This is a genomic window from Metapseudomonas resinovorans, from assembly GCF_002003485.1.
Lineage (GTDB): Bacteria > Pseudomonadota > Gammaproteobacteria > Pseudomonadales > Pseudomonadaceae > Metapseudomonas > Metapseudomonas resinovorans_D.
The window spans coordinates 57,672-114,350 of sequence record NZ_BDMA01000027.1 but is presented as its reverse complement, the minus strand read 5'-3'; the positions used below and the strand labels follow the sequence as shown (position 1 = coordinate 114,350).

52 protein-coding genes and 1 pseudogene (2 of these 53 running past the window's edge) are annotated in these 56,679 nt (G+C 64.4%); 31 read left to right on the top strand and 22 right to left on the bottom strand.

Going from position 1 to position 56,679, the window contains the following annotated elements; all coding sequences use genetic code 11:
• Positions 1-522 carry the 5' portion of a helix-turn-helix transcriptional regulator gene (locus MnOB_RS09070; RefSeq protein ID WP_077523894.1) on the bottom strand. Its footprint begins 576 nt before the window's first position, so only the first 522 of its 1,098 coding nucleotides appear in the window; it begins with the start codon at positions 520-522; its stop codon lies off the left edge, out of view.
• 296 nt (positions 523-818) lie between these two features.
• Between MnOB_RS09070 and maiA the strand changes: the two genes are divergently transcribed.
• Positions 819-1,484 carry a maleylacetoacetate isomerase gene (gene maiA, locus MnOB_RS09065; protein ID WP_077523893.1) on the top strand — a complete coding sequence of 222 codons (666 nt, stop codon included), beginning with the start codon at positions 819-821 and terminating at the stop codon, positions 1,482-1,484.
• Between the two features lie 87 nt (positions 1,485-1,571).
• Positions 1,572-2,957, top strand: a pseudogene (locus tag MnOB_RS09060) (amino acid permease); the annotation flags it as partial.
• 199 nt (positions 2,958-3,156) lie between these two features.
• On the opposite strand, the gene MnOB_RS29805 reads toward MnOB_RS09060, so the two are convergent.
• The 3 genes from MnOB_RS29805 to MnOB_RS09045 form a co-directional block, all read right to left on the bottom strand.
• Positions 3,157-4,764, bottom strand: coding sequence for a methyl-accepting chemotaxis protein (locus MnOB_RS29805; RefSeq protein WP_077523892.1), 1,608 nt, complete (start codon positions 4,762-4,764; stop codon positions 3,157-3,159).
• Between the two features lie 118 nt (positions 4,765-4,882).
• Positions 4,883-5,920, bottom strand: coding sequence for a metal-dependent hydrolase (locus MnOB_RS09050; protein ID WP_077523891.1), 1,038 nt, complete (start codon positions 5,918-5,920; stop codon positions 4,883-4,885).
• Between the two features lie 188 nt (positions 5,921-6,108).
• Positions 6,109-6,396 (bottom strand): hypothetical protein, encoded by a 288-nt coding sequence (locus tag MnOB_RS09045; protein WP_077523890.1) that lies wholly within the window; start codon positions 6,394-6,396, stop codon positions 6,109-6,111.
• A gap of 511 nt (positions 6,397-6,907) precedes the next feature.
• Here MnOB_RS09045 and MnOB_RS09040 point away from each other — a divergent pair.
• From MnOB_RS09040 to MnOB_RS08990, 11 genes are all read left to right on the top strand, one after another.
• The gene (locus MnOB_RS09040) at positions 6,908-7,801 is read left to right on the top strand and encodes a VOC family protein (protein WP_077523889.1); all 894 of its coding nucleotides are present in this window, start codon (positions 6,908-6,910) and stop codon (positions 7,799-7,801) included.
• An 11-nt stretch (positions 7,802-7,812) separates the two neighbouring features.
• Complete coding sequence (locus tag MnOB_RS09035) at positions 7,813-8,694, top strand: CoA transferase subunit A (RefSeq protein ID WP_077523888.1); 882 nt, start codon at positions 7,813-7,815, stop codon at positions 8,692-8,694.
• A 10-nt stretch (positions 8,695-8,704) separates the two neighbouring features.
• Positions 8,705-9,517: a CoA-transferase subunit beta gene (locus MnOB_RS09030; protein WP_077523887.1), complete on the top strand. Its 813-nt coding sequence runs from the start codon at positions 8,705-8,707 to the stop codon at positions 9,515-9,517.
• 15 nt (positions 9,518-9,532) lie between these two features.
• Positions 9,533-10,402: an enoyl-CoA hydratase gene (locus tag MnOB_RS09025; RefSeq protein WP_077523886.1), complete on the top strand. Its 870-nt coding sequence runs from the start codon at positions 9,533-9,535 to the stop codon at positions 10,400-10,402.
• On the top strand, positions 10,402-11,469 hold the full coding sequence (locus MnOB_RS09020; protein ID WP_077523885.1) for an NAD(P)H-dependent flavin oxidoreductase: 1,068 nt from the start codon (positions 10,402-10,404) through the stop codon (positions 11,467-11,469). Before MnOB_RS09025 ends, MnOB_RS09020 begins: the two co-directional genes overlap by 1 nt.
• 14 nt (positions 11,470-11,483) lie before the next feature.
• Entirely contained in the window at positions 11,484-12,242 is a 759-nt protein-coding gene (locus MnOB_RS09015) for an enoyl-CoA hydratase family protein (RefSeq protein WP_077523884.1), read from the top strand.
• Between the two features lie 4 nt (positions 12,243-12,246).
• Complete coding sequence (locus MnOB_RS09010) at positions 12,247-13,413, top strand: acyl-CoA dehydrogenase family protein (protein WP_077523883.1); 1,167 nt, start codon at positions 12,247-12,249, stop codon at positions 13,411-13,413.
• A 10-nt stretch (positions 13,414-13,423) separates the two neighbouring features.
• The gene (locus MnOB_RS09005) at positions 13,424-14,476 is read left to right on the top strand and encodes an acyl-CoA dehydrogenase family protein (RefSeq protein WP_077523882.1); all 1,053 of its coding nucleotides are present in this window, start codon (positions 13,424-13,426) and stop codon (positions 14,474-14,476) included.
• Between the two features lie 147 nt (positions 14,477-14,623).
• Positions 14,624-15,772 (top strand): acetyl-CoA C-acetyltransferase, encoded by a 1,149-nt coding sequence (locus MnOB_RS09000; protein WP_077523881.1) that lies wholly within the window; start codon positions 14,624-14,626, stop codon positions 15,770-15,772.
• A 90-nt stretch (positions 15,773-15,862) separates the two neighbouring features.
• Complete coding sequence (locus MnOB_RS08995; RefSeq protein ID WP_077523880.1) at positions 15,863-16,738, top strand: SDR family oxidoreductase; 876 nt, start codon at positions 15,863-15,865, stop codon at positions 16,736-16,738.
• Positions 16,739-16,796: 58 nt separating this feature from the next.
• Positions 16,797-17,930, top strand: coding sequence for a helix-turn-helix transcriptional regulator (locus MnOB_RS08990; RefSeq protein WP_158713784.1), 1,134 nt, complete (start codon positions 16,797-16,799; stop codon positions 17,928-17,930).
• Positions 17,931-17,939: 9 nt separating this feature from the next.
• Here the strand turns inward: MnOB_RS08990 and MnOB_RS08985 are convergent, their stop codons facing one another.
• Entirely contained in the window at positions 17,940-19,232 is a 1,293-nt protein-coding gene (locus MnOB_RS08985; protein ID WP_077523878.1) for an MFS transporter, read from the bottom strand.
• Between the two features lie 198 nt (positions 19,233-19,430).
• Here MnOB_RS08985 and MnOB_RS08980 point away from each other — a divergent pair, with 198 nt between their 5' ends.
• The 7 genes from MnOB_RS08980 (at position 19,431) to MnOB_RS08950 (ending at position 30,623) form a co-directional block, all read left to right on the top strand.
• The gene (locus MnOB_RS08980) at positions 19,431-20,798 is read left to right on the top strand and encodes an NAD(P)/FAD-dependent oxidoreductase (protein WP_199824507.1); all 1,368 of its coding nucleotides are present in this window, start codon (positions 19,431-19,433) and stop codon (positions 20,796-20,798) included.
• A gap of 128 nt (positions 20,799-20,926) precedes the next feature.
• Complete coding sequence (locus tag MnOB_RS08975) at positions 20,927-22,117, top strand: saccharopine dehydrogenase family protein (RefSeq protein ID WP_158713783.1); 1,191 nt, start codon at positions 20,927-20,929, stop codon at positions 22,115-22,117.
• A gap of 104 nt (positions 22,118-22,221) precedes the next feature.
• Positions 22,222-23,592: a DUF1329 domain-containing protein gene (locus tag MnOB_RS08970; RefSeq protein ID WP_234358223.1), complete on the top strand. Its 1,371-nt coding sequence runs from the start codon at positions 22,222-22,224 to the stop codon at positions 23,590-23,592.
• Between the two features lie 154 nt (positions 23,593-23,746).
• Positions 23,747-25,369 carry a DUF1302 domain-containing protein gene (locus tag MnOB_RS08965; RefSeq protein WP_077523874.1) on the top strand — a complete coding sequence of 541 codons (1,623 nt, stop codon included), beginning with the start codon at positions 23,747-23,749 and terminating at the stop codon, positions 25,367-25,369.
• A 58-nt stretch (positions 25,370-25,427) separates the two neighbouring features.
• Positions 25,428-26,444 (top strand): WD40/YVTN/BNR-like repeat-containing protein, encoded by a 1,017-nt coding sequence (locus tag MnOB_RS08960; RefSeq protein WP_077523873.1) that lies wholly within the window; start codon positions 25,428-25,430, stop codon positions 26,442-26,444.
• On the top strand, positions 26,444-28,813 hold the full coding sequence (locus MnOB_RS08955; RefSeq protein WP_077523872.1) for an efflux RND transporter permease subunit: 2,370 nt from the start codon (positions 26,444-26,446) through the stop codon (positions 28,811-28,813). Before MnOB_RS08960 ends, MnOB_RS08955 begins: the two co-directional genes overlap by 1 nt.
• 337 nt (positions 28,814-29,150) lie before the next feature.
• Complete coding sequence (locus MnOB_RS08950; RefSeq protein ID WP_077523871.1) at positions 29,151-30,623, top strand: FAD-dependent oxidoreductase; 1,473 nt, start codon at positions 29,151-29,153, stop codon at positions 30,621-30,623.
• A gap of 354 nt (positions 30,624-30,977) precedes the next feature.
• Here MnOB_RS08950 and MnOB_RS08945 read toward each other — a convergent pair whose 3' ends face one another.
• The 5 genes from MnOB_RS08945 to MnOB_RS28785 all read right to left on the bottom strand — a co-directional run bounded on the left by MnOB_RS08945 (position 30,978) and on the right by MnOB_RS28785 (position 35,109).
• Positions 30,978-31,364 (bottom strand): hypothetical protein, encoded by a 387-nt coding sequence (locus MnOB_RS08945; RefSeq protein WP_077523870.1) that lies wholly within the window; start codon positions 31,362-31,364, stop codon positions 30,978-30,980.
• 736 nt (positions 31,365-32,100) lie between these two features.
• Positions 32,101-32,352, bottom strand: a complete 252-nt coding sequence (locus MnOB_RS08940; protein ID WP_077523869.1) for a hypothetical protein — start codon at positions 32,350-32,352, stop codon at positions 32,101-32,103.
• On the bottom strand, positions 32,349-32,816 hold the full coding sequence (locus MnOB_RS08935) for a BRO-N domain-containing protein (protein WP_077523868.1): 468 nt from the start codon (positions 32,814-32,816) through the stop codon (positions 32,349-32,351). The genes MnOB_RS08940 and MnOB_RS08935 overlap by 4 nt, the downstream gene beginning before the upstream one ends.
• Positions 32,817-33,407: 591 nt before the next feature.
• Positions 33,408-34,199, bottom strand: coding sequence for a hypothetical protein (locus tag MnOB_RS28790; RefSeq protein ID WP_158713782.1), 792 nt, complete (start codon positions 34,197-34,199; stop codon positions 33,408-33,410).
• Positions 34,200-34,287: 88 nt separating this feature from the next.
• Positions 34,288-35,109 carry a hypothetical protein gene (locus MnOB_RS28785; RefSeq protein ID WP_158713781.1) on the bottom strand — a complete coding sequence of 274 codons (822 nt, stop codon included), beginning with the start codon at positions 35,107-35,109 and terminating at the stop codon, positions 34,288-34,290.
• A gap of 666 nt (positions 35,110-35,775) precedes the next feature.
• Here MnOB_RS28785 and MnOB_RS08930 point away from each other — a divergent pair.
• The 7 genes from MnOB_RS08930 (at position 35,776) to MnOB_RS08900 (ending at position 41,556) form a co-directional block, all read left to right on the top strand.
• Complete coding sequence (locus MnOB_RS08930; RefSeq protein ID WP_077523867.1) at positions 35,776-36,933, top strand: acyl-CoA dehydrogenase family protein; 1,158 nt, start codon at positions 35,776-35,778, stop codon at positions 36,931-36,933.
• Positions 36,930-38,117 carry an acyl-CoA dehydrogenase family protein gene (locus MnOB_RS08925; RefSeq protein ID WP_077523866.1) on the top strand — a complete coding sequence of 396 codons (1,188 nt, stop codon included), beginning with the start codon at positions 36,930-36,932 and terminating at the stop codon, positions 38,115-38,117. Before MnOB_RS08930 ends, MnOB_RS08925 begins: the two co-directional genes overlap by 4 nt.
• Positions 38,118-38,131: 14 nt before the next feature.
• A complete protein-coding gene (locus MnOB_RS08920) occupies positions 38,132-38,914 on the top strand; it encodes an SDR family oxidoreductase (RefSeq protein WP_077523865.1) in 783 nt (260 codons plus the stop codon).
• A 2-nt stretch (positions 38,915-38,916) separates the two neighbouring features.
• Positions 38,917-39,375 carry a MaoC family dehydratase gene (locus MnOB_RS08915; protein ID WP_077523864.1) on the top strand — a complete coding sequence of 153 codons (459 nt, stop codon included), beginning with the start codon at positions 38,917-38,919 and terminating at the stop codon, positions 39,373-39,375.
• A 138-nt stretch (positions 39,376-39,513) separates the two neighbouring features.
• On the top strand, positions 39,514-40,716 hold the full coding sequence (locus MnOB_RS08910; RefSeq protein WP_077523863.1) for an acetyl-CoA C-acyltransferase: 1,203 nt from the start codon (positions 39,514-39,516) through the stop codon (positions 40,714-40,716).
• A gap of 10 nt (positions 40,717-40,726) precedes the next feature.
• The gene (locus tag MnOB_RS08905; RefSeq protein ID WP_077523862.1) at positions 40,727-41,116 is read left to right on the top strand and encodes a nuclear transport factor 2 family protein; all 390 of its coding nucleotides are present in this window, start codon (positions 40,727-40,729) and stop codon (positions 41,114-41,116) included.
• Positions 41,113-41,556: a nuclear transport factor 2 family protein gene (locus tag MnOB_RS08900; RefSeq protein WP_077523861.1), complete on the top strand. Its 444-nt coding sequence runs from the start codon at positions 41,113-41,115 to the stop codon at positions 41,554-41,556. Before MnOB_RS08905 ends, MnOB_RS08900 begins: the two co-directional genes overlap by 4 nt.
• Positions 41,557-41,654: 98 nt before the next feature.
• On the opposite strand, the gene MnOB_RS08895 is transcribed toward MnOB_RS08900, so the two are convergent.
• Positions 41,655-42,428, bottom strand: a complete 774-nt coding sequence (locus MnOB_RS08895; protein ID WP_077523860.1) for an SDR family oxidoreductase — start codon at positions 42,426-42,428, stop codon at positions 41,655-41,657.
• 305 nt (positions 42,429-42,733) lie between these two features.
• Between MnOB_RS08895 and MnOB_RS08890 the strand changes: the two genes are divergently transcribed.
• Genes MnOB_RS08890 through dmpG form a run of 4 tightly spaced genes read left to right on the top strand, consistent with a single transcriptional unit; the run spans position 42,734 to position 46,322 of the window.
• Complete coding sequence (locus tag MnOB_RS08890; RefSeq protein WP_077523859.1) at positions 42,734-43,561, top strand: alpha/beta fold hydrolase; 828 nt, start codon at positions 42,734-42,736, stop codon at positions 43,559-43,561.
• Positions 43,558-44,349: a fumarylacetoacetate hydrolase family protein gene (locus MnOB_RS08885; RefSeq protein ID WP_077523858.1), complete on the top strand. Its 792-nt coding sequence runs from the start codon at positions 43,558-43,560 to the stop codon at positions 44,347-44,349. The genes MnOB_RS08890 and MnOB_RS08885 overlap by 4 nt, the downstream gene beginning before the upstream one ends.
• 15 nt (positions 44,350-44,364) lie before the next feature.
• Entirely contained in the window at positions 44,365-45,273 is a 909-nt protein-coding gene (locus tag MnOB_RS08880; protein ID WP_077523857.1) for an acetaldehyde dehydrogenase (acetylating), read from the top strand.
• A gap of 14 nt (positions 45,274-45,287) precedes the next feature.
• Positions 45,288-46,322, top strand: coding sequence for a 4-hydroxy-2-oxovalerate aldolase (gene dmpG, locus MnOB_RS08875; protein ID WP_077523856.1), 1,035 nt, complete (start codon positions 45,288-45,290; stop codon positions 46,320-46,322).
• Positions 46,323-46,326: 4 nt separating this feature from the next.
• On the opposite strand, the gene MnOB_RS29365 is transcribed toward dmpG, so the two are convergent.
• The 11 genes from MnOB_RS29365 to glpD form a co-directional block, all read right to left on the bottom strand.
• On the bottom strand, positions 46,327-46,458 hold the full coding sequence (locus tag MnOB_RS29365) for a hypothetical protein (RefSeq protein ID WP_256873490.1): 132 nt from the start codon (positions 46,456-46,458) through the stop codon (positions 46,327-46,329).
• A gap of 245 nt (positions 46,459-46,703) precedes the next feature.
• On the bottom strand, positions 46,704-47,750 hold the full coding sequence (locus tag MnOB_RS08870) for a protein-glutamate methylesterase/protein-glutamine glutaminase (protein WP_077523855.1): 1,047 nt from the start codon (positions 47,748-47,750) through the stop codon (positions 46,704-46,706).
• A 4-nt stretch (positions 47,751-47,754) separates the two neighbouring features.
• Positions 47,755-48,366 carry a chemotaxis protein CheD gene (locus tag MnOB_RS08865; RefSeq protein ID WP_077523854.1) on the bottom strand — a complete coding sequence of 204 codons (612 nt, stop codon included), beginning with the start codon at positions 48,364-48,366 and terminating at the stop codon, positions 47,755-47,757.
• The gene (locus MnOB_RS08860; protein WP_077523853.1) at positions 48,363-49,208 is read right to left on the bottom strand and encodes a CheR family methyltransferase; all 846 of its coding nucleotides are present in this window, start codon (positions 49,206-49,208) and stop codon (positions 48,363-48,365) included. The genes MnOB_RS08865 and MnOB_RS08860 overlap by 4 nt, the downstream gene beginning before the upstream one ends.
• A gap of 48 nt (positions 49,209-49,256) precedes the next feature.
• The gene (locus tag MnOB_RS08855) at positions 49,257-51,260 is read right to left on the bottom strand and encodes a methyl-accepting chemotaxis protein (protein WP_077523852.1); all 2,004 of its coding nucleotides are present in this window, start codon (positions 51,258-51,260) and stop codon (positions 49,257-49,259) included.
• Between the two features lie 18 nt (positions 51,261-51,278).
• Positions 51,279-51,770 (bottom strand): chemotaxis protein CheW, encoded by a 492-nt coding sequence (locus MnOB_RS08850; protein WP_077523851.1) that lies wholly within the window; start codon positions 51,768-51,770, stop codon positions 51,279-51,281.
• Positions 51,757-53,583 (bottom strand): chemotaxis protein CheA, encoded by a 1,827-nt coding sequence (locus tag MnOB_RS08845; protein WP_077523850.1) that lies wholly within the window; start codon positions 53,581-53,583, stop codon positions 51,757-51,759. The genes MnOB_RS08850 and MnOB_RS08845 overlap by 14 nt, the downstream gene beginning before the upstream one ends.
• Before the next feature lie 21 nt (positions 53,584-53,604).
• A complete protein-coding gene (locus tag MnOB_RS08840) occupies positions 53,605-53,970 on the bottom strand; it encodes a response regulator (protein WP_077523849.1) in 366 nt (121 codons plus the stop codon).
• A 226-nt stretch (positions 53,971-54,196) separates the two neighbouring features.
• Positions 54,197-55,345, bottom strand: coding sequence for a methyl-accepting chemotaxis protein (locus MnOB_RS29800; protein WP_077523848.1), 1,149 nt, complete (start codon positions 55,343-55,345; stop codon positions 54,197-54,199).
• Positions 55,346-55,510: 165 nt separating this feature from the next.
• A complete protein-coding gene (locus MnOB_RS29010; protein ID WP_178123565.1) occupies positions 55,511-55,663 on the bottom strand; it encodes a PSPA7_2676 family Cys-rich small protein in 153 nt (50 codons plus the stop codon).
• Positions 55,664-55,837: 174 nt separating this feature from the next.
• A protein-coding gene (gene glpD / locus MnOB_RS08830) for a glycerol-3-phosphate dehydrogenase (RefSeq protein ID WP_107504049.1) crosses the window boundary here: on the bottom strand, positions 55,838-56,679 show its 3' portion. Its footprint extends 688 nt past the window's final position; only the last 842 of its 1,530 coding nucleotides appear in the window; its start codon lies beyond the right edge, outside the window; the stop codon is at positions 55,838-55,840.

Here is a 56,679-nt window from a genome sequence, read left to right as displayed (position 1 = left end):
TTCCTGCAGTCGATTGCTCATCCGTGCCGCGCGCAGCAGATGAGGGCTCAGGCGTTGCAGCAGGTCGCGCTGCTGCATCTCCGGCAACGCCGCACCCACCGCAGTCAGGAGCGACAGATAGATGCCAGAGCCCGCCTCCTCGTGCAGCTTGATGCAGGAGATGTTGTTCATGCCAAAGGGGATGTGGAACTCCTGGTAATACGGATCGCGGCGAATGCGCTGCGGGCCGAGGTCTTCCAGGTCGTGGTACCAGCTGCCTACCGGGCGCGGTACCAGCACATCCTTGGCCGGGTCGTACTGGTGGTAATAGGCGTTGTAGGCCTCGACGCTGGCCGGGTCGCACAGGTTGATGGCGGTGACCTGCGGGCGCTGGTCCCGCTGGTCGAGGAACAGGAGGGCGCCCATCTGATGGCCGGTGGCGCTCGCCAGCGCCTCCAGCATCGAACGCCACGCGCCTTCATCGAGGACGCATTCGTAGCAAAGGTTGACCAGGTTGTCGTACAGGTCGTTCAGGTGCGGCATCAGACAGCTTCCCTGCGAGGATGGGTGGCACATCGCTTTCATATGGCACAGGCCAGAGCTCCTTGCCTAATGCCGCTGGTCGGCTTGATGGCTTCCCTCCTGGAAGCCTGGATGAACGCCCTGTCAAGAAATCCTTACGCGAATGGCGCGCCTGCCAGGCGGTATCGGCAATCCCGGGGTGGCGTAAGGAAAACTTTCCGGATCGACCGTTCGGCGCCGCGCCAACCGCAATCCCACGCCTTGTTCGCCAGGCGCTGCCAGAGTGAGATGGCGCAAACAAAAAACGGCCCGACGCCATGAATACCGAACTCACCCTCTACGGGTACTGGCGCTCCAGCGCTGCGTACCGCGTGCGTATCGCCCTCAACCTCAAGGGCCTGGCCTATCGCCAGGAAGCCGTCCACCTGGTCAAGGATGGCGGCCAGCAGCACCAATCGGCCTATCGCGAGCTCAACCCCCAGGGCCTCCTGCCCCTGTTGGTGGATGCGGGCAACGCGGGCGGCGAAATCCGCATCGCGCAATCCCTGGCCATCCTCGAATACCTCGATGAAGTCTTCCCCGTCCCCGCGCTGCTGCCGGCTGATCCGGCCCAACGCGCGCTGGTGCGCTCCCTCGCCATGCACATCGCCTGCGACGTGCATCCGCTGAACAACCTGCGCGTGCTGCAGTACCTCAAGGCTGAACTGGGCGTGGCTGATGAGGCCAAGGACGCCTGGTACCACCACTGGATCGCCCTCGGCCTCGCGGCTGTGGAAAAGGGGCTGGAAGCCTTCGGCGGCAAGCTCTCCCTGGGCAGCCGGCCGGGTTACCTGGAAGCCTGCCTGGTGCCCCAGGTCTACAACGCCCGACGCTTCGACTGTGACCTGTCGGCCTATCCGCGCATCCTCGATATCGCCGCTCGCTGCGACGCCCTCGAAGCATTCAGAAATGCTGCTCCGGAGGTACAGCCAGACGCGCAGTAAAGGTTTACCAACCTGCCTTGCAAACCTCCGCCGGACCACAAGCCCGGCGGGTGAAATCCCGTCACGACAACAACAAAAGGTGACGCAATGAGTGATATGCAACACTCAGGCGAGCTGAAACGCGGCCTGAAGAATCGCCACATCCAGTTGATCGCCCTCGGCGGCGCCATCGGCACCGGTCTTTTCCTCGGTTCCGCCGGCGTGCTCAAGTCCGCCGGTCCTTCGATGATCCTTGGCTACGCCATCTGCGGATTCATCGCTTTCCTGATCATGCGCCAACTCGGCGAGATGATCGTCGAAGAGCCGGTCGCCGGCTCTTTCAGCCACTTCGCGCACAAGTACTGGGGCGGTTTCGCCGGTTTCCTTTCCGGCTGGAACTGCTGGGTGCTCTACATCCTGGTCGGCATGAGCGAGCTCACCGCTGTCGGCAAGTACATCCACTACTGGTGGCCGGACGTGCCCACCTGGGCCACCGCCGCGGTGTTCTTCCTGGTGGTCAACGCCATCAACCTCGCCAACGTGAAGCTGTTCGGCGAAGCCGAATTCTGGTTCGCCATGATCAAGGTGGTCGCCATCGTCGGCATGATCGTCCTGGGTTGCTGGATGCTGTTCAGCGGTAGCGGCGGCGAGCAGGCGGCTGTGAGCAACCTCTGGGCCCATGGCGGCTTCTTCCCCAATGGCGTGAGCGGCCTGGTGATGGCGATGGCCTTCATCATGTTCTCCTTCGGCGGCCTGGAAATGCTCGGCTTCACCGCAGCCGAGGCGGACAAGCCCAAGCAGGTGATCCCGAAGGCAATCAACCAGGTCATCTATCGCATCCTGATCTTCTATGTCGGCGCCCTGGTGGTGCTGCTCTCGCTGAGCCCCTGGGATGCACTGCTGGCGTCTATCAACAGCGCTGGTGATGCCTACAGCGGCAGCCCCTTCGTGAAGATATTCGCCCTCATCGGCAGCGACACCGCCGCTCACCTGCTGAACTTCGTGGTGCTCACCGCTGCGCTGTCGGTCTACAACAGCGGCACCTACTGCAACGGTCGCATGCTGCTGGGCCTGGCCGAGCAGGGCGATGCCCGCGCTCCCTGGCCAAGGTGGACAAGCGCGGTGTCCCGGTGCGCGCGTTGGTCGTGTCGGCCGCGGTGACCTTCCTCGCCGTGGTGGTCAACTACGTCGTCCCGCACAACGCCCTGGAGCTGCTGATGTCCCTGGTGGTGGCGGCCCTGGTGATCAACTGGGCGATGATCAGCTACTCGCACCTGAAGTTCCGCCAGCGCATGGACAAGGACGGTGTCCGCACCGGCTTCCGTTCCCTGTGGTTCCCCATGAGCAACTACCTGTGCCTGGCCTTCGTGCTGTTCATCCTCGTCATCATGCTGATGATTCCGGGTATCCAGGTGTCGGTGTACGCCATCCCGGTGTGGCTGCTGGTGATGTGGGGCTGCTACCGCCTGAAGCGGAGCGGCAAGGCCGAGACCAGCAAGGTCGCAGGCTACGAAGCGGGTTGATAATCCGCTGCTGCAAAGAAAAACCCCGGCCAGGTGCCGGGGTTTTTCTTTTGTAGGTTGGGTAGAGGAACGAACCCAACAGGCCGAGTTTCAGGCCCTCGCTTAGCCTGTCGTACCTCCAATCGTTGGGCTTCGCTTCGCTCAGCCGCAACCTACGAGTCTTGCGTCGATCAGATCTGGAACCGCGCCACCGACGATTGCATCGCGCTGGCCACCGCATCCAGGCGTTCGGCGGCGTGGGCGAGGTCCTGCATGGCGCGGCTGTTGCTCCGCGACATCTGGGCGATCAGCTCGACGCGCTGGGCCACTTCGCTGCTGGCCTTGGACTGCTCGCCGATGGTGTAGGAAATCTCCTCCACCACTTCCGCCGCACGGTGGGCGCCGCTGCGAATCTCGCTGATCGACTCGCCTGCTTGCCGCGCCAGGCCGACGCCGTCCTGTACCCGTTCCACGCCCGTCTGCATGCTGTCCACCGCATGCTGGGTAGATTCACGGATACGCTGGATCATCCCGGTGATTTCCTGGGTCGACTGCGCGGTCCGTGCCGCCAGGTTGCGCACCTCGTCAGCCACCACGGCGAAGCCCCGACCGGCTTCCCCGGCCCGGGCAGCCTCGATGGCGGCGTTCAGTGCCAGCAGATTGGTCTGTTCGGCGATGCCTTTGATCACCTGGATGATGGAGTGGATCTCTTCCGAAGACTCACCCAGGGCGGTGATGGTGCTGGACGACTGGTTCACCGCGTCGGCGATGCGATTCATGCCTTCCACCACACCAAGGATCACCTTGCCGCCGTTGCCGGCGAGGTCCTCCGACTGGGCGGAAATGCTCTGCGCATTGCGCGCGTGGTCGGCGATCTGGCCGATGTTGGTGATCATCTGTTCCATGGCCGCGGCCATGCTGGTGGCGCTGTCGGATTGCTCGCTGGCGCCGTCGACGATGCTCTGCGAGGTCTCGCTGAGACGGTGGGCGGTACCGCGCAGCTCCTCGCTCTCGCTGCGGATGGTGGCGATCATCTGCCGCAGGTTGCCCTGCATGTCGGCCAGCGCCCGTTGCAACTGGCCGGCTTCGTCGTCGCTGTCGATGCTGACCTGGGTGGCCAGGTTGCCCTGGGCGATGGCGCGCGCCACGCCGACGGTTTTCTCCAGCGGACGTAGCACGGCGCGCATCAACTGGCCGGTGACCAGGCAGAGCAGGCCGATCACCAGCAGGATGCCGCCGGCCAGCCATTTGGCGGCGTTGCTGACGGCTGCTTCGCCGTCGGTGCGGGTCTTGGCCGCATGGGCTTCGATCTTGCCGCTGAGGGCTTCGTTCTTTGCTTCCAGCTCGCCGAAGCTGCGCTCGAAGGAAGGCAGTTCGGCACGGGCCGCTTGCGGGTCGCGCAGGGCTAGGTTGACGATTCGCTCGGCGTCGCCGATGTAGCTTTCCAGGGCCGGCTGGGACTCGGCGATGGCGCTGCGGATGTCTGCGGTGAGCGGCAGCTTGGCGTTCTCGCCGAGCGTGCGGCGGAACCATTCGCTGTGCTCGCGCAGGTCATTGCGCACCTGGTCGGCGCCGGCCTGGTCGCCCGGCTGCACCACCATGGCGGCCAGTACGTCCGCGCGCAGGGCGTCGTGCATCATGTCGCCCTCCAGGTGGTTGCGCAGTGCGCTGACGCTGAGCTGGTTCTCGGCCAGCGCGTCGGCGAGGTCGGTCTGTCCCCAGTAACCGATGCCACCCAGGAGGGTGGCGGCGAGGACGCTGATTGCCCCGGAGGCGACCATCTTCTGTCTTATTTTCATGTCCCTGTACTCGCTGGATTGGCCGGATGCTGGCAAGGGTAGTCCAGCGATAAGTGGCGCTGGAGTGTTTATCGGCCGCCAGGCGAGTGTCATGAGGGCGGGGCGAGTCAGTGACTCCCTAGCGCTGCAGCAATCCCGCCCAGCTGGATAGGGGAATCACCTGATCCTCGTGCCAGATCCGCTGCCAGAGTAATTTCAGACGCTCCAGGTCGCCCCGGCTGGTCGGCCAGCGGCGTGCCTCCGCCACCGGCTGCCAGCGACCGTTGCGCTGCTCCGCGAGGATGAAGCGGAACGGATGGAAGCCGGTCATGCCCAGGCGCAGGTCGGTGACCACCAGCATCTGGTCGATCTGGTCGTAGCGCAGGATGCCGTGGGTGAACCAGGCCAGGCGCACGTGCTGGGGGGAATCCCGCAGGCGCCGGGCCAGATCGGTACCGCGCGGTATCCGCTCGAGCCTGGGCGGCTCATCGTCGAACCAGCTGACCAGCGCTTCGTGGTAGTCCTCGCCGTCCAGCACGGTCACGCGCCAGAGCAGGGTGTTGAAGGGCGTAGGCGCGCTGAAGATGGATTGCGGACGGATGCCGTCCCGCTCCAGCACTTCGTACACCCGCTGTTCGGCCATGAACTTGCCGCCAAGGCTCGAGAGCAGGTAGAGGCTCGACAGGGCCAGCGCCGCCACCGGCAGGCGCGGCGTACGGCCACGCAATCCGAACAGCAGCCCACCGATCACCGCTGCGATCAGCGGCAGGGTGTAGAGCGGGTCGATGATGAAGATACTCGACCAGGCGATTGGCGGTGTCTGCATCGGCCAGAACAGCTGGGTGCCGTAGCTGGTGAACGCATCCAGCAGCGGGTGGGTGGCCAGCACCAGCCATAGGGCGAGGAACAGGCGCTGGGTGGTATACGCCGGATTGGGGCGCCATCGTCGTACCAGCAAGGTCAGCAGGGCCGCCAGTGCCGAGAGCACGAAGATCGAATGGCTGAATCCCCGGTGGTAGGTCATCGCCGCCACCGCATCGGTGTAGCGGATCACCACGTCGAGATCGGGCAAGGTGCCGAGCGCGGCGCCATAGAGCAACGCCTTGCGTCCTTGCCAGCGCCCGAGCAGCGTCCCCTGGATAGTGGCGCCGAGCACCGCCTGGGTGAGTGAGTCCATTGCCATCTCTCGAGAATGATCCGCCGGCTAAGTTACTGCGCCAACAGTCTTTCCGGCAGCGGGAAATTCCCACCAGATTTTTCCGACAATGGAGACGGCGAAGGACCGTATGGATGCGAATCGAATCCTGCTTATTCCCCTCCTGGTGCGGGGCGGGCGGACCAGGAGGGGAAGCTGTTGCCGACCGATTACTCGTACACCACTGGCCGATGATGGATGCGTGATTGATAGCGGGATTTCTGTGCGGGTTCAGCCGCTTTCGTGGTTGTCGCTGATCCGGCTGCTGTGGGTTTTTCCTCGACCAACTGGGCGAAACGCTCGCTTTCGTCTTCGGTCGTCTGCCCGCGTTGTGCTTGCAATTCCTGGTACTGGATGAGGCGGTCACTGCCTCCTTCAGCTGTGGCCTGGAAAGAAGTCAGCGCAACAAGAGAGAACAACAGGCTGGAGAAGGCAGTGGTGCTAATTGCGGATTTCATGTTTCTTCCTCGTTTAAACACTTGAACAACCCCCGAGGACGGATATTAAGGACGAACTAAAGCACCGCCATAACTATTTTGTAGTGCCTGACAGGTGGTTGATTTAAAGATGATCGGTAGTTTTATAAGACTCTGATTGGCATGAACTATTCCGCTGATCATGCTGTTTTTAAGGGCGTGTAACGTACTGTTGGAAAGTATGTAATTGGCTGTAATTGATTTGTTTCTGTCGCGTTTCATGGAAACACTTCAGAAACAAAATAAGTGTCGTAAAAGAGCGCGCTGGTCCGACTTTTGAATTGCAATGCCAGTAGCGATTTCAATGCCGCCGCGAGACGCCCGCTCGCGTTCCCCTCGATACCCCGTGCTACAAGCGCCAGAGCCCCCGTCCCACGTGCCTTTCGCGCTAGTCCCATTGGACGATGCCCACCACCGGACCTGCGGATTTAATCCCTCCCCATAGTGCCCCGTGCCCTGAGTGCGCGGCGATAACGACAATGAGGAGAACCGCATGGATATCCGTGGCCTGGGTTACGTCACCGTAGCCTCGACAGACCTGAAGCGCTGGGGCGATTACGCCACCGGGGTGCTCGGCATGATGGTGGATACCGTTGCGGACGAGCGGCTCTACCTGAAGATGGACGAACGCCCCTACCGCATCCTGGTGGAACGCGCCGACCACGACGGCTATGGCGCCTGCGGCTGGGAAGTCGCCGGCAAGGCCGCCTTCGAACAGGCCATCGTCGAACTGCAGCAGGCCGATGTGCAGGTCCAGCGCGCCAGCGCTGTCGACGCCGCCGGCCGCAAGGTGCAAGAGCTGGCGCGCTTCGCCGACCCGGATGGCAACCGCCATGAACTGTTCTGGGGCCCGCAGCAGAATTTCGCGCCCTTCGTCTCCCCGGCCGGTGTCAGCGGTTTCATTACCAGTGATCTCGGCATGGGTCATGCCGTATTGCCGGCACCGTCCTTTGACCGCTGCCTGGACTTCTACGAGCGGGTCATGGGCTTTGGCCTGTCCGACCTCATGAAGGTGCGCTTCACTCCCGATCCGGCCGAACCTGAAAAACGCATCCATTTCCTCCATTGCAATAACGGCCGCCATCACTCCCTGGCGCTGTTCGAGTGCCCGATCCCTTCGGGTTGCGTGCACCTGATGGTGGAAGTGGGCGAGCTGGACGACGTGGGCCGCGCCCTGGATCGCATGCACGCCAGCGGCGTGAAGCTCTCGGCCACCCTCGGCCGCCATACCAACGACGACATGACCAGCTTCTACATGCAGACGCCGGGCGGCTTCGACCTGGAGTACGGCTGCGGCGGCAAGGTCATGGACTGGGAGCGCCACACACCCTTCGAGAGCACCGTGGTCAGCCACTGGGGCCATGACTTCAGCGTCGGTCGTCAATAAGGAGCCGCCCCATGGACAAACGCATGACTGCTGCCGACGTTGTCGGTCAGCTAAGCGACGGCATGACTATCGGCATCGGCGGCTGGGGCCCCAGGCGCAAGCCCATGGCCCTGGTGCGCGAGATTCTGCGCTCCGACCTCAAGGACCTCACGGTGGTCGCCTATGGCGGCGCCGACGTCGGCATGCTCTGTGCGGCCGGCAAGGTGAAGAAGCTGGTCTACGCCTTCGTGTCGCTGGACTTCATCCCGCTCGAACCCTACTTCCGCAAGGCCCGCCAGGACGGCGCGGTGCAGGTCATGGAGATCGACGAAGGCATGCTGCTGCTCGGCCTCAAGGCCGCCGCCATGGGCGTGCCGTTCATTCCCACCGCCGTGGGCCTGGGCACCGACGTATTGAGCATCAACCCGGAGCTGAAGCTGGTCAGTTCCCCCTACGACGACAGCCGCGACTGGGTCGCCATGCCGGCGCTGAAGCTCGATGCGGCACTCGTCCATGTCGACCGCGCCGACGCCCGTGGCGTCTGCCAGATCGCCGGTCCCGACCACTACATGGACGATCTTTTCGTGCGCGCCGCCCAGAAGGCCTTCGTGAGTTGCGACGAACTGGTCGACAGCGCCTGGTTCCATGAGGACCCGGCCCGTGCCCGCCAGGTGTTCTGGGAACGCAACCGCACCAGTGCCGTGGTGCATCTGCCGGGCGGCGCCCATCCGTCGTCCTGTGCGCCGCTCTACGGCTTCGATACCGCTCACTTCAAGGCCTACAACGCCTCGGCCGCCGAGCCGGATGGCTGGCAGGCCTACATGGAGCGCTACGTGAACTGCGGGGAAGCGGAGTACCTCGCGCGTGTAGGTGGCCTGGATGCCATCCGCCAACTGCCGCTCCCGGTTTTCTGAGGACGCTGAGATGACTGCCACCAAACAACCCTACAGCCTCGCTGAACTGATGATCTGCGCCGCCTCCGAAGCGTTCGCCGGTGACGGTGAGGTGCTCGCCACCGGTATCGGCGTGCTCCAGCGCCTGGCCGCGTCGCTGGCGATGCTCAATTCCAATGCCGAACTGATGATGACCGACTCCGAAGCCTTCATGGTCGCCGAGCCGGTGCCGATCGGCCCGCGTGGCGGCTACCAGCCGAAGTTCGACAGCTGGATGGGCTTCTCGCGGATTTTCGATAACGTCTGGAGCGGCAAGCGCCATGCCCTGGTAGGGCCGGTGCAGATCGACCGCTTCGGCCAGGCCAACATCTCCTGCATCGGCGAACACGCCAAGCCCAAGTCGCAGATGCTCGGCGTACGTGGCTTCCCCGGCAACTCCATCAGCCACGCCAACTCGTTCATGGTGTCCAGCCACAACAAGCGCGTGTTCGTCGATGGCGAAGTGGATGTGGTGGCGTCGGTCGGCTACAACCCTGAGCGCCTCGCCCGTGGCTGGTCGCTGGACGAGATCGACATCCGCATGATCGTCACCGACCTCTGCGTACTCGACTTCCAGGGGCCGGGCCGGCAGATGCGCATCCGTTCCCTGCACCCCGGTGTCAGCGTGGAAGACGTGCAGGCCGCTACCAGCTTCCCGCTGCACGTGCCGGACTCCATCCCGACCACCGCCGCACCGACCCTTGAGCAACTGATCCTCATCCAGCAGCTGGACCCGCACAACCTGCGTGCCAGCCAGCTCAAGGACAATCCGCCGGGCGTGCGCGCCCAGGCCATGACCCACTGAGGCGGAGCCGCACACATGAGCCACGAACAGGCCGAAGAAGCAGACGTGGTGCAGTACGAGGTGCAGGGGCCGCTGGCCCTGGTCACCATGCACCGCCCCGAGTACCACAACGCGCAGAACTCGCGCATGACTTACGCCCTGGACGCTGCCTTCCGCCGCGCCTGCGATGACGACGCGGTCAAGGTCATCATCCTGCGCGGTGCCGGCAAGCACTTTTCCGCCGGGCACGACATCGGCACGCCCGGCCGCGACGTCAACCAGAGCTTCGAACGCACCAGCCTCTGGTACGACCACGTGAACAAACCGGGTGGAGAATTCCTCTACGCCCGCGAGCAGGAGGTCTACCTCGGCATGTGCCGTCGCTGGCGCGACATGCCCAAGCCGACCATCGCCATGGTGCAGGGCGCCTGCATCGCCGGCGGCCTGATGCTCGCCTGGGTCTGCGACCTGATCATCGCCTCGGAGGATGCCTACTTCGCCGATCCGGTGGTGCGCATGGGCATTCCGGGTGTCGAGTACTTTGCCCACGTGCATGAGCTGAATCCGCGCATCGCCAAGGAATTCCTCTTCCTCGGTGAACGCATGGGCGCCGAGCGTGCGTACCAGATGGGCATGGTCAACAAGGTAGTGCCGCGCGACGTGCTGGAAGACGTGACCCTGGACGTGGCCCGGCGCATTGCGCAGATGCCGCGCCTGGGCCTGCAACTGACCAAGCAGGCGGTGAACAACGCCGAGGACCTGATGGGCAAGCGCGCCACCATGGACATGGTGTTCGGCCTGCATCACTTCGCCCATGTGCACAACGAGCTGGTCAGCGGCGACAAGCTCGGCGGCTACGACGCCCGTGGCATGGCGCAGTCCCAGCGCAACCCGTCGGAGGCGTGATGGCGAATTCACTCGATACCCGCCTGACCCAACTGCTGGGTTGTCGCTATCCGATCATCCAGACCGCCATGGGCTGGGTGGCCGATCCGCGACTCGTGGCGGCCACCGGCAACGCGGGCGGCTTCGGTTTCCTGGCCGGCGCCACCATCGAGCCGCAGCGCATGGAAGCGGCCATCCTCGAAACCAAGGCGCTCACCGACCAGCCCTTCGGCGTCAACTTTCACATGTACCAGGCCAACGCCGGCGAGATCGTCGAGCTGGTGCTAAAGCATGGCGTGCGCGCGGTGAGCTACAGCCGCTCGCCGGGCAAGGCGATGATTGCGCGCCTGAAGGATGCGGGCGTGGTCTGCATACCCACGGTTGGCGCGTTGAAACACGCGGTGAAGGCCGTGGAGATGGGCGCCGACGCCGTGACCGTGCAGGGCGGGGAGGGCGGTGGTCACACCGGCTCGGTACCCACGTCGATCCTGCTCGGCCAGGTGGTGGATGCCGTCGATGTCCCGGTGGTCGCCGCTGGCGGCTTCAAGGACGGGCGCGGCCTGGTGTCGGCCCTGGCCCTCGGCGCCGAGGGCATTGCCATGGGCACGCGCTTTCTGATGAGCGCCGAAAGCCCGGTGCCACGGGCCACCTTGGACCGCTACCTGAAGGTCCGCGATCCGGCCGCGATCATCATCAGCCGCGCCATCGACGGCATGCCGCAGCGGATGATCCGCAACGAACTGCTCGACAGCCTGGAACGCTCCGGCGGCTTGAAGCGGTTGCTGCTGGCCCTGCGCAGTGCCCTGGCCTACCGCCGCCACAGCGGCGCCAGTATCGGCCAATTGCTCGGCAGCGCCCTGAAGCTCGGCGGCACTGATGGCCTGACCGCTGCCCAGACACTGATGGCCGCCAACGCGCCCATGGTGATCCAGAAAGCCATGGTCGACGGACTTCCAGCAGAGGGCGTGCTGCCCGCCGGACAGATCGCCGCCAGCATCGACAGCCTGCCGGGCTGTGCCGAACTCATCGAATCCATCGTGCAGCAGGCCGAGCAGCGACTCGCCGAGCTGTGCCGCCGTGCATCCTGAGGGGGGAGAAGGCCATGGCAACACCATTCAACGTCAGTCTCGACAACGGCATCGCCGAGATGGTCTTCGACCATCCGCCGGTGAACGCCTTCGACAGCAAGGGCTGGGCCGCGATCGCCGCCGAGTTGGAGCGCCTGGGTGAGTCGCCCGAGGTGCGCGTCATCGTCATCCGAGCCGAGGGGCGCGGATTCTGCGCTGGCGTCGACATCAAGGAACTGGCCGCTGACGGCAACCTGATCGTCGCCGTCAACAAGGGCAACTACGACAGCTTCAAGGCCGTCCACCGTAATCCCAAACCGGTGATCATCGCCGTGCACGGCTTCGTGCTCGGTGGTGGCATAGGTCTGTGTGGCGCGGCGGACATACTGGTCGCCTCCGACTGCGCGCGTTTCGGCGTGCCCGAAGTGGACCGAGGCGCCATGGGCGGCGGTGCCCACCTGCAGCGCCTGTTCCCGGTGCAGAAGGTGCGCCACATGTACTTCACCGGCGAGATGATCGACGCCGCCGAGGCCTACCGACTGGGCGCCGTGGAGCGCGTGGTACCCCGCGCCGAATTGCGCGAGGCGGCCCTGGATATCGCCCGCAAGATCGCCGCCAAGAGCCCGGCCATGATCACCCTGGCCAAGGAGGCGCTGACCGGCATCGAGGACGGCAACCTCGAAGACAAATACCGCTGGGAGCAGGGCTTCACCCTGCAGGCCTATCGCTCGCTGGATTCCCAGGAAGCCCGCGATGCCTTCGTCGACAAGCGCACTGCCACCTTCAAGGGCTGAAGCCATGGAACTGACCTACACATCCGAACAGCGGGCCTTCCGTGAGGAGGTCCGCGCCTGGCTGGCGGCCAACGTGCCGGCCCAGCCGCTGCAATCCTTCGACTGCGAAGAAGGTTTCCGCCAGCACCGCGCCTGGGAAGCGAAGCTCAACGAAGGGCGCTGGGGCATGGTGACCTGGCCCAAGGAACTCGGCGGTCGCGGCTGCGACCTGATCGAGTGGCTGATCTTCGAAGAGGAGTACTACCGCGCCGGCGCCCCGGCACGGGTCAACCAGAATGGCATCTTCCTGCTCGGCCCGACCCTGATGGAGTTCGGCACTGCCGCGCAGCAGGAGCGCTTCCTGCCGAAGATGGCCACCGGTGAGGAAATCTGGGCCCAGGGCTGGTCCGAGCCGAACGCCGGTTCCGACATGGCCGCCATCCGCTGCCGTGCCGAGCGCAAAGGCGACGTCTATGTGCTCAACGGCCAGAAGACCTGGTCCACCCGCGCGGTCTGGGCCGACTGGCTGTTCGGCCTGTTCCGCAGCGACCCGCAGTCCAGCCGCCACCACGGCCTGACCTTCATCCTCCTGCCGCTGAACAGTCCCGGCATCACTGTGCGTCCGATCCCGCAGCTCAACGGCCTGCCGGGCTTCGCCGAAATCTTCTTCGACGATGTGGAAGTGCCGGTGGAAAACGTACTGGGCGGGGAGGGCATGGGCTGGCACGTGGCGATGTCCACCGCTGGCTTCGAGCGCGGCCTGATGCTGCGCTCCCCGGCGCGCTTCCAGGAAACCGCGCGGCGTCTGGTGCAGCTCTACCTGGCCAACCGCGAGCAGGCCGACCTCGACCCGGCCATCGGCGAAGCGGTGATGCGCGCCTGGATGGACGCCGAGGCGTACACCCTGAACACCTACATGACCGCGTCAAGGCTGGTGAAGGGCGGCAAGATCGGCCCGGAATCCTCCACCAACAAGATCTTCTGGTCCGAGCTGGACCAGCGCATGCACGAGACGGCGCTGTCGATCCTCGGCCTGCGCGGCGAACTGCTGCCCCACGCGCCGGATGCCGGCGAGGTCGGTCACTGGCTGGACGGCTTCCTGTTCGCCCAGGCCGGCCCGATCTACGCCGGCACCAACGAGATCCAACGCAACATCATCGCCGAGCGCATGCTCGGCATGCCGCGAGCCTGAGGAGCGCGCCATGGACTTCACTTTCAGCGACGACCAACTGCTGTTCCAGGACAATGTGCGCGCCTTCCTCACCAACGAAGTGATCCCGGAACGCATCCGCGAGCTCTGGCGGACCGACAGCGGCCGCAGCGACGAGCTCTGGGCCCAGCTCACTGAACTGGGCCTCACCGCCATGACCGTGCCAGACGGTTTCGGTGGGCTGGACATGAACGAACTGGACTTCATCCTGCTGGCCCAGGAGTGCGGCTACGCCGGCCTGCCCGAGCCCCTGGTGGACACCATGCTCATCGGCGTGCCCCTGCTCGCCGCCCTCCCGAACCAGCTTGACCTGCAAGGCGAATGGCTAACCCACATCGCCGAGGGCAAGGCTCGCATTGCTGTGGGCGAGCCGGGCAACCCGTTGGTGGCCGACGCCCATGTGGCGAATCTGTTGCTGCTGCCCCATGGCGATGAAGTACACGCCGTGCTGCCTGAGCAGGTGCAGCTCACCCGCAACGAATCGGTGGACCCGAGCCGCCAGCTGTTCCGTGTCGACTGGACGCCGAGCGCGCAAACCTGCGTGGCTGAAGGCGAGCAGGGCAGGGCGCTGTGGGCTGCCGCGAAAAACCGAGGCGCGCTGGGCACCGCTGCCCAGCTGCTGGGTCTTGCCAAACGCATGGTGGACCTGGCGGTGGATTACAGCTTCGAGCGCAAGCAGTTCGGCAAGCCGGTGGGTTCCTTCCAGGCCGTGAAGCACCTGATGGCCAACGTCGCCGTGCAGATCGAGTTCGCCAAGGGCCCGCTCTATCGCGCCGCCCATGCCGTCGCCAACGGCCTGCCGGAGCAGGACGTGCAAGTGTCCCACGCACGTATCGCCTGCACCGAAGCGGCATTGCTGGCAGCCAAGAACGCCATCCAGACCCACGGCGCCATGGGATACACCTGGGAGGTGGACCTGCAGCTCTTCATGAAGCGCGCCTGGGCCCTCGACAAGGTCTGGGGCGACCGCGGCTGGCACAAGGCGCGGGTACGCCAGGCGCTGTTTTCCGGCGCCGTCGAGCCGGGGGCGGGGAATACGTTCTAGTCCGATATCCCTCACCCCAACCCTCTCCCAGGGGGAGAGGGGGCTGTCCGTGCAGCGGGCCGCTTGTCTCCCCTCTCCCTCCGGGAGAGGGGCCGGGGGTGAGGGAAGTTTTCCTTTACTCCAATCCTGACCATCCGAGACCACCTCATGCCCCAAGCCTACATAGTCGACGCCCTGCGCACGCCCACCGGCCGGCGCAAGGGTGGCCTGAGCCAGATCCACGCCGCCGACCTGGGCGCCCACGTATTGCGTGAACTGGTCACCCGCAACTCCATTCCCGATGCCGACTACGACGATGTGATCTTCGGCTGCGTCGACACCATCGGCCCGCTGGCCGGTGACATCGCCCGCACCTGCTGGCTGGCCGCCGGCCTCGACCAGGCCGTGCCCGGCACCACCATTGACCGCCAGTGCGGCTCGTCCCAGCAGGCGGTTCACTTCGCCGCCCAGGCCGTGATGAGCGGCACCCAGGACGTGGTGATCGCCGGTGGCGTGCAGACCATGACGCAGATTCCGATTTCCTCGGCCATGACCGCCGCCGAACCGCTGGGCTTCACCGACCCCTTCACCGGCTCCGAAGGCTGGGTGAAGCGCTACGGCAAGGTGCCGCCGACCCAGTTCCGCTCGGCGCAGATGATCGCCGAGCGCTGGGGCCTGTCGCGCGAGGCGTTGGAGGCCTACTCCCTGGAATCCCATCGCCGTGCCCTGCACGCCATTGCCGAAGGCCGCTTCGCCCGCGAGATCGTCCCGCTGGCCGGTGTCGAGCATGACGAGACCCCGCGCCAGACCAGCCTGGACAAGATGGCTGAACTGGAGACCCTGTTCGGTTGCGACCGCGTCACCGCCGGCGTATCCAGCCAGACCTGCGACGGCGCCAGCGCACTGCTGGTGGTCTCCGAGGCCGCGCTCAAGCGCTATAACCTGACGCCCCGCGCGCGTATCCACCACATCAGCGTGCGCGCCGACGATCCGGTGTGGATGCTCACCGCGCCTATTCCTGCAACCGAGTACGCGCTGAAGCGCGCCGGCATGAAGCTGGACGACATCGACCGGGTGGAGATCAACGAAGCCTTTGCCTCGGTCGCCCTGGCCTGGTTGAAGGAAACCGGCTACCCCCATGAGCGCACCAACGTCAACGGCGGCGCCATCGCCCTCGGTCACCCCCTGGGCGCCACCGGCACCCGCCTGATGTGCACCCTGTTGCACGAGCTGGAACGCAGCGGCGGCCGCTATGGCCTGCAGACCATGTGCGAAGGCGGCGGCCAGGCGAACGTGACCATCATCGAACGACTTTAACCCCCCGCACGGACAAAGCCCCCTCTCCCCCTGGGAGAGGGCTGGGGTGAGGGCAACCAACCCCCACACGAAGCAACCGGAGAACCCCACATGCCAATCTGCCAAAACCGCTCCGTCATCATCACCGGCGCCGGCGGCGGGCTGGGTCGGGCCTATGCCCTGGCCTTCGCCGCCGAAGGCGCCAAGGTACTGGTCAACGACATCAACCTGCCGGCCGCCGAAGCCGTGGTCGCGCAGATTCGCGCCGCCGGTGGCCAGGCCATCGCCAACAATGGCGACATCACCAATTACGCCGCCGCTGGTGAAATCGTGCGTCAGGCCATCGAGGCTTTCGGCGACTTGCACGTGCTGGTGAACAACGCCGGCATCTGCCGCGACCGCATGTTCGCCAGCCTCACCGAGGCTGACTGGGACGCCGTGATGGCGGTGCACCTCAAGGGCCACTTCTGCCTCGCCAGCCACGCCGTGAAGCACTGGCGCGAGCAGTCCAAGGGCGGCGCGCAGGTCAAGGCGCGGATCATCAACACCAGCTCCGGCGCTGGCCTGCAGGGCTCCATCGGCCAGTCCAACTACGCCGCTGCCAAAGGCGGCATTGCTTCCCTGACCCTGGTACAGGCCGCTGAACTGGCGCGCTACGGCATCACCGCCAACGCCCTGGCCCCCGCCGCGCGTACCGGCATGACCGAAGACGTGTTCGCTGACGTGATGAAGAAGCCCGAAGACGGCTTCGACTACTTCGCCCCGGAGAACGTCGCGCCGCTAGTGGTCTGGTTGGGCTCCGAAGCCTCCCAGGCGGTCAACGGCCGGATGTTCGAGGTGGAAGGCGGCAAGCTCTCCATCGCCGACGGCTGGCGCCGTGGTCCCGCGTTCGACAAGGGTGCACGCTTTGCGCCGGCGGAGTTGGGCGGGGTAGTGCAGCAGCTGCTGGCCGAGGCCGTGCCGGCGCAGAAGGTCTATGGCAGCTGAGCCTGTCGTTTTACTGAGGCGCCCGGTAACCCAGGTTCCGGGCGCCAGCGTCGCCCTATTGCCTGAACTGATCGGGCTGGTCTACGAAGGCCTGAACGAAACCACCCCCTGGTTCGGCCTGGCTGAGCGCCTGCGCCATGTGCTGGCGGCGCGCAATGTCACGGTCACCCTGCATCATTCCGATGACCGCCCCTCCGATCTCCAGGTGATGTCCGTCGAGCCCCATGACGAAACGGACTGGCTGCTGGCCGAACAGGTCCACCGCGAGCGCTTCACCCATATCGAGCTGTTGGACCCCGAGTCGGTGCTGCCGGGCGATATCCTCGTTTTCGGTCCGCGCGATGTGGAACTCGATTGCGCTGAGTTCATGCGTTCCCTTGATGTTTCCAGCTGCCTTCGAACCTGCTTCTCCGAGCCCGGCGGCATGCGCTGTTGGGTCGACGTGGTGCGTGGGCACAAAGCGCCGGAACAGGGCTTCTCGTCCAGCGACGTGGAGCTGATCAGGAACCTGCTGCCGCACCTTTTCCGCGCCCTCGGGCTCTACGCACGGCTGCAGCGTCAGGAGGCGGAACGCTCGATCTACGAGGGCTGCCTGGATCACCTGGTGCTGGGCTGCCTGCTGCTGGATGGCGAAGGGCGACTGCTGTGCGTGAACCGGGCAGCCAGGGCCATCATCGGCAAGCACCCGGGCATCGAACTCAGCCATGGGCGCTTGCAGCTTCAGGACCGCGCGACCCAGCGCGCCCTGGATGCGGCGATCGCCAGCGCCATCGCCGCCAGGGCCTGGGAAGGCGCTCCCTACCGTGGCGAACTGGTGCGCCTGCAGGCCCAGGATGGCGTGTTGCTGGGCATGCTGGCCGCGCCGGCGCCCTTGCTCGATTACTACCAGGGCCGCCATGTGCCGAGCGTGATCCTCTACCTCTCGGAACTGACCGAGAACCAGGCCATGCAGCCGGTGCCGCGCGGATTCCCAGCGGAGCTGATCGCCCAGCTGCTGGACCTGACCCGCCAGGAAGCCAGGCTGGCCGCGTTGCTGGCCTGCGGCCAGACCATCAGCGAAGCCGCCGGCGAGATGGGCATCGCGGTGACCGCCGCGCGCAATTACTCGAAGAACATCTACGCGAAGCTCGGCATCAAGGGGCAGACCGACCTGGTGCGGATCCTCTGCAAGAGCTTCGCCCTCCTGCGCTGACCCTCCCTCCTAGCCCACGTGCCGGCGCCCTTGCAAGGCGATCGGCAGCGAGGCCGAAGCCGCCAGCGCCGCGCACAGCAGCAGGGCGGGCGTGTAGCTGTGGGTGGCGTCGACCAGGTGGCCGACGAGTTGCGGGCCGAACGCCGAGCCGAGTCCGGCGACCAGGTTGCCAATGCCCAGCAGGCTGCCGAAGTTGCGTTGTCCCATGGCTTGCACCAGGAGCAGCGGCGAGAGTTGGTTGACCAGGTTGAAGGTGGTGCCCCAGCTCAGGGAAAACGCCACGACCGCCAGTAGGCCCAGCGCCGGGTGGGGCGCCACCAGCAGACAGAGGATGCCGGCGGTGCCAGCGGCATTTCCGAGCAGGAGGATGTTCCTGGCTTCCCAGCGATGACTCACGGCCCCGAAGAGGAAGTTGCCCGCCAGCGCCGCGGCGCCGATTCCGGCATAGAAAACCGCGGCGGTCTGCGCTGAATAGCCGGCCGATACCAGGTAGGGCACGAGGGCGATGTAGATGCCCAGGCTGCTCAGGGTCAGGAGCAATTGCATGGCGATCCACAGCCAGTAGCGGGGCATGCGCAGGACCTGGCCGATATCGTGGCCAGGGACCGCCTCTGTCGCGCTCCGGCTCGCCGTCATGCTGGCGTCGGGCAAGCGCGCCAGCCACAGCAGCAAGGGCACGCAGACGAGCAGGATCAGAGCGGCGCTGGCTTGCATGGCATCGCGCCAGCCGAGCGTGCTGATGAGGTGGGTCAACCCGATGGGAAAGACGACGGCCCCCATGGCGGCGCCGCCAAGCAGGACGCCGAAGGCCAGGCCCTGCCGTTCGGGGGCGATCCAGCGCGTGGCTAGGGTAATGGCCGGGACATAGGTGGAGGCGCCAACGCCCAGGCCGCCCAGCGCCAGGGCAAGGGTCAGCCGGTCGATGTCGGGGCTGCGGGCGGCGAGCAGGTAGCCCAGCGCCGCCAGGGTGGCGCCGGCGGTCATCACCAGGCGCGGCGCGGTGCGGTCGAGCAGCCAGCCGGCCAGAGGCATGGCCAGGGTCATGCTGACCATGAAAGCGGTGGCGATGCGCGCGGTCTGCTCGCTGCTGCTGTGCAGGGCCGCGCTGATCGGCAGGGTGAACAGGCCGAGGGCGTTGAGGGTCGTGCCGAAGATCACGCACAACACCAGCGCCAGGCCGAGGACCAGGAGCCATCCCTGGCGCTGGTCGGGCAGCGTCGGAAGCCTTGCCGGAGGAATGATGAAGTCCTGCGCCGCCGCCGCATTGTCCAGTGCTGCTGCCGTCTGTTGCCAACGCGCCATGCCGATGCTCTCTGAAGGTGAAGGGCCGTCGGAGTCTAACCAGCGGCCTATCTCGCTCAGCAGTACCAGTTGGTACTGGAGCGTCGATTGGCCTCCTCAATAGGATCGAAACCGCTGTGGCAGGCAGTGGCGGTCAGATCCCGTTCAGCCTCGATCAGTCCCAGGCAGGGGTTCTGAATTGCATTCGAGGAGACGGCAGTGAGCTGGAGTGAATATCGGCGAGCGGTGGAAGGACAGGTTCCGGTCTTTCCGGTCGCGGACGCGTATGAGTCGGGTGTGGTGCCCATTCGCTTCAGTGGCTGGCCGCTGCCACGGCAAACCCCGGCCTACCCGGCGCTGGACCACGACATAGAGGTAGATATCGTTGTGGTCGGCGCCGGGTTGGTCGGGTCTTCCCTGGCCCTGCGCCTGGCCGAGAACGGCGTGCGCGTGGTGGTGCTGGAAGCCGACCAGCCGGGCAGTGGCGCTTCCGGCCGCAACGCCGGGCATGTGCAGCCCTATCTCGCGTCGTTCGCCCCCCTGCAGGCCCATGCTGACCAGGGGCGGCGCTTCACCGAATACTTCATCGAGCACCGTGACGTGGTCTTCGACCTGTGCCGCCAGCATGGCCTGGAGGCCGACGCGGTGAAGTCCGGCATGGTCGATGCGGCCTGCCGCCGGCACGGCGCGCTTGAGAATAAGGTGAAGCAGTGGAAGGCCTTCGGTTACGACGTCGACCTGGTCGGCGCGGAACGCCTGAAGGAACTACTGGGCACCAGTGCCTACAGCCATGGCATCCACTGGCGCGAAGGCGGCCGGGTCAACCCCTATCTCTTCACCAACGGCATGATTGCTGCCGCCGTCCGCCTGGGCGCCAGGGTGTACGGCAATTCCGCCGTGCTGTCCTGCGAGCGGCGCGCGGCGTACTGGCGCGTGCGCACCGCCACCGGCAGCGTGCACGCCCAGCAGGTGGTGCTCTGCACCAACGGTCATGCCGGCAACCTGTTCTTCCCGGAGCTGACCCGCACCCAGTTCCCGCTGGTGGCCTGCGGCATGGCGACGCGACCCTTGCCGCGGGAAGTGCTGGAGATCGTCAATCCGGCCCGGGTCACCCTCATGCAGTACCCGACGGGCCTGTATCCGCTGATCATCGACGGTCGCAACCGGCTCATCACCGCGACCATTCCGGGCGCTGGCCGCGCGCAGCGGGCGGCGGATCATTTCGCCTACTTCCTGCGCTACCTGCGGCGCACCTACCCGCAGCTCCGCGATACCCCCATCGAGATGGAGTCGTACTGGACCGGCATGACCGCCAATTCGTCCTCGGTCTACGACGCGTCCTACCCGAAGTTGTACCGGGCCGCCGATGGCGTGTTGGCCCTGATGAACTTTGGCTCCTGGGGCAACGTCATGGGGCCGATGCTGGGCGTCAACCTGGCTGACGCGCTGGCCAGCGACCGCCTGCAGGACTGCCTGCTCCCACTTGAAACCCCCAAGGCCGTGCAGTGCCCCGGCCTGTTCGAAACCAAGATCCGACGCGTACTGATTCCCGCGGCCCGCTGGGCCGACAGGTTCAACCTCGTCTGAGGAACGCGTTGGCTGGTAACGCCAGAAAAACCGGCGAGGACTATCGGGCATGGATGTCCCGCCCGGGAAGGCGTGATCCGGCGGTCATGAATCGCCATAAGACAAAAACAAAAGGTGGAGATTTAAGAATGAGAGTCTTGCTGTTGGGCTGCGGAAACGTCGGCGCGAACGTCGCGCGCCAGCTGCTGCCCCGTAACCCCGAAGTCGAATGCATCATCGGTGACCTCAACCTCGAAGCCGCTGAGAAACTGGCCGCCTCGCTCGGCCCGAGGGCCAGTGCCGTCAAAGCCGACATTCGTGATCCGGCCAGGCTGGACGCGTTGCTCGACGGTGTGGACCTGGTCTTCAACGCCGTGGGGCCGTTCTATCGCAGCGCCGTTCCGGTCATCGAGGCGGCGTTGCGGGCACGGGTCGACTACATCGACATCAACGACGACCACGATGTCGCCGAGACCCTGTTCCTCGATCCGTCCTGGAACCAGCGCGCGCTGGAGGCGGGGGTCAAGCTGGTCATCGGTTGCGGCTCGACGCCGGGCCTGACCAATGTGATGGCCAAGATGCTCGCCGACCGCCTCGACAAGGTGCGCGAAATTCACCTGGCCACCGCGGTGCCCTTCGTGCCGGACCTGCTGTCGCCTTCTGTGATCGACCACATGATGCACATCACCGCCGACGATGTGGTGCAGTTCGTCGACGGCGAGTATCGCAAGATGCCGGGCTGGGGCGGCCGGCTGGAGGTGCCCTATGCGGCGCCGTTCAAGGCCTACCCGTCGTTCTTCATCGGCCATGGCGAAACCGTCACCCTGCCGCACTTCATCAAGGGGCTGGACCAGGTGACCAACCGCATCGCCTTCTTCCCCGAGGCCGGCGCCGAAGTCTGGCGTTCGCTGATCGACCTGGGGCTTGGCAGTTCCGAGGTGATCGAAGGCCTGGGCATTTCGCCGCTCAAGTTCCTCACCCACCACCTGGCCAGCGAGGTCGGCCGCGCGAGCGTCACCGTCGACCTCTCGGACGAGCCCTGGGCCGTCGCTTCCCGCGTGGAAGTGGTGGGCGAGCGCAACGGCAACGAAGTGCGCTGCGTGCTGGAGCACCACCTGGACCTGCCCACCGAGCAGGTCGAGGACAGCACCCCCGACCCCACCCCGACCTGCGCCCGTCTGGTCATCGAGGCCTGGCTGGCTGGTTGCGTCACCGGCGAGGGCCTGCTGGCGCCTGAGGTCTGCCTTGACGCAGAGGCTTACGTTCGTGCCTTCGCGAAGGAGACCGGCGGCCGCCTGATCGAAACCGAAACGGTGCTCAAGCGCGATTGCTATGCCTGAAGATCGTCGGCGCCGCCGGGCAACGATGGCGCCGCAACGACCTGTCGACCAATCCGGGGTCGCCCTCCGCTGGAGGGCTGGCCCCCAACAGGACAACAAGAAGCATGATGAACATGTGTATTCGCAGGACCTGGCCGCTGCTGGCGGCCGTGCTGTTCACCCAGGGGGCCTGGGCCGTGGTCAGCGAGAGCGAGGCCGCGAAGCTGGGTGGAGACCTCACCTGTATCGGCGCGGAAAAGGCGGGTAATGCCGACGGCTCCATTCCCGCGTTCAGCGGGCAGTGGCTCGGCGCCCCGCCGGGCGTCGCGTTCGGCGGCCTGGGCAAGCGCCACCCTGATCCCTATGCCTCGGAAAAGCCGCTGTTCGTCGTCACCGCGCAGAATATGGCGCAGTACGCGGACAAGCTTTCCGATGGGCAGAAGGCGCTGCTCAAGAAGTACCCCGATAGCGTTTCCATCCCGGTCTATCCGAGCCATCGCGATTTCCGCTACGAGGACATCCGTTGCGACCTGACCCGCAAGAATGCAGTCAGCGCGGAGCTGGAAGACGGCAACATGGGGGTGCGTGCACTGAAAGGCGGGACGCCGTTCCCCATCCCGAAGAGCGGTGACCAGTTGCTGCGCAACATCCTGCTACCGGCCTATGCCAACCAGGAAGATGCGGTGTACGACCAGGCCGTGGTCTACCCGGACGGCAATGTGGCCTGGGGGCGCATGCGTTACGAAATCCTCGACCAGACCAGCGACGCGGAAAATGTCGGCAAGCCGACCGAGGGCATCTTCGCCTACTCCCGGGTGACCATCCTCAAGCCCGAACGGCAGAAGGGCGAGGTGATGCTGACCTACACCTACTTCAACGAGGCGAAGAATCCGCAGACCAGCTGGACCTACAACCCGGGCACGCGAAGGGTCCGCCAGTCTCCCGGATTCGGCTTCGACATGCCGTTGGGGGTGGGCGGCTTCCGTACCATCGACGACGACCGTCTCTTCAACGGCTCGCCGGAACGCTACGACTGGAAGCTCGTGGGCAAGCGCGAGATGTTCATCCCGTACAACGGTTATCGCCTGGAGGCTGCAGGGATCAAGTACGACGCCCTCCTCAAGACCGGCAGCATCGATTCGCAGTTCATGCGCTACGAACTGCACCGAGTCTGGGTGCTGGAGGCGACCCTGAAGGAAGGCTACCGCCATCAGTACGCCAAGCGCGTCCTGTATGTGGACGAAGACACCTGGAATGCCGTGATGGCCGACAACTACGACGCCCATGGCGAGTTGTGGCGCACCAACTTCATGAACACCTATTACGCCTATGGCGCGAAGCTGTTCCACGCGGGCGTCACCGTCTATCACGACCTGGTGTCCGGGGCCTACCTGGCCGACCGCCTGACCAGTGAACTCCTTGCACCGAGGGTCAATGGTGACCGGCTGAAGCCGTTCATGTTCACCACCGACCTGTTGCGCCAGTCGGGTAAGTAAGCGTGCCGGGCGCGGCGCCCGGACACGGAATTTATTCACCAAACCTTTCATATGACGACAGCCCTGGCGACGGCACGACCGCCGCCAGGGCGTGCGGCTGCGCGCCCGTGCCCGCTGACTTGGCGAGGCCGGCACGCAGAACAGGAGACTGTAGATGAAGCATTTCGCAGGCAATCTGGTACGGGAAAGCAGGGCGGTTCGGGGCGGGCGCTTGCGCCAGTTGATGCTCGGGTTGTCGATGGTGCCATTCGGCGCGCCCGTGTCCGCCGGCCAGTTCAGCGTCGGCGAAGAGATCGGCGTCGATTACCTGGTCAACATGACTTATGGCGCCGCGTACCGGCTGAACGATCCCTCGCGGGCCCTGGTGGACGGGCCGGTCGATCCGGCCACGGGGCTGCCCACCACGGTCAACGCCGATGATGGTGACCGAAACTTCAAGCAGGGCGCCCTGATCAACAATCGTGTGTCCCTGCTAGGCGAGATGGACATCAAGTACCGGAACTATGGCGCCTTCGTGCGGGCCAGCAGTTTCTACGACGATGTCTACCAGCACGAAAACGACAACGACTCGCCGGACACGGTGAACAAGGCCGGCGCCCACGACCATTTCACCAGCCATGCGCAGAACCTGGCGGGCAGCCGCAGCCGCTTCCTGGATGCCTACGTCTACGGCAGTTTCCAGACGGCCGAGCAGTCCATGCTCAACGTGCGTCTCGGACGCCAGGTGGTGCAGTGGGGGGAAAGCCTGTTCTTCCCCAACATCGCCGGTGCCCAGTCGCCTGCCGATGCCACCAAGGCCAACGTGCCGGGCACCGAGGTGAAGGACATCCTGCTGCCGGTCGGCCAGTTCTCGGGCCAGTGGCAGCTGACTCCGGATTTCGGCGTGGCCGCGTACTACCAGTACGAGTACAAGCGCACCGAACTGGACCCGGTGGGCACCTACTTCTCCTACACGGACGTGGTCGGGCCGGGTGCGGAGTTCATCCGTGCAGCTCCCGGTTTCAACATTCCCCGGTCCCCGGACGACCAGCCCAGCGACAGCGGCCAGTGGGGGGTGAGCACCCGTTTCTCGCTGGGTAGCGAGAGTGAGTTGAGCCTCTTCTACCTGCGCTACCACGACAAGAACCCCAACGTGGTGACGAACTTCGATGGCGCATTCCCGACCGACTACAACGTGGTGTATTTCGACGATATCGCGTTGACCGGGGCGAGCTTCTCGACGCGCCTGGGCGATTTCAACGTGGCCGGCGAGGTCAGCTACAAGGATGGCGTGCCGGTCCTGGTCGATTCGCTGATCGGCCCCTCGGCAACGCGTGCCGATGCCACTCAGGCGAACCTGTCCGCCATCTACCTCCTCGGGCCGATGGTGCTCTCGGACCAGACCACCTTCATTGCCGAAGCCAGCTACCTGCACGTGAACGATGTTGATCCGTTCGAGTTCGCCGGCGAGCAATCCGACCAGCTCACCCTGGACCGCAACTCCTGGGCATACCAGCTGCTGATGACGCCCTCCTGGAACAACGTGGTCGATGGCTGGGATCTGACGATGCCGGTTTCCTTCGCCCATCAGGTCCGCGGGGCGCCGGCTGTGGCCGGTGCCTTCGGCAGCCTGGTCGGCGAAGGGGACAAACGGGCGAGCGTCGGGGTCAACGCCAAGTACCTCAACAACCTGGAGCTGGGCATGGCCTACAACGCCTTCCTCGGCGAGGCGGACCTGGAAAAACGACCCCTGGCCGACCGCGATTACCTGGCGATCAGCGCCAAGTACAGCTTCTGACCGCTTCGGCGATGGGCATCCGGGTACCGGATGCCCATCGCCCATGAAGGAGTGCACCATGAAAGTGTTTGTAGGGCTCGCGATTTCGGCCCTGGTGGGGCTGGCCGGTGTGCTGGCCTTCGCCCCGAGATCGATGCCGGCGCTGCAGCCGACGCAGATTCCCGCCGAGCGCATGCAGATCAACGGGATAGAGGTAACCCGCATGGGCTGGGTCATGGCAGGGGAACTGGGCCATATCCTGATCTCCCGCGACCAGGGGCGGTCCTGGACCGCCGCGGCCGTGCCGTCGTCGCGCCAGGCGCTGATCAATCGCCTGGTGTTCGCCGACGACACCAATGGCCTCGCCCTGGGCCACGAGGGCTGGATCCTGCGTACCGCCGATGGCGGGCGCAGCTGGACGGAGTCGGCTTTCCGGGCCGAAGGCGGCGAACCGCTGCTGGATGCGGCGCGCCTGCCGTCGGGCGACTGGCTGGCCGTGGGCGCCTTCGGCCGCGTGCTGCGCTCGCGCGATGGCGGCCGGAGCTGGCAGAACGAGGCGATTCCGGGACTGGCGGACTGGCACCTGAACGGCATCGCCGCATCGAAGGATCGCCAGCGCTGGCTGATCCTGGGCGAGGCGGGGACGCTGCTGCGCTCTCAGGATGGCGGGCAGAGCTGGCAGCCGGTGGAGCCGTTCTACAGTGGCTCGCTGTATGGCGCCGTCAGCCTCGGCGGAGCCACCTGGATCGCCTACGGCATGCGCGGGCACCTGTTCCGCAGCGGCGACGACGGGCGCAGCTGGTCCGCCGTCGCCCTGCCCAGCACGGCATCTCTCTATGCCGGCACCCTGTTGCCGGACGGCAGGCTGCTGCTCGCGGGGCAGGGCGGTGTGGTCCTGGCCAGCGATGACCGGGGCCTGTCCTTCCAGGTCCTGCGGGAAACCGGGCAGGAGAACCTGACGGACATCCTGGTTCCGTCTTCGGGCCCCTGGCTGCTGGTCAGCGACGCCGGCCTACGCAGGCTCGAACGGCCCGGCGCAGAGCCCCATGCCCCTACCACCATGCCGATCACCTCATCGCATCAGGGAACCCCGTGATGACCCACTCGCCACCTTCGACTCGCACCGAACGCCTGGTCGCCGTCCTCGCCCGCGGCCTGATCGCGCGGCGCCTGCCCCTGGGCATCCTGTTCCTGCTGTTGACCGCAGGTCTCGGTTTTTCCGCCCTGGATACCCGGCTCGACCCCGGTTTCAACAAGCTGATCCCACTTTCACACCCCTACATGGCGGCCTTCAAGGACTACGGCACCACCTTCTCCGGCGCCAACCGCGTCATGGTCAGCGTGCACTGGAAGGGGCCGGGCGATCTCTACAACGCCCACTTCCTCGATGTGCTGCGCAAGGTCACGGACGAGGTGTTCTTCACCCCCGGAGTGAACCGCAGTCGCGTGCGCTCCCTGTTCACCCCCAATGTGCGCTACATCGAGGTGACCGAGTCCGGCTTCACTGGCGACGTGGTCGTGCCGTCGCGCTTCGAGGCCAATGGCGCCGGGCTGGCGCAGATCCGCTCCAATGTGGCCAAGTCCGGGGAGATCGGCCAGTTGGTGGCCAACGACCTGCGCTCGGCCATGGTCCAGGCGGACCTGCTGGAGACTGATCCGCAGACCGGCAGGAAGCTCGACTATGCGGCAGTGGCGAAGCGCCTGGAGTCGATTCGCGCCACCTACGGTAGCGACGAGATCGATATCCAGATCGTCGGCTTCGCCAAGGTCATGGGCGAGGTGATGGACGGCCTGCTGGGGGTGGTGCTGTTCTTCGCCATCGCCCTCGCGATCACCACGGCCATGCTGTGGCTGTATTGCCGCTCACTGAAACTCACGCTGCTGGCGGTCGGCGTCGCCCTGCTGCCAGTGGTCTGGCTGCTCGGGCTTTTGCCGCTGCTGGGTTACGGCATCGACCCGATGTCCGTGCTGGTGCCCTTCCTGATTTTCTCCATCGGCGTATCCCACGCGGTGCAGATGACCAACGCCTGGAAGCAGGACGTGCTGGCCGGCGCCGGCGCGCGGGAAGCCGCCGAGGCTGCCTTCCGCAAGCTCGCCGTGCCGGGCACCGTTGCCTTGCTGGCCAACGCCCTGGGCTTCATGGTCATTATGGTGATCGACATTCCCATCGTCCGTGAGCTGGGCCTGACCGCTTGTCTGGGCGTGGCCCTGATGATCGTCACCAACAAGATGTTCCTGCCGATCATCCTCTCCCGCCTGCAACTCGAACCGGGCAGTCGCGACGCAGCTGTCGGGGCGGGTGCCCGTCATCGGCTCTGGTGGCAGCTGTCGCGCCTCGCCGAGCCCGGCCCGGCGCTGGCCTGTCTGGCCGTCATGTGCCTGCTGCTGGCGGCCGGCACCTACCAGGCGCGGTTCCTCCTGACTGGCGACGTGGGGGCCGGCGCGCCGGAGCTGCACGGCGATTCGCGCTACAACCGGGACAATGCGGCGATCATCGGCAGCTATGCCATCAGCATGGATGTGCTCTCGGTGTTCGTGGAAACCACCGGACTGGAAGAGGCCTGCCTCGACTGGCCGGTGATGAACGCCATCGAGCGCTTCGACCTGCACATGCGCGGGGTTGCCGGCGTGCAGTCGGTGAGCACGGTGGCCGGCGGCGTGAAGCTGTACATCGCGGCCAACAACGAGGCCAATCCGCGCTGGGCGGCCCTGCAGCGCGACGCTGCGGCTCTGCGCACGGGCGGCGGCGCCTCGAACCCGGAGCTGGGCCTGAACACCGAGGGCTGTCGGGTGCTCAACCTGCTGGTCTACCTCGATGACCACCAGGGCTCGACCCTGAAGCACGTGACGGCAGAGGTCGAGAAATTCATCGCCAGTGAGCACATGCCGAATGTGCATTTCCGCCTGGGTGGCGGCAACGCCGGCGTGGCGGCCGCCACCAATGAGGCGGTCGAGCAGGCCGAGGTGCAGATGCTCGCCTCGATCTTCGCGGCGATATCCCTGCTGTGCTGGCTGACCTTCCGGGCCTGGCGCGGGGTGCTCTGTGTGATCGTGCCGCTGATGCTGGTGACCATCCTCTGCAACGCCCTCATGGCCCTGCTCGGCATCGGCCTGAAAGTGGCGACCCTGCCGGTGATCGCACTCGGCGTGGGGGTGGGCGTGGACTACGGCGTCTACCTCTACGAGCGCATGCAACACGAAATGGCGAACGGACTGGACCTGCGCGAAGCCTTCTACCAGGCCATGTGCCAGCGCGGCACGGCGGCCGTGTTCACCGCGCTGACCATGTCCATCGGTGTGGGTACCTGGGCCTTCTCGGCGCTCAAGTTCCAGGCCGACATGGGCGTGCTGCTGGCGTTCATGTTCCTGGTCAATGTGCTGGGCGCGATCTTCCTGCTACCCGCCCTGGCGGTATGGCTCGGGGTAGGACAGCGCCGCCGCGTCACGGCGCTGGCCTCGGCGTGAGCGCCATCGGCTTCCGTAGGTTGGGTAGAGCGAAGCGAAACCCAACGATCCCGGGTTACGCCCCAACCCTGTGGGGGGGCGGATTCCTTTGCCAAGGGCAACCCCGTTGCCCCACACGGCCCCTCCCCGAGTCCGGAAGAGGGGTCACTCACTCAATTCACCCACTCCTGGCGTTGGAAGTGGCCTGGTAGTTCAGTTGGACGAGGGCCGTCATGCCCTTCGCGGTTAAGGTGGGCACTCACCTGCCTGCCCGAGCGGCGCCAACTTCGCGACCGATCGCCAGCGTTCCCCGGACCCCACAGGTCTACTCGCCAGAACAACAATAAGGATCGCCTGCATGTCAGTACCTTTCTCCGTAAACCGGCCTTGCCGTCTGAATAACGTCTCCGCCTGGGACCAGGAAGCCGATGTGATTGTCGTCGGCTTTGGGGCCGCGGGCGCCTCGGCCGCCATCGAGGCCGCCAGCGCGGGAGCCCAGGTCGTGCTGCTGGAGGCCACCTCCGGCAACGGCGGTACCAGCGCGCTTTCGGGAGGCGAGATCTACCTGGGCGGCAGTGGTGGCACCCCGGCCCAGCGGCAGGCTGGTTTCGACGACGACACCGAAGACCTGTATCGATACCTGATGATGGCCGGCGGCCCGGATGCCGATGAGGCCAAGGTGCGCCTCTACGCGGAGAGCAGCCTGGACCATTACCACTGGCTGGTGGCCCAGGGCGTCCCCTACAAGAACACGTTCCTGCCGGAGAAGATGCTTGAACCCGTGACCGACGATTGCCTGATCTGGTCCGGCAGCGAGGAGGCCTGGCCGTTCGCCGACGAGGCCACGCCGTGCCCGCGCGGCCACACGCCGCAGTACCAGGGCTGGGGCGGTGGCCGCCTGCTGATGGACGTCCTTGCGGCCCGCGTCAGCGAACTTGGCGTCGAAGTGCACTATGACAGCCGCGTGATGGCACTGGTGGCCGATGACGATGGCAAGGTCCACGGCGTGGTGGTGCGAAACGACGGCTGCCTGCGTTTCGTCCGTGCGCGCAAGGGCGTGATCCTGTGCGCTGGCGGCTTCGTCATGAATCGCGAGATGGTACGCAGCCATGCCCCGCAGTTGATGCATAACGAAAATCCGATCGGTACACCGGGGGACGACGGCAGCGGCATTCAGTTGGGCATTAGCGTCGGCGGCGCGGCCATCCACATGGACGAGGCCTTCGTCAGCTTGCCGTTCTATGCGCCGGAATCCTTGGTCAAGGGCATCTTCGTCAATGAGCGCGGACAACGCTTCATCAACGAGGACAGCTACCACGGCCGCATCGGCTACCACATCCTCCGCCAAGGCGGGAACCGGGTGTTCCTACTGGCGGACAACGCCACATTCGAGCGTCCCGCCGAGATCACCCGTATCGATATCGCTGCCGTCGGCGAGACCTGGGATGAGGTGGAGCAGGAGTTGCGGCTGCCGGCGGGGACCCTGGCAGCGAGCGTGGCCTTCTTCAACCGTCATGCCGCCGAGGGCCGTGACCCGCTCTTCCATAAGGCGGCAAAGTGGCTCAAACCGCTGAACGAGCCGCCCTTCGTCGCCCTGGACTGCCGCTTCGATTACGCCTTCTTCCCGCACTTCACCTTCGGTGGCCTCGACACGCTGCCTACCGGCCAGGTGCTGACCGCGCAGCGTGAGCTTGTCGCCGGTCTCTATGCAGCAGGGCGCACCAGTTGCGGCCTGCCACGCTGGGGCGGTGGCTACAGCTCGGGCATGTCGCTGGCGGACGCTACGTTCTTCGGCCGTCAGGCCGGTCGCCACGCGGCGACGCAGGGCTGATCCAACGCAAGACGCCCCGGAGATTGTTTCCGGGGCGTCCTCTGATGATGGGAAGCACTACACGGCAGTTATGGCCCTCGTCTGGGCCCGGAAGGTCTACGGCACCTGATCCCCGCTACTCTCCTGCTCTTTCTTCTGTGGGGGCGAATTCATTCGCTAAGGGCAGCGCAGCTGCCCCAATGGCCGGCACGCAGTACCACCGTAGGAGCGAGCTCTGCTCGCGAACAACCTCACCCCAAATCCGCTCCCATGGATTTCGCATTCCCCAAAAAGAAAGAAGGCGCCACAGGTGGCGCCTTCTGCCTTTCGAGGTGCATACATCATGAATTGCCTGCCTCTGAACTGCTCCGGGACTTAGCTGATGCGGTTGGCGCCAGTGCGGTCAGCACCACCTTCAGCGACACGCAGGGCCTGAGAACGCTCGGAACCGTTCTCGGCTACATCGAAAGCCTTGGTACGGTCGGAACCACCTTCAGCGACACGCAGGGCCTGAGAACGCTCGGAACCGTTCTCGGCAACATCGAAGGCCTTGGTACGGTCCGAACCACCTTCAGCCACACGCAGAGCCTGGGAACGCTCGGAGCCGTTCTCTGCAATGCGGTGGATGCTGGTGCGGTCAGCGCCACCTTCAGCGACACGGTGGATGGAAGTGCGGTCGGAACCACCCTCGGCAACCGACAGTGCAAAAGCGGAAGCGGACAGGCTGGCGATGAACAGGCTGGCGAAGATTTGCTTTTTCATTTTGGTCACCTTGGTTGGAAGGGGTTGGAATTCGTCTACGGAGCTCATGTTACTGATGTGATTTCGATGAAGAAGTGATGCTGCATAATGGTTGCTATCGATGCTATTGATGGTTGATTTATTTCAATTAAAAACAATGAGTTAACCATGTTTTAAGTGCGTGGTTGCGTTAAGCGGAAAAGCTTTTCCGCTGGCTTGAATAATCAATTTTCTAGATTCATTCAGGATGAAATTGCTCATTTTCTGAGCATTTGGTGAATCGAGCCCTCGCTGCTACTAGGCGCGCCGGTGGCAGCGAGCCTGCCCTGTCTGCACTTCAGAGGTTGTCGGCGTCGATGATGGCCTTGGTGAAGTCATGGCGATGTCTCCGTTGCAAGCCAGTGGTCAAGGGGGGCGGTCCCCTGCGTTTCTGGCTTGCAGTTAAACAGTGCGACTTATCTGGCCTGTGTCGATTACCGGGCCATATCGATGCCCATGTATCTCGATGCATTTCAGACACACTGTGATGCACGGCGATCCTCCCCAGATCCGCCCACTTGTAGGGATCGCCAAGGGCAGCGCAGCTGCCCTCAAGACCGGCACGCGATAACCACCGTAGGAGCGAGCTCTGCTCGCGAACAACCCCACCCAAATCCGCCGACCTGTAGGGGCTATTTCAATCGCCAAGGGCAACGCAGTTGCCCCAACAAACAAAGGCCCCTCTCCACATAGGAGAGGGGCCCCACGACACTTCAAATCACCTCACGCCCAACGGCAACTCCTCCATCTTCACCAACAGCCAGAAGTCCTCCAGGTTGCTGCGAGACAAATGAATCAGCGCATCCATCAGCGCGCTTTCCTTGATGTTGTCCAGATAGGGTCCGGGAATCCCCTCCCGTAGCGCCGCATTGTCCAGAACGATCTCCGCAATCATCTGCACCGTGTGCAGCCGGGAATCCAAGCGGTCCAGCAGCTCCCGCAGCCGACGTTCCTCAAGGTCGATGCTCATGCCGACACCTCTTTGCCCGAGGCCATGAACGCTGGCAAATCCCGCCAGGCCACCCACACCTCGCCCTGCCACCTCACCATACCTATCCGCCGCCCCTCATAGCTCAGAACGTCACGGCACGGCGCCGCATCCGGCTCCCGGTGATAGTCATGCAGCGTCGGCACCAGCACTTCACTCAGCCAACGGCCGACCTCGCCATGCACAGGCCCGCCAAACTGGAACAGCACCTTGTAGGCACCGATGTCGCTGATGGCGGTGACCTCTTCATGGAAGTCGTGGGTGTAGCCGAGGCGGAGGGTTTGTTGCTCGTGAGGCTCCAGGGCCTGGAGCAAGGGGAGGGCGTCGGAGTGGCCAATCAGCCGGGCGAAGTCATGGGCAACGAACCAGGGCTGGTTGTCGACCATCAGGGTGCGCAGGCGGAGGGAATGGCGGTAGAAAACGAGAGGGGTGTATGCGTCGTGCATGGTGGTTCTCCTGTAAGTGAACTCAGGACCGCCACCGTCGCTGTCAATCGAAGGGTGGCAGACCGCGAGGGGTTGACAGACCGGTTACAGGATCCGGCAGACCCGAGGGTCTCCCCACGCGATCTGCCATAGAGCAGTGCAGTTAGAAACTGCATGCGAGCAAGAGTCTGCAAGGAACGCCCGCCGTTCTTCGCATGCACCTTGCGGCGCAATCGCACCTGTAAGTCGAGCTGTCAAACCCGGCCACGGGATTGACCGTGACGGGGAGGGAAACTAGCCAGGGCGCGCGTAGGGCCTCAAGGCTAACGGGCTGTAGGAAAGTTCTCTGTAAGGAGGGGGAAAGAGAGTCGGAAGTATTTGTAGGAAGTGGCCGTGCGAGGGCATATAAGGGGGAACTATGGAGGTAGTAAATAGCTGCCTCTGGTAGATAGCAGTCGTTTGCAGACGACCGCAATCGGCCAATTCCTACCTGCTGGACTTGCTGAAATCACCCCAAAGCTGCCGGCCTGGAGAAGCCGATTAGAGTAAAAGAAATAAATCTGTCCCCGTTTTTTCTTTTTGCGCGTCCGCTGAAACGATTTTTTCGGCGTTTTATATCGCGTACCAAGGAGTACCACTCGGCGGCGAAGTAAAGGTCACTACTGCTGTTCTAGGAGTCAGGCCATTTTGCACAAAAAGCAAAACATCAAATATTCTTCCATGCTCACCTGCCAAAGCAGGATAACTACTAGCAGATATCGCTGAGTTGATGGCGGGAGATAGGCGAGAAATGCACTCAGAAATGTAGAACGGTAGTGCACAGATCTTTTGTGCATCTGCACTGCCTTTCTTCGGTAGCAGGTAGCGCGTTTTTTTTACTCCAGATAATCCTGCAACTGCTAGGCCACCTCTTACCTGGCTGTCGAAGGCAGGTATGAGGCCTGTAAGCAGCAATAATGACTTCATTGGATAGGTAACGTTGGTGTTACCAATAAGGAGCGCTGCTGAGGTGGAATTTATTGTATCAATCAGGCAATCATCAAATGCGGAGACTGAGGCAAATGGTGAGCCATGATTAAGGGCGCGTCGTCCGCCGCTTATTGCCAGAAAACTAATGCTCGCTTCTAGGTCAACCAATTTTCTATGGAAAGTAGCACTACTCAAGGCGTGAGTTATGGCGGCAACTGGCTGACATGAAGGTGCCCCTCTCTTGCCGGCGCCCCATCTTGTGAGTACGCGACTGAGAGCGCCTGCAAGTGGAGAGGCTGTTGCAACTGAAGGAGCTGAAGCCAAGTAGGCTCTTGCTAGGCCTTTGACCGCGAAATAGTCCGCGTGATAGGACGAGCTAAATGAATTGACTGCTGCAGTTATAGCACCTGGCGTACTACTGACACTAAGAACCATGACATTACTCCATGGGCGCCGAACGTTTGGTTAAGGTGCCCGCTTTAGCCGGTCTCGAGCGAGCGAAGCGGATGGCTTGAACCGTATGTTATAGGGCACTTTGCAAATCAATGCTTCCGAATTTCAATGAAAGCTCTTCAAAACTTTCAGATTCATGGACGAACATCATAAGAAATTCGGTTTCTAAGCCATGGTTAAAGACAGTGCTGTCGTGATCAAAACCACCCATGAATGAAATTCCTTTATCTTTTCCTGTGAGAGTCGATCCTGTTGCTTGAGCCGTAATAAATAAAAAGCGCCGCTGGCCATCGATGTGAATAGGAGTGGCTAGTGGAATGCCTATACATTTTTCGCCACTGGGTAGGTGAACCAAAGTCCAAGGACTTTTAAGTTTGTGCGACACGCGCCTACCCAGTTCTTGATCGGAATAAATGTGACACACAAATTTGATGGATGAAATTTCTTTCTCATCAAATGAGAAAGGTACTATTCCTCGCTTATTCGTTGCTTTCTTGTTGTCTTCAAGGGCTTTGAAGTGGTGGATGCCTTGAAAGTTTGCTGTGAAAATATGGCCGTTAGCAGCGTGCAGAGGGACGGATTGCTTTTTTATTGACGTCTTGATTTTTCCTGTTAAGGAAAAGTGTGCTTGGCCGCTGGGGTGGTGTGAGTATTTAACTAGATGCGAGGTAACTGGAAAGTCTTCACCGATCGTTAATTTTTCGAAAGATTCTTGCCCGGCTGGTAACTTGACTGCCCCAAGCCTCCCCAGACAGCCTTCAAGGTATGGGAATGTCACATATAGAGAGGCATCGCTTGAAGAGAATGCAATTTGAAATATCTTATATTTTTTTCCGTTGATGCCTGCTGCAATCACGTATCGATCAGCACAATAAACATTGATGGCAGGCATCGTGACTCCTTGTGGCTTCTAAATATAAGTAGGCGACACGTAATAGATAATGCTTTACGCCACTTTTGTCGTATATCTTCCTTGCCCCACCCATAACCCCTTGATTCATTTGAGTAGATCACTCAAGAAGTGACATGGGGCTGAGGGAAAATGTGACAACAGCAGGTTGGAGGTTACTCAGGCGTTTGCTGGATGGCTATCGCTGATTGCAGCCTAAGCGTCAGCACCCGTGTGTGACCGTTATTGGTCGATAGCCCTTTGCCAAGACAGTCCCAGACCACGCCACCAGATCGAGCCAACCCGTCTCTTCATACGACATGAAGTCCCCGCCTAGGGATATACCCATCATGCTAGCCAGTAAGTCGTCATTACTTGCTGGCCCCGCGTTGGGTTTCGCAGCGCTCTACCCAACCTACGGGTGCACTCTTTGGGTGCACACACCTTGTAGGGGCGAAATCATTCGCCAAGCAGGCCGAAGGTCTGCCCTTGGAGTTAACAGGGGGCAGCTTTGCTGTCCTTGGCGAATGAATTTGCCCCTACACATTTATCCCGCCACAACGGCCATTCCCCTCGTCGTCCATCTGGACGATTCCCCCTCCTGCACAACTCGCCAGACTCCTTCGCACCAGGGGCGCTCGCCCCGAGAGTCACTAGAAGGCAAGCGTTATGGAATTCGCGTTCAGCGATGAGCAGGAGATGATCCGCGAGTCCGCCGAGAGCTTTCTCGCGGATGTATCCGACTCCGCCGCCGTGCGTGCGGCAATGGCCAGCGACCTTGGCCATGACCCGGCGCTCTGGCAGCGCGTGTGCAGCGAGATGGTCTGGCCGGCCATCCATATTCCCGAAGCCTATGGCGGCCTCGGCTTGGGCTTCGTCGAACTGGCGATCCTGCTGGAGCAGATGGGCCGCCGGCTGTTCTGCTCGCCGTTCTTCGCCAGCGCCTGCCTGGCCACCCCGGCCCTGCTGCTGGGGGGGAGCGAGGCGCAGAAAGCCAAATGGCTACCGCAACTGGCTGATGGCAGCCTGACGGGCACCCTGGCCTATGCCAGCAACAGCCGCAACGGCCTGGACTCGGTACAGGCCAATGTGCGCGAAGAGGGCAAGGGCTTCGTCCTCGACGGCAAGTTGCGCCAGGTGGTCGACGGCCACAACGCCAACCTGTTGATCGTGGCGGCGCGCGGTAGCGAGGGCATCGGCCTGTTCGTGATACCGGCAGACACGCCCGGCATCAGCCGCAGGCTGGTACCGACCCTGGACCAGACCCGCAAACTGGCCGAAGTCGAACTCAACCACGTTTACGTGGGTGCCGATGCTGCGTTGGGGGCATCGGGGCAGGGCGGTGAGCTGCTGGAGAAAATCCTCCAACTGGCCTGCGTGGCCCTGGCCGCCGAGCAGACCGGCGGCGCCCAGCAGGCTCTCGATCTGACCCTGGCGTACACCGCCGAGCGGCAGCAGTTCGGTCGCGCCATCGCCAGCTTCCAGGCCATCAAGCACCGCGCCGCCGACATGATGCTGGAAGTGGAGTGCGCGCGTTCGGCGGCCTTGTACGCCGCCTGTGTGGCCGAAGAAGTCCTGGCCGGCAATGGCGACCCGGACGTCGCCGCCGAACTGCCCCTGGCCGCCGCCCTCGCCAAGTCCCGCTGCTCGGAGGCCTTCTTCCATTGCGCGGCGGAATCGATCCAGCTGCATGGCGGCGTCGGCTTCACCTGGGAGTACGACCCGCACCTCTACTTCAAGCGCGCCCGGGCCAGCGAAGCCCTGTTCGGCGCGCCGTCCTGGCACCGCGAGCGCATCGCCGTTGCCCTCCTGGGGGAATACGCATGAAGATCAGTTTCAGTGAGGCGGACGAAGCCTTCCGCCGCGAGGTGGCCAACTGGCTGGCCGATAATCTCCGGGGCGAGTTCGAGCAGCTGCGCTTTCGCGGTGGACCGGGCGACGAACACAGCTTTCCCGAGGAGCGTAAGGCCTGGGAGCGCAAGCTCGCCGAAGGTGGCTGGACCTGCGTGGGCTGGGCGCCGGAACACGGTGGGCGCGGTCTTTCCATCAACCAGCAGGTGATCTTCCACGAGGAGTACGCCCGGGCTGGCGGTCCTGGCCGCATGGGGCACATCGGTGAGGGACTGGCCGGGCCGACCATTGCCGCCTTTGGCACCGACGATCAAAAGCGCCGCCTGCTGCCGGGCATCGTCGCCGGTACCGAGTTCTGGTGCCAGGGCTACTCCGAGCCCGCCGCGGGCTCTGACCTGGCCAATGTGAAGACCCGCGCCGTGCTGGAGAACGGCCAGTGGCGCATCAGCGGGCAGAAAGTCTGGACCTCGCTCGCCCACGAATCCGAATGGTGCTTCGTCATCGCCCGTACCGAGGCGGGTAGCGTCGGCCACCAGGGGTTGTCGTTCCTGCTGGTGCCCATGCACCAGCCGGGCATCACGGTACGCCCCATCGAGCAACTCACCGGCACCTCCGAATTCAACGAAGTGTTCTTCGACGAGGCGCTGACTGACGCCGACAACATCCTCGGCGCGCCGGGCGATGGCTGGAAGATCGCCATGGCCCTGCTCGGCTTCGAGCGCGGCGTGTCCACCCTCGGCCAGCAGATGCTGTTCCAGAATGAACTGGAAGAGATCATCCAGATCGCTCGCGCCAATGGCGCCGCGCGGGACCCGCTGCTGCGCCAGCGTATCGCCGAAGCCTGGGGCGGACTGCGCATCCTGCGCTACAACTCCCTGCGCATGCTTTCCGGTGCCCAGGATGGCGGGCTGCGCCGCGAGGCGATGATCTACAAGCTGTGCTGGGCCAACTGGCACGTGGCCTTGGGCAAGCTGGCCATGGACGTGCTCGGCCCCGACGCCGAATTGCTGGAAGGCGGGCCCTACGAGCTGGGCCGCCTGCAGTCGATGTTCCTCTTCAGCCGCTCCGATTCCATCTACGGCGGCACCAACGAAATCCAACGCAACATCATCGCCGAACGCGCGCTGGGCATGCCCCGCGAGCCGCGCGTGCGCACCTGATCCGAGGACCTTGCATGAGCATTCCCACTTACGTTCCCGGCCACGGCCTGCTGCGCGGCAAGTCGGTGTTGATTACCGCTGCGGCAGGGGCAGGCATTGGCTTCTCCGCCGCCTTGCGTGCCGCCGAGGAAGGCTGCCGCGCGCTGATGATCAGCGACATTCATGAAGGCCGTCTGCAGGAAGCCGCTGCGAAGATCCGCGAGGCCACCGGCCTCGACCAGGTCCATGGTCAGGTCTGCAACGTCACCAACGAAGAGCAGGTGCAGGCCCTGGTGGCCGCCGCCGAGCGCGAACTGGGCGGCGTCGATGTACTGATCAACAACGCCGGCCTGGGCGGCTCGCGCCTGCTGGTGGAGATGGGCGATGAGGAGTGGAATCGCGTCCTCGACGTGACCCTCACCGGCACCATGCGCATGACCCGCGCCATGCTGCCGAAGATGATGGATCGCGGTCGCGGTGTGATCGTCAACAACGCCTCGGTCCTCGGCTGGCGCGCACAGAAGGAACAGAGCCACTACGCCGCGGCCAAGGCCGGGGTCATGGCCCTGACCCGCTGCGCAGCGGTGGAAGCGGCCGAGCATGGCATCCGCATCAACGCCGTCAGCCCGAGCATCGCCCTGCACGACTTCCTGAAGCGGTCCGCGCCCAAGGAGCTGCTCGACCAACTCGCTTCCCGCGAAGCCTTCGGCCGCGCGGCGGAAGTCTGGGAAGTGGCCAACGTGATGATGTTCCTGGCCAGCGACTACAGCTCCTACATGACCGGCGAAGTGCTGTCGGTTTCCAGCCAGAGGGCATGAACATGTCGACGATCTTCGCGACACCGTCTGCACTGCTGGAGCACGTCGGCGAACAACTGGGCCGGAGTGACTGGATCAGCGTCGAGCAATCGCGCATCGACCAGTTCGCCGAAGCCACCGGCGACCACCAGTGGATCCATGTCGACCCCGTCCGCGCCGCCGGCGGCCCCTTCGGCGCCTGCATCGCCCACGGCTACCTGACCCTCGCCCTGGTCAACCTCTTCCTGCCGCAGATAGTCGAAGTACGCGGCATTTCCATGGGGGTGAACTACGGCTGCGAGAAGGTCCGCTTCCCCAATGTGGTCCGTGCCGGCAGCCGCGTGCGCGGCAGCGCCCAACTGGTCGCCGCCGAAGAAGTGAAGGGCGGCATTCAGGCCACCATTCGCGTCAGCGTGGAGATCGAAGGTGAGGATCGGCCCGGCTGCGTGGTGGACACCATCAGTCGGTATTACCCGGCGTAACCCTCACCCCAACCCTCTCCCAGAGGGAGAGGGGGCTGTCCGTGCAGTGGTTGAGCCCGTTTGTCTCCCCTCTCCCTCCGGGAGAGGGGCCGGGGGTGAGGGAAGCCCTCGCCCCGCACCTATTCAGAGGATCGCAGGATGAAAGAAGCCGTAATCGTATCCACCGCCCGCACCCCCATCGGCAAGGCCTTCCGGGGCGCCTTCAACGACACCGAAGCGCCATTGATGGGCGGCCACGTGGTACGCGAGGCGCTGCATCGCGCCGGTGTGGAGCCGGGTGAGGTGGACGACGTGATCATGGGCGCCGCCGCCCAGCAAGGCACCCAGGCCTATAACCTCGGCCGTCTCTGCGCGGTGGCCGCCGGGCTGCCCTCCAGCGTGGCCGGCATGGCGGTGGAGCGTCAGTGTTCGTCGGGCCTGATGAGCATCGCCCTGGCGGCCAAGAGCATCATGTGCAACGAGATCGACATCGCCATCGCCGGTGGGCTGGAGTCCATCTCCCTGGTGCAGAACAAGCACAAGAACAGCTACCGCAACCAGTCCGAAGCGGTGCTGGCGCAGGACCCGCGCGCCTACATCCCGATGATCGAGACGGCGGAAATCGTCGCCGAGCGCTACGGCATCTCCCGCGAGGCCCAGGACGAATACAGCTACCAGAGCCAGATGCGCACCGCCCTGGCCCAGAGCGCAGGCCTGTTCGACGCCGAGCTGGCGCCACTGACCGTACGCAAGCTGGTGACGGACAAGGCCACCGGCGAGAGCCGCCACGAATCCGTGACCCTCACGCGCGACGAATGTAACCGCGCTGACACCACCCGCGAAAGCCTGCGCGCCCTGGAGCCCGTGTGGCAGGGCGGCCAGTGGACCAATGCCGGTCGCTTCATCACCGCCGGCAACGCCTCTCAGCTCTCCGATGGCGCCAGTGCTTCGGTGCTGATGAGCGCACAAGCGGCCGCCCGCCGAGGCCTGGAGCCACTGGGCATCTACCGTGGCCTGGCGGTGGCCGGCTGCGATTCCGACGAGATGGGCATCGGCCCGGTCTTCGCCATTCCCAAGCTGCTCAAGCGCCACGGCCTGACCATGGATCACATCGGCCTGTGGGAGCTGAACGAGGCGTTCGCCTGTCAGGTCATCCACTGCCGCGACACCCTGGGGATTCCTGACGAGCGCCTGAACGTCAACGGCGGTGCCATTTCCATCGGCCATCCCTTCGGTATGTCCGGCGCGCGCATGGTTGGCCATGCGCTGGTCGAAGGTAAGCGCCGTGGTGTGCGCTATGTGGTGGTGAGCATGTGCATTGGTGGCGGCATGGGAGCCGCTGCCCTATTCGAAGTGGTATGAGGAGCGTCCGATGATCAGTCCGAAGCAAGTACAAGAAACCATGGCCCGCTACGTCGAACTGGTGGACGCCTGCGACATCGATGGCATCGTCGCGCTCTACGCCGCGGATGCCACGGTGGAAGACCCCGTCGGCAGCCCGCCCCATGTGGGCATCGAGGCCATCGACCGCTTCTACCGCGAAGGACTGGGCCGCGCCAACGCCCGCGCTCGCCGCACCGGCCCGGTGTCCGCCAGCCACGCCGGCAGTGGCGCGGTGCCCTTCTGCGTGGATCTGGTGTGGAACGGCGCGCCGTGCTCCATCCAGGTGATCGACGTGATGGAGTTCGACGCCGAAGGCCGGATTCGTTCCATGAAAGCTTTCTGGGGCGAAGCCAACCTGGTGGCGAGGGACGCGTCATGAGCCTTGAGGCGCGTATCGCCGGGCTGGAAGCGCTGGAAGCCATCCGCCTGCTCAAGCACCGCTACTTCAACGCCTGCGACCTCAAGGACGTTGAGGCGATCCGCGACTGCTTCGCCGAAGGGCCCATCGCCATCGACTACGGTCCGGTGGGCACCTTCGGCGAGCGCGACAGCTTTGTCGCGCTCTACCAGTCCCTGGCCTGCAACGAACGGGTGATCGACCTGCACCACGGCGCCAACCCGGAAATCGAGTTGGCGGGGGAGGGGGAAGCCGTTGGGCGTTGGGCGCTCTACTACTTCAACGTCGATGCCGAGACTGGTGCCACGCGGCAACTGGGGGGGATTTACCAGGATCGCTATCGGTGCATCGATGGGCGCTGGAAGATCGTCGAGACGGTGTTCAGGGCGCATTCGATGGTGGAGTCCGCTGCGACCACTTGATGGGTATCGCTCCGCTCCACCGCATCCTACGACCCATATGGCACTCCGTAGGATGGGTCGGGCGGCGCTCCGCGAGCGGAGCGATACCCATCAGTCTTTCAGTTCACCCCCGCTGCTTCCAGAAACGACGGCTTCTCCCCGCCGCCATGCACGCAGATATCCGCGCCGCTCACATAGCTGGACAGCGGTGAGGCCAGGTACAGGCACGCATCGCCAATGTCCTCCGGGCTGGCCATGCGCTGCAGCGGAATCCCCGCCGCCACCCGTGCCACACCTTCAGCATCGCCGTAGTGCAGTTCGGCCTGCTCAGTGAGGATCAGCCCTGCCGTGACCGCATTCACCCGTACCTTTGGCGCCCATTCCACGGCGAGCGAACGGGTCAGGTTGAGTAGTCCAGCCTTGGCCGCGCCGTACGCGGCGGTGCCGGGGGAGGGGCGGGAGGCGCTGACGCTGCAGATGTTGACGATGGCGCCGCCGTCCGGCTGTGCCTGCATCACCCGGTTGGCGAGCTGGCAGAGGTTGAGCGGTGCCAGCAGGTTGAGGCGGATGATCGACTCCGAGAAGCGCGGCGATGCCGTGGCGGCTTCGGCGTGGGGCGCGCCGCCGGCGTTGTTCACCAGCACGTCGAGACGGCCGAAACGGTCGACGATGGCGTCCACCAACTGCTGAAGCTGCTCGATGTCCCGCACGTCGCAAGGCAGGAAGTGCGCCTCGCGGCCGCCATGGATCGGCAACTGGTCCGGCGCATTGCGGCCACAGATCACCACCTCGGCACCACAGGCAAGAAAGCGCTGGCTGATGCCCCGGCCCACGCCCTTGCCGCCTCCGGTCACCAGTACCACCTTGCCGCTGAAATCCAATGCATCGCCCATGGTCGCTTCCTCTGAAATGTCGATGGGCAGAGGCTAGGGCCAGCAGGGCGGGGCGCCTACGTCCGGGAGGACTAGGGAATCTGCTGTTGGGGCCCATTTCTGTAGGGGCGAATTCATTCGCCAAGGGCGGCGAAGCTGCCCCCCGGATTGTGAAGGGCAGACCTGCGGCCTGCTTGGCGAATGAATTCGCCCCTACAGGTTTGCCGCGCCCAAATTCCGAACACCCCTGCTAGTCCTCTCGGACGATGTTGCCCACTGGAGCGCGCCGAATAATCCGGGCACAACTACAAGCCGAGGAGAGTCCCATGGACGCGCGATTGCCAGGGCGTTTCGTCACGCTGCCCGATGGCCTGCGACTGCATTACATCGAGGCGGGAGAAGGCGAACCGGTGGTGTTCATCCATGGCAGCGGCCCCGGCGCCAGCGGCCATAGCAATTTCAAACAGAACTACCTGGAATTCGCCGACGCCGGCTACCGCGTCATCGTCCCGGACCTGCCGGGCTACGGCGCTTCCAATAAGCCGGAAACCACCTACAGCCTGGACTTCTTCGTCTCTGCCCTGACCGGCCTGCTGGACGCTTTGGACATCCAGCGTTGCGTGCTGGTGGGCAACTCCCTGGGTGGCGCCATTGCCATCAAGCTGGCGCTGGATGCGCCGCGCCGTGTCAGCCGTCTGGTGCTGATGGCGCCGGGTGGCCTGATGGAGAAAGAGCAGTACTACCTGCAGATGGAAGGCATCCAGAAGATGGGCGCCGCCTTTGCCAATGGCGAGCTGAACGACGCCGACGGCATGCGCCGTTTGCTGTCCCTGCAGCTCTACGACGCCTCGCTGATCAGCGACGAGACCGTCAATGAGCGGGTTGCCGTGGTGCAGCAGCAGCCGCGTTGCGTGCTCAGCACCATGCAGGTGCCCAACATGGCTTCGCGCCTGTCCGAGCTGTCCTGCCCGATCCTCGGTTTCTGGGGCATGAACGACAAGTTCTGCCCGTCCTCCGGCGCGCAGACCATGCTGGAGAACTGCACCAACATCCGCTTCGTGATGCTCAGCGAGTGCGGCCACTGGGTGATGGTGGAACACCGCGAGCTGTTCAACCGAACCTGCCTGGACTTCCTCGCGGAGGGCCGGCCATGAGTGAAGCTCTGCAACGTGAGTTTGGCGAGGAGCTCTACCAGGCGTTGCTCGCCGGTCGCACCCTGGCGCCGCTGACCGAGCGCTGGCCAGAGATCACGATCGAGGACGCCTACCGCATCTCCCTCTACAGCATCGAGCGCCGCGTGGCGGCAGGCGATGCGGTGGTCGGCAAGAAGATCGGCGTCACCTCCGAGGCCGTGCAACGCATGCTCAACGTGCACCAGCCGGACTTCGGTTTCATTACGCGTGACATGTGGTTCGACGATGGCGATGAGATTTCCCTTGCCGAAACCCGTCTGATCCAGCCCCGCGCCGAGGGCGAGATCGCCTTCAAGCTCAAGCATGACCTGGTGGGGCCGGGCGTCACCGAGCAGGACGTGCTCGATGCTACCGAGTACGTGATGCCCTGCTTCGAGATCGTCGATTCGCGCATCCATGACTGGAAGATCCGCATCCAGGACACCGTGGCCGACAACGCTTCGTGCGGAGTCTTCGTGCTCGGCCGCGAACAGGTCGACCCGCGCGAGCTGGACCTGCCCAACCTGCGCATGAGCGTGTTCAAGAACGGCACGCAGATCAGCCAGGGCCTGGGCTCGGCGGTACAGGGCAACCCGCTCACCGCGGTGGCCTGGCTCGCCAACACCCTGGGTGCCTTCGGCATCCCCTTCAAGGCGGGGGAGATCATTCTCTCCGGCTCCCTGGTTCCACTGGAGCCGGCCCGCGCCGGCGACCACTTCGAACTGACCATCGACGGCCTGGGCAGTGCCCAGGTGTCCTTCCGCGACTGACTCCGGGGAATGAGCATGAGCAAGAAACTCAAGGCGGCCATCATTGGGCCGGGCAATATCGGCACCGACCTGTTGATCAAGATGCGCCGCTCCGAATGGATCGAGCCGGTATGGATGGTGGGCGTCGACCCGACTTCGGAGGGCCTGAAACGCGCCGCCGAGTTCGGCCTGAAGACCACCGCTGAAGGCGTCGACGGCCTGCTGCCCCACGTGCTGGACGACGATATCCGCATCGCCTTCGATGCCACCTCGGCCTACGTCCACGCCGAGAACAGCCGCAAGCTCAATGAGCTGGGCGTGATCATGATCGACCTCACCCCGGCGGCCATCGGCCCTTACTGCGTACCACCGGTAAACCTCAAGGAGCACGCCGAGAAGCTGGCGATGAACGTCAACATGGTCACCTGTGGCGGCCAGGCCACCATTCCCATGGTGGCGGCGGTATCCCGAGTGCAGCCGGTGGAGTACGGCGAGATCGTCGCCACCGTGTCGTCCCGCTCCGTGGGGCCGGGCACCCGGCAGAACATCGACGAATTCACCCGCACCACCGCTGGCGCCGTGGAGAAGATCGGCGGAGCGAAACGCGGCAAGGCGATCATCGTCATCAACCCGGCCGAGCCGCCGCTGATGATGCGCGACACCATCCACTGCCTCACCGAGGGCGAGCCGAATGAGGCGGAAATCCGCACTTCGGTGCTGCACATGGTCAAGGAAGTGCAGCGCTACGTGCCCGGCTACAAGCTGATCAACGGCCCGGTATTCGATGGCCGCAAGGTGTCGATCTTCATCGAAGTGGAAGGGCTGGGAGACTTCCTGCCCAAGTCCGCCGGCAACCTCGACATCATGACCGCCGCCGGCCTGCGCACCGCCGAGATGTTTGCCGAAGAGGCCCACAAGGGCGCTCTGCAATTGCCCACTCGCTGATTGGAGATACCCACATGAACCTGCAAGGCAAGCGCGTGCGCCTGCACGACATGAGTCTGCGTGATGGCATGCATGCCAAGCGCCACCAGATCAGCCTGGACGAGATGGTCGCAGTGGCCACCGGCCTCGACGCCGCTGGCGTGCCGCTGATCGAAATCACCCACGGCGATGGCCTGGGCGGTAGCTCGCTGAACTACGGCTTCCCGGCCCACTCGGACGAGGAATACTTCGACGCGGTGATCCCCAAGCTGAAGCAGGCCAAGGTCTCGGCCCTGCTGCTGCCGGGCATCGGTACTGTCGACCACCTGAAGATGGCCCACGACCTCGGTGTTTCCACCATTCGTGTCGCCACTCATTGCACCGAGGCGGACGTTTCCGGCCAGCACATCGGCATGTCGGCGAAGATGGGCCTGGACACCGTCGGCTTCCTGATGATGGCGCACATGGTCAGCGCGGAAAAACTGCTGGAGCAGGCGAAGCTGATGCAGAGCTACGGCGCCAACTGCATCTACTGCACTGACTCGGCGGGCTACATGCTGCCGGACGAAGTGACGGAGAAGATCGGCGTGCTGCGTGCTGGGCTTAGTGCCGACACTGAGGTGGGCTTCCACGGCCACCACAACATGGGCATGGCCATTGCCAACTCCCTGGCTGCCATCGAGGCAGGCGCCGCACGAATCGACGGTTCGGTGGCAGGCCTTGGCGCCGGAGCCGGCAACACCCCGCTAGAGGTGTTCGTCGCGGTGCTGGAGCGTATGGGCGTGGCAACCGGCATCGACCTCTACAAGATCATGGACGCGGCCGAGGACCTGGTGGTGCCGATGATGGATCAGCCGATCCGCGTCGACCGCGACGCCCTGACCCTGGGCTACGCGGGCGTGTACAGCTCCTTCCTGCTGTTCGCCAAGCGTGCCGAGAAGAAGTACGGCATCCAGGCCCGCGAGCTGCTGGTGGAGCTGGGGCGTCGCGGCACCGTGGGCGGCCAGGAAGACATGATCGAAGACCTCGCCCTGACCCTGTCGCGCCAGCGCGACGTGCTGCCGACCTGACGGATCAGGCGATCAAGTCGTCATCACCTGGCCGGTCTTCCCGTGCCAGGTGATGGATGACGTACCAGCGAACGCCCAGCGACGCCCCCAGGGCGGACAGCACCGTCAGCAGAATCCGAAAGCTTTCCCCGTCCATGATTGCGAATCCGGTTGGTATGGGGACTCAGCCTAATCCAGCCGTTCGGGGATTGAACAGGTGCAGTTAAAGGCGGGGAGGGTGGAGCAGTTTTGGTGGTCCGAGTGGAGATTGATGGCCCTCACCCCAACCCTCTCCCGCAGGCGGGAGAGGGGGCTATCCGTGCGGAGGTTCGGCCGTGTGTCACCCCTCTCCCTCTGGGAGAGGGGTCGGGGGTGAGGGGAGTTGAACCCCGCGCGGACTACTCACACCCGATTCCCACTCCCCCTTCTCCTTGCCTGCGCCAGCAGCGCTGGCCCGATCTCTTCCAGCGGTAGTACCTCTTCCGCCGCGCCAATCTCAGCCGCTTCCCGAGGCATTCCGTAGACCACGCAGCTGGCTTCGTCCTGGGCGACGGTGTAGCCGCCGGCTTCGCGGATTTCCAGCAAGCCTCGCGCACCGTCCTTGCCCATGCCGGTGAGGAGGGCGGCGATCAGATTGCGGCCGGCGCAGCGGGCGGCGCTGTTGAACATCACATCCACCGCCGGGCGATGGCCATTCACCGGGGGCGCCTCGGACAGGCGCGCGACGTAGTTGGCCCCGGAGCGGGCCACTTCCATGTGCAGGCCGCCGGGGGCGAGGAGGGCGGTGCCGGGGAGGATGCGGTCGCCGTCGCGGGCTTCGCTGACGCTAATGCGGCAGAGCTTGTCCAGGCGCGCGGCGAAGGAACGGGTGAAGCCGGGCGGCATGTGCTGGGTAATGACCACGCCGGGGCTGTCGGCGGGCAGGCCCAGTAGCACTTCCTTGATGGCCTCGGTGCCACCGGTGGAAGCGCCGATGGCGATCAGCTTTTCAGTGCCGACGATGGGCAGGCCGCGTTCGACCGGGCGCTCCACTGCGCTGCGGCGGATCATGCGCGCGCGGGCGGCGACCTTGAGCTTGGCACGGATCTCTTCGGCGTAGGCCTGCATGCCATCGGCAATGCCCAGCTTGGGCTTGGCGACGAAGTCGATGGCGCCCAGTTCGAGGGCGCGCAGCGTTGCCTCGGAACCGCGCTCGGTCAGTGAGGAAATCATTACCACCGGTGTTGGTCGGCCCTTCATCAGCTTGTCGAGGAAGGTCAGGCCGTCCATGCGCGGCATCTCCACGTCGAGGGTGATGACGTCGGGCGAGTGCTGCTTGATCAGGTCGCGGGCGACGTAGGCGTCGGGTGCCACGCCGACCAGTTGCAGTTCGTTGTCGGCCCGTACGATTTCGCTGAGCAGGCTGCGGATGAGCGCCGAATCGTCCACCACCAGTACCTTGATCGGCACGGGCTCACTCCTTGAACAGGTCGTAGGGTCCCAGCGCTTCCCCGCGCTTGAGGTAGAGGATGTATTCCAGCTCGCGCTGCAGGATGGTGTCGTTGTGCAGGCTCTTGAGCTTCTTCACCAGTACCTTGCCGCTGGAGGGGAAGATGTAGACCTTGCGCGCCTCCGCGCCCATCACGTCTTCGGCCAGCAGGGGAATGCCTTCGGTATCCAGGTAGCTGTGGACGAACTCCACGGTGCGCAGCGTGGTATCGACGCGGAGCAGGTCGTTGGGCAGGTTGCCGGCGCCGAACACTTTGGCTTCCAGCTGGTGACGTCGCGCGCCCTGACGCTGCATCTCGTCGCTGAGCTGCTCCATGATGCGCACGCCGTGGTGGGTGGCGGCGCTGGCCAGGCCGCTGCCCGGACCGGGCTCGGGCAACATGAACTGGTTCATGCCGCCAATGCCGCGCTGCTGGTCGAACAGGCACACCGCCACGCAGCTGCCGAGCACCGAGACCAGCACCTGGTCCTCGGTGGTGGCGTAGAACTCGCCGGGCAGCACCTTGACCGCCGGCAACTGGAAATCCGGGTCGAAATAGCGGGTGGCGGCAATGGCGCCTGCGGTTTCTCCTTTCATGACGAGGCTCCCGGTACAGGCTGATAGACAGTGCGGCTGACCAGTTTCACCACGTGGTTGGCCTGCACGAAACTTTCCGAATGGCCGGCAAAGAACAGACCGTCCGGCCGCAGCAGGCGCACCATGCGTTCCAGCAGGCGCACCTGGGTGGGCTTGTCGAAGTAGATCATCACGTTGCGGCAGAAGATGGCGTCGAGCCCGCCACTGAGGTGCCAGTCGCGATCCAGCAGGTTGATGCGGCGGAACTCCACCATCTGCCGCAGTTCGGGCACGACTCGTGCGAGACCGGCATTGGCTCCGGTGCCGCGCTGGAAGTAGCGCTTCTTCACGGCGGGGTCCAACGGGTCGAGACGCTCCACCGGATAGATGCCGCGCCGCGCGGTTTCCAGCACGCCGGTGTCGATGTCGGAGGCGATGATCTGCACGTTCTGGGCGCGATCCCCCAGGGCCTGGTGCAGGGCGATGGCCATGGAGTAGGGCTCTTCCCCGGTGCTGGAAGCAGCCGACCAGAAACGCAAAGGCCGGCTCCGGCGCGAGGGTTCCCTGGCCAGGGCGGCTAGATGGTCGAAGTGGTGGCGCTCACGGAAGAAGGCGGTGATGTTGGTGGTCAGCGCATTGATGAAGGGCTGCCATTCCTCGGGGTGCTGGTCGAGGTAGGCGAGGTAGCTGGAGAAGGTGCGCAGTTCGAGTTGGCGCAGGCGCCGCGCCAGGCGGCTGTAGACCATCTGCTGCTTGCTGGTGGCCAGGCTGATACCAGCGCGGTGATAGAGCCGCTCACGTACCTGCTCGAAGTCGTGGTCGTTGTAGCCGAACTCATGTTCGCCCAGCACGTGCGCATTCATTGCGTGACCTCAATGACCCCCGGCGCCAGGGCGCCGGGGGCTACGGGACTAGAACTCTTCCCATTCCTCTTCCTTGCTGCGCGCGCTTCGCCCTGCCCGGGTCGGGCGTGCGCCCTGGGGCTGGCGCGCATGGCTGCGGGCGGCGGCAGGCTGGCCGGCGTGGGCCGGGTCCAGCTTGAACACCGCCACCGACTGGGCCATCAGCCCAGCCTGTTCCTGCAGGGCTTCGGCGGCGGCTGCTGCCTGTTCCACCAGCGCGGCGTTCTGCTGGGTCATCTCGTCCATCTGGTTGACCGCGCCGTTCACTTCCTCGATGCCGCGACTCTGTTCGGTGGAGGCGGCGGCGATCTCGGCCATGATGTCGGTGACCCGCTTGATGGCGATCACGATGTCGCTCATGGTCTGGCCGGCCTGGGCCACCAGGGTGTTGCCGTTCTCCACCTTGCTGACCGAATCGGAGATGAGCGTCTTGATTTCCTTGGCCGCCGCTGCCGAGCGTTGTGCCAGGGTGCGGACCTCGGCGGCCACCACGGCGAAGCCGCGACCCTGCTCACCGGCCCGTGCCGCCTCCACTGCTGCGTTGAGGGCGAGGATGTTGGTCTGGAAGGCGATGCCGTCGATGACGCCGATGATGTCGGAAATCTTCCGCGCCGAGTCGTTGATGGCGGTCATGGTGCTGACCACCTTCTGCACCACGTTGCCGCCTTCAGTGGCCACTTCCGAGGCGTTCACCGCGAGGGAGTTGGCCTGGCGCGCGTTCTCGGCGTTGAGTTTCACCGTGCTGGTCAGCTCTTCCATGCTGGAGGCGGTTTCTTCCAGGCTGGAGGCTTGCTGTTCGGTGCGGGTGGACAGTTCGGCGTTGCCGCTGGCGATCTCGCTGGCGGCGGTGTTGATGGTGTCGGCGGATTCGCGGATCTGCCCGAGCATGCGCGACAGGCTCTGCGCCGTTTCGTTGGAGTAGTCCTTGAGCTCGCCGAAGGTGCCCTGGTAGTCGGCGCTGATGCTTTGCGAGAGGTCGCCCTGGGCCAGGGCACCGAGCATTCGCGAGACATCCTTGAGGCCTTTGTCGGCGGTGTCCGCCAGGCTGTTCAGGCCGGTGGCCAGGTTGAGGATGAAACCACTCTTGCCGGTTTCGTCGATGCGCTTGGAGAAGTCACCGGCAGCCGCTGCGCCGACCAGCGCGGCGACCTCGCGTTCGACCTGCACCTCCAGTGTCCGGTCAGCCCATTCGACGACCGAGCCAAGGCGTTCGCCGGCATCGCTGATGACCGGGTTGGCCACCAGGCCGAAGGTGCGTCCGCCCACGTCGATCTGGGTGCGGAAGGTGCTGGTGAAGGTGGCGAGTAGGCGCTTCTGGTGCTCGGGGTTCTTGTGGAACTGGTCGATCGAACCGCCCAGCAGCTTGCTCACGGAGAACGATGGCAGCGCCTTGCGCAGGTCGGCCTCGGCGTTCTGCAGCATGCTGGTGACGGTCTTGTTCATGTAGATGATGTTGCGTTCGCCGTCGGCGATCATCACGTTGGTGCTGCAGTTGTCCAGCGCGCTCTTGATCCGGGTGTTCTCCGACGCGGCCTGGGCTGCGGCCTTGAGGCGGTCGCGCACGCCGTCGATGGCTTCGGTGATCTGCGCCTTCTTGCCGGGAAGGCGTTCCATGTCCTTGCTGAAGTCGCCGCGACCGTAGGCGGTGACCACGCCCACGACCTGCATTTTCACCGCGATATGGGCGGCCACCAGTTCGTTGATGCCTTTCGCCAGGCGCACGTGGGTGCCGCTGAAGCGGTCTTCCGGGATGACCTGGTCGATCCAGCCTTCCGTGTGCTGGCGGGTCATCTCCACCAGCGCCTTATCCAGTGCCTCGGTGCTGGCACTGTCCGCCGCCTGCTGGCGCAGGCTCTTCTGCAAGCGGGCGAGGCTGTCGTAGACCGGCGTCCAGATCGGGTCGTCGCCGGCACCGATGGATTGGTCGAGATTGCCCTCGGCCAGGCCCTGGATCAGGCTGGCCAAGTGTTGTGCGCGAAGCTGAGCTTGTGCTTTTCCGTTGAACAGACCCATGGCTTATCCCCTTGCGTGTCAGGCTGCGGCTGCTTCGACCAGGGCCATTTCGCGGCTGGTCATCAGCTTCTCGATATCCACCAGGATCAACATCCGCTCGGCCACGGTGGCTAGGCCCAGCAAGTACTCGGTATCGAAGCTGGCGCCGAACTCCGGCGGCGGCTTGATCTCCTCGCGCGACAGGGCGATCACGTCGGAGACCGAATCCACCACCACACCGACGATGCGTCGGCCGATGTTGAGGATGATCACCACGGTGAACGGGTCGTAGGTGACGTCGGCGAGGTTGAACTTGATGCGCAGGTCGACGATGGGAACGATGGCGCCGCGCAGGTTGATCACGCCCTTGATGAAGGCCGGGCTGTTGGCGATGGTGGTCACCTGGTCATAGCCGCGAATTTCCTGCACCCGGAGTATGTCGATGGCGTACTCCTCGCGACCGAGGGTGAAGGTTAGGTACTCCTGGGCCGGTTGCCCGGCCTGTTCCGCACTCGCACTAAGGGAGTTCATGCAGCGCTGCTCCTTGTTGTTGTGCCAGACCCGGCAGGGCGTCGACATCGAGGATCAGGGCGACGCTGCCGTCGCCCATGATGGTGGCGCCGGCGATGCCATCGATCCGGCGGAAGTTCTGTTCCAGGCTCTTGATCACCACTTGTTGCTGCCCCACCAGGTCGTCCACCAGCAGGGCGAAGTGACGCCCGTCGGCTTCGAGGATGACCACGATGGACTGTTCGGCTGGCAGCGGCGGGGCGGCTTCGCCCAGCAGGTCGTGCAGCGAGAGCAGCGGCAGGTACTCGCCGCGCACCCGGATCACCGCACCTTCCTCGCCGCCCAGGCCGCGGATGTCAGCAGCTTTGGGCTGCAGCGATTCGACGATGTAGGTCAGCGGGATCACGTAGTGGGTGCGCGCCACGGCGACGATCAGGCCATCCAGGATGGCCAGGGTCAGCGGCAGGCGGATGCTGATTCGGGTGCCCAGGCCAGCGGCCGAGTCGATGTCGATGCGTCCGCCCATGGTCTGGATGTTGCGCTTGACCACGTCCATGCCGACGCCGCGTCCGGAGAGGTCGGTGACCACTTCGGCGGTAGAGAAGCCGGGCATGAAAATCAATTGCCAGACGTCGGTGTCGCTCATGCCGTCGTGTACCGCCAGGTTCTTCTCGCGGGCCTTGGCGAGGATGCGCTCGCGGTCAAGACCACGGCCGTCATCGCTGATTTGCACGACGATGCTGCCGCCCTGGTGGAAAGCGCCCAGGCGTACGGTGCCGCTGGCTGGCTTGCCGGCGGCCAGGCGCGTTTCGGGCAGCTCGATACCGTGGTCGATGCTGTTGCGCACGATGTGGGTGAGCGGGTCGCTGAGGCGCTCGATCACGCCCTTGTCCAGTTCCGTGTGTTCGCCCTGCAGCACCAGTTCCACCTGTTTGCCGAGTCGCGAAGAGGTATCGCGGACCAGGCGTGGGAAGCGGCTGAAGATGAAGCTGATGGGCAACATGCGGATCGACATCACCGATTCCTGCAGGTCGCGGGTGTTGTGTTCGAGCTGCGCCAGGGCCTGGTGGATGCGCTCGTGCAGGCTCGGGTCGAGTGCGCCACCGAGCTGGCCGAGCATGGCCTGGGTGATGACCAGCTCGCCCACCAGGTTGATCAGGCTGTCGATCTTCTCGACGCTGACGCGGATCGAGCTGGACTCGCTTTCCGCCATTACAGGTTTGCTGGCAGGTGGTAACGCCGTGGGGGCTGGCCTGGGCGCTTCGGCGACGGTTTTGGCGGGCGCGCCGGGGGCTTCATCGAACAGGCCGAAGGCGCTGGATTCGTCCTGGACGGGCAGGCCGGGAGCATCGTCGAAGAAGCCGAAGTCGTCATCGGCTGCCGCTTCGGGCATGCCCGGTGCGTCATCGAAGAAGCCGAAGTCCGCTGCTTCGTCCGGTGCTGGTGCGGCGTCCAGCAACCCGCGCAGACGGGTCACCGTTTCTTCCACCGGCACGCTCGCGTCGGGGCACTGCCGGCGATGGGCGTCCAGCAGGCGCATCAGGACGTCACGGGCTTGCAGGAACAGGTCGACCATGTCCGCGCGCAGGGCCATCTGGCCGCTGCGGATGCGGTCGAGCAGGGTTTCCAGCTCGTGGGTCACGGCGGTCAGGTCATCGAAGCCGAACATGCCGGCCGAACCCTTGATGGAGTGCGCGGCACGGAAGATGCCGTTGAGCTCTTCCGCGTCAGGCTGCTGCAGGTCGAGACCGAGCAGCAGCAGTTCGAGGCTCGCCAGGTGCTCTTCGGTTTCCTCGAAGAAGACCTGGAGGAACTGATTCATCCCTTCGTTCATGGGAGGCGCCTTGTGCCGGGGTCAGGGGAGGACCTTGCGAGTGACTTCCAGCAGCTTTGGCGGATCGAAGGGTTTGACCAGCCAGCCGGTGGCACCGGCGGACTTGCCTTGTTGCTTCATGCTGTCACTGGATTCGGTGGTCAGCATGAGGATGGGGGTGGCGCGGTAGCCGGGCAGCCCGCGCAGGCTGCGGATCAGGCTGAGGCCATCCATGTTGGGCATGTTCTGGTCGGTGAAGACCAGGTTGTATGCCTTGCTCTGCGCCTTGCCGAGGCCATCCTTGCCATCTACCGCCTCGTCCACGAGGTATCCGGCGGCTTTGAGAGTGAAGCTCAGCATCTGTCTTATGGATGCGGAGTCGTCGACGATCAGGATCTGCTTGCTCATCAGTGCCGCTCTCCTTGCCGCTTTTTTTCTGGGGGTGAAACCTTTTTTCCTTGTGAAGCGGGCAACTGCGTTGCCCCTGGCGAATGAATTCGCCCCTACAAAATCCAACTCGCACACCATGGCCACTGGCCATGTTTATGTGTAGATGGGCGCCTGATGAGCGTCCAGCCGCTGACGCCAGCCATTCGTCGCAATGATGGGTGGCGAATGGCTGCTGTCTATCGATTCAGAAAAGCTCCACCTCTCCGGCACTTACGTTGCTCTGGGCGACGGGATTGGCGACCGGCTTGCGCAGCTCGCGGGTTTCCTGGTCGACCCTGTCCGCCCATTGCTCCGGCGCCACCGCACGCAACCCGCCGAGCCCCGCGGCAAATCCGCCGAGCTTGGCGAAGTGCTTGCGCATCTGTCCGATCAACTGGCTGCTCATGTCCTGGAACTGCAAAGCGGTAATGGCGTGGTCGACGCCCGAGCCCACCTCCAGGGAAATGCGATCCAGCTCCTGGATCACTTTCAGCGTGTGGCGGTTCATGCCTTCCAGGTCTTCCAGCATGTGGTGCAGTTGCTGCTTGGATTCCAGGGCGATGCCCATGTCCTTGTCCGCCAATTGGGAGATGGCCGACTCGGCGTCCTGGATTTCACGGTAGACCACGTCCACATGCTCGCGAATCTTTTCCGAGAAGCCGGTGGATCGGGTGGACAGGGCACGGACTTCGTCGGCGACCACGGCGAAGCCCCGGCCGCTTTCGCCGGCGCGGGCTGCCTCGATGGCGGCATTCAGCGCCAGCAGGTTGGTCTGCTTGGCGATGGCGTCCATATCGTGGGTGGATTTCAGGATATCGGCGATCTTCTGCGTCACCCGGTCCATGCGTTTCACCAGTTCCTGGGAGGTCTGGCTGGTTTCCAGCGTCGCCTCGACGAACAGGCCCAGGGTGTTGCGGGTGGTGGAGATGAATTCCTGGAAATTCATGCCGTCGTCGGCGCTCTGGTTGCCGTAGCGCTCGATCAAAGAGTGGGAATGGGCGCGCTGCTGGTCGATGCGCGCGGCCAGGCCCTGGAAGCTGTCGCCCAGGCGAGCGATGGCGTCCTGCAACAAGCCATCGACCTGTCCGGCATGCGCCTGCAAGGTGCCCAGGTGTTCGTCCACGGCATCCTGGGCCTGCTGCCAGTCAGGTGCCATCACGGCCGCGACCTGGGCTTGAGCCGCCTGCGGACGGGATTCTCGCTGCAACCAGGTCAGCAGCAGGCTGGCCAGCCAGCCACCGCCGAGGGCCAGCCATACCGGCAGGTCTACGGCGACCATGCCGGCGCAGGCCAGCCAGATCAGGGAATGCAGGGCCAGGCCCTTGATGGGGTTAGCAGGCGACGGATGCGACATGTAGCACTCCCTTGCTGGGGTTGTTTGACCGGACGGCGGCCCCAGGCAGGGTGAAAACTACTGTGACGTTTTCACTCAGCCTGTAATGGGCCATCGGCAACGCTGGTTAAAGCTAGAGGCCAGTCGTCTGGTGTCAAATCGCTATCCATCAGTTTCTTGTGCCATTCATCCCGCCGTTTCGGCCTCCTCTTCAGGCGGGCTGAGATAGCGATGGGCGCCGCAGCGCAGGCAGCGCTGGCAGATCATGGGAACGGCGCCCACTTCTGTACGAAAACCCTCGGTCCATTGGCAACCGAGCAGGAAGCAACGAATACGCATGGCTCCTCCCGGGGGCGTACCCCCTGGTCCAATCCGGCAGTGGTGGGATGAACTGCACTCGCCTTGTTCTTGTTGGAGGCATGGGGCGCCGCGAGGATCGGCCGACCGCTCTAGAGCCGGCAACCTAAAAGGGCGAGCGGTGGGACCGTTGGTCGGGGAGGGAGCAGGGCGGGGTTACGCGGCATCCACCCGCGGGCGGCGTGGATGCTCGTGTTTCAGATACTGGGCCAGGCGGGCTTTCTGGCTGGGGCTCATGAACAGGCCGAGTTTGGTGCGGCGCCAGAGGATGTCTTCGGCACTGACGGCCCATTCCTGCTGGCAGAGATAGTCCACTTCCCGGGAATAGAGGCCGGCGCCCAGATGTTCGCCGAGGTCTGCCAGTTCCCGCACATTGCGCAGCAGGTGCCAGCAACGGCTGCCATAGAGATTGGCCCAGCGCCTGGCGATGTGCGTAGGCAGCCAGCCGAAGCTGGAGCAGAGGGCTTCCACCAGGGCGCTGCGGCTTTCCATCTTTTCTCCGCCGGGCAGCGGCGCGTTGGCGGTCCAGGCGCCCTTGGCGAAGGGGAACCAGGGCGTCAGTTGCTGGAGGGCGGCTTCGGCCAGTTTGCGATAGGTGGTCAGCTTGCCGCCGAACACCGAGAGCAGCGGCGCTTCGCCGGGATGGGCGGCGAGGGAAAGGGTGTAGTCGCGGGTCACTGCGGACGGATCGTCCGACTCGTCATCGCACAGTGGGCGCACGCCGGAATAGCTGTGGAGGATGTCCTGCTCGCTCAGCTGGCGCTTGAAGTGGCGGTTGACCACGTCCAGCAGGTAACGGGTTTCTTCGGCTGTGATCGCCACTTCCGCCGGGTCGCCGTGGTATTCGCGGTCGGTGGTACCGATGAGGGTGAAGCGCTCCAGGTACGGAATCGCGAAGACGATGCGGCGATCTTCATTCTGCAGGATGTAGGCCTGCTCGCCGTCATGCAGGCGCGGCACGATGATGTGGCTGCCCTGGATGAGACGGATGCCATAGG

Bases quoted from the DNA above. Each gene is read 5' to 3' on its own strand.
- MnOB_RS09045 (WP_077523890.1), bottom strand. From the start codon at position 6,396: ATGAAATCCGCAATTAGCACCACTGCCTTCTCCAGCCTGTTGTTCTCT.
- MnOB_RS08865 (WP_077523854.1), bottom strand. From the start codon at position 48,366: ATGAAAGGAGAAACCGCAGGCGCCATTGCCGCCACCCGCTATTTCGAC.
- MnOB_RS28790 (WP_158713782.1), bottom strand. From the start codon at position 34,199: ATGGTTCTTAGTGTCAGTAGTACGCCAGGTGCTATAACTGCAGCAGTC.
- MnOB_RS08945 (WP_077523870.1), bottom strand. From the start codon at position 31,364: ATGAAAAAGCAAATCTTCGCCAGCCTGTTCATCGCCAGCCTGTCCGCT.
- MnOB_RS08895 (WP_077523860.1), bottom strand. From the start codon at position 42,428: ATGGGCGATGCATTGGATTTCAGCGGCAAGGTGGTACTGGTGACCGGA.
- MnOB_RS09030 (WP_077523887.1), top strand. From the start codon at position 8,705: ATGACTGCCACCAAACAACCCTACAGCCTCGCTGAACTGATGATCTGC.
- MnOB_RS08965 (WP_077523874.1), top strand. From the start codon at position 23,747: ATGAAGCATTTCGCAGGCAATCTGGTACGGGAAAGCAGGGCGGTTCGG.
- MnOB_RS08840 (WP_077523849.1), bottom strand. From the start codon at position 53,970: ATGAGCAAGCAGATCCTGATCGTCGACGACTCCGCATCCATAAGACAG.
- MnOB_RS08880 (WP_077523857.1), top strand. From the start codon at position 44,365: ATGAGCAAGAAACTCAAGGCGGCCATCATTGGGCCGGGCAATATCGGC.
- MnOB_RS08930 (WP_077523867.1), top strand. From the start codon at position 35,776: ATGGAATTCGCGTTCAGCGATGAGCAGGAGATGATCCGCGAGTCCGCC.
- MnOB_RS29365 (WP_256873490.1), bottom strand. From the start codon at position 46,458: ATGGACGGGGAAAGCTTTCGGATTCTGCTGACGGTGCTGTCCGCCCTG.
- MnOB_RS09035 (WP_077523888.1), top strand. From the start codon at position 7,813: ATGGACAAACGCATGACTGCTGCCGACGTTGTCGGTCAGCTAAGCGAC.
- MnOB_RS29800 (WP_077523848.1), bottom strand. From the start codon at position 55,345: ATGTCGCATCCGTCGCCTGCTAACCCCATCAAGGGCCTGGCCCTGCAT.
- MnOB_RS08885 (WP_077523858.1), top strand. From the start codon at position 43,558: ATGAGTGAAGCTCTGCAACGTGAGTTTGGCGAGGAGCTCTACCAGGCG.
- MnOB_RS08975 (WP_158713783.1), top strand. From the start codon at position 20,927: ATGAGAGTCTTGCTGTTGGGCTGCGGAAACGTCGGCGCGAACGTCGCG.
- MnOB_RS28785 (WP_158713781.1), bottom strand. From the start codon at position 35,109: ATGCCTGCCATCAATGTTTATTGTGCTGATCGATACGTGATTGCAGCA.
- MnOB_RS08920 (WP_077523865.1), top strand. From the start codon at position 38,132: ATGAGCATTCCCACTTACGTTCCCGGCCACGGCCTGCTGCGCGGCAAG.
- MnOB_RS08960 (WP_077523873.1), top strand. From the start codon at position 25,428: ATGAAAGTGTTTGTAGGGCTCGCGATTTCGGCCCTGGTGGGGCTGGCC.
- dmpG (WP_077523856.1), top strand. From the start codon at position 45,288: ATGAACCTGCAAGGCAAGCGCGTGCGCCTGCACGACATGAGTCTGCGT.
- MnOB_RS08900 (WP_077523861.1), top strand. From the start codon at position 41,113: ATGAGCCTTGAGGCGCGTATCGCCGGGCTGGAAGCGCTGGAAGCCATC.
- MnOB_RS08890 (WP_077523859.1), top strand. From the start codon at position 42,734: ATGGACGCGCGATTGCCAGGGCGTTTCGTCACGCTGCCCGATGGCCTG.
- MnOB_RS08925 (WP_077523866.1), top strand. From the start codon at position 36,930: ATGAAGATCAGTTTCAGTGAGGCGGACGAAGCCTTCCGCCGCGAGGTG.
- MnOB_RS09040 (WP_077523889.1), top strand. From the start codon at position 6,908: ATGGATATCCGTGGCCTGGGTTACGTCACCGTAGCCTCGACAGACCTG.
- MnOB_RS08940 (WP_077523869.1), bottom strand. From the start codon at position 32,352: ATGAGCATCGACCTTGAGGAACGTCGGCTGCGGGAGCTGCTGGACCGC.
- maiA (WP_077523893.1), top strand. From the start codon at position 819: ATGAATACCGAACTCACCCTCTACGGGTACTGGCGCTCCAGCGCTGCG.
- MnOB_RS29010 (WP_178123565.1), bottom strand. From the start codon at position 55,663: ATGCGTATTCGTTGCTTCCTGCTCGGTTGCCAATGGACCGAGGGTTTT.
- MnOB_RS09000 (WP_077523881.1), top strand. From the start codon at position 14,624: ATGCCCCAAGCCTACATAGTCGACGCCCTGCGCACGCCCACCGGCCGG.
- MnOB_RS09050 (WP_077523891.1), bottom strand. From the start codon at position 5,920: ATGGACTCACTCACCCAGGCGGTGCTCGGCGCCACTATCCAGGGGACG.
- MnOB_RS08955 (WP_077523872.1), top strand. From the start codon at position 26,444: ATGACCCACTCGCCACCTTCGACTCGCACCGAACGCCTGGTCGCCGTC.
- MnOB_RS09025 (WP_077523886.1), top strand. From the start codon at position 9,533: ATGAGCCACGAACAGGCCGAAGAAGCAGACGTGGTGCAGTACGAGGTG.
- MnOB_RS08845 (WP_077523850.1), bottom strand. From the start codon at position 53,583: ATGAACGAAGGGATGAATCAGTTCCTCCAGGTCTTCTTCGAGGAAACC.
- MnOB_RS08915 (WP_077523864.1), top strand. From the start codon at position 38,917: ATGTCGACGATCTTCGCGACACCGTCTGCACTGCTGGAGCACGTCGGC.
- MnOB_RS08855 (WP_077523852.1), bottom strand. From the start codon at position 51,260: ATGGGTCTGTTCAACGGAAAAGCACAAGCTCAGCTTCGCGCACAACAC.
- MnOB_RS08850 (WP_077523851.1), bottom strand. From the start codon at position 51,770: ATGAACTCCCTTAGTGCGAGTGCGGAACAGGCCGGGCAACCGGCCCAG.
- MnOB_RS09015 (WP_077523884.1), top strand. From the start codon at position 11,484: ATGGCAACACCATTCAACGTCAGTCTCGACAACGGCATCGCCGAGATG.
- MnOB_RS08995 (WP_077523880.1), top strand. From the start codon at position 15,863: ATGCCAATCTGCCAAAACCGCTCCGTCATCATCACCGGCGCCGGCGGC.
- MnOB_RS08910 (WP_077523863.1), top strand. From the start codon at position 39,514: ATGAAAGAAGCCGTAATCGTATCCACCGCCCGCACCCCCATCGGCAAG.
- MnOB_RS09005 (WP_077523882.1), top strand. From the start codon at position 13,424: ATGGACTTCACTTTCAGCGACGACCAACTGCTGTTCCAGGACAATGTG.
- MnOB_RS08985 (WP_077523878.1), bottom strand. From the start codon at position 19,232: ATGGCGCGTTGGCAACAGACGGCAGCAGCACTGGACAATGCGGCGGCG.
- MnOB_RS08950 (WP_077523871.1), top strand. From the start codon at position 29,151: ATGTCAGTACCTTTCTCCGTAAACCGGCCTTGCCGTCTGAATAACGTC.
- MnOB_RS08905 (WP_077523862.1), top strand. From the start codon at position 40,727: ATGATCAGTCCGAAGCAAGTACAAGAAACCATGGCCCGCTACGTCGAA.
- MnOB_RS09010 (WP_077523883.1), top strand. From the start codon at position 12,247: ATGGAACTGACCTACACATCCGAACAGCGGGCCTTCCGTGAGGAGGTC.
- MnOB_RS08935 (WP_077523868.1), bottom strand. From the start codon at position 32,816: ATGCACGACGCATACACCCCTCTCGTTTTCTACCGCCATTCCCTCCGC.
- MnOB_RS08970 (WP_234358223.1), top strand. From the start codon at position 22,222: ATGATGAACATGTGTATTCGCAGGACCTGGCCGCTGCTGGCGGCCGTG.
- MnOB_RS08860 (WP_077523853.1), bottom strand. From the start codon at position 49,208: ATGAATGCGCACGTGCTGGGCGAACATGAGTTCGGCTACAACGACCAC.
- MnOB_RS29805 (WP_077523892.1), bottom strand. From the start codon at position 4,764: ATGAAAATAAGACAGAAGATGGTCGCCTCCGGGGCAATCAGCGTCCTC.
- MnOB_RS09020 (WP_077523885.1), top strand. From the start codon at position 10,402: ATGGCGAATTCACTCGATACCCGCCTGACCCAACTGCTGGGTTGTCGC.